The organism is Pseudomonas sp. 10B238 (assembly GCF_000970615.1).
GTDB lineage: Bacteria > Pseudomonadota > Gammaproteobacteria > Pseudomonadales > Pseudomonadaceae > Stutzerimonas.
The window spans coordinates 1-56711 of the sequence record NZ_KQ033930.1; the positions used below are offsets into that span (position 1 = coordinate 1).

General features: G+C 58.6%; 52 protein-coding genes, 3 tRNA genes and 1 pseudogene (1 of these 56 running past the window's edge). 33 read left to right on the top strand and 23 right to left on the bottom strand.

Annotated elements, in window-relative coordinates; genetic code table 11:
- The first annotated feature begins 414 nt into the window (after positions 1-414).
- The 4 genes from RT21_RS06740 to RT21_RS23015 all read left to right on the top strand — a co-directional run bounded on the left by RT21_RS06740 (position 415) and on the right by RT21_RS23015 (position 4177).
- Entirely contained in the window at positions 415-774 is a 360-nt protein-coding gene (locus RT21_RS06740; RefSeq protein WP_046162137.1) for a histone-like nucleoid-structuring protein, MvaT/MvaU family, read from the top strand.
- A 476-nt stretch (positions 775-1250) separates the two neighbouring features.
- On the top strand, positions 1251-2300 hold the full coding sequence (locus RT21_RS06745) for a hypothetical protein (RefSeq protein WP_046162138.1): 1050 nt from the start codon (positions 1251-1253) through the stop codon (positions 2298-2300).
- A gap of 136 nt (positions 2301-2436) precedes the next feature.
- On the top strand, positions 2437-3543 hold the full coding sequence (locus RT21_RS06750) for a hypothetical protein (protein WP_046162139.1): 1107 nt from the start codon (positions 2437-2439) through the stop codon (positions 3541-3543).
- A 307-nt stretch (positions 3544-3850) separates the two neighbouring features.
- Positions 3851-4177 carry a hypothetical protein gene (locus RT21_RS23015; RefSeq protein WP_052724735.1) on the top strand — a complete coding sequence of 109 codons (327 nt, stop codon included), beginning with the start codon at positions 3851-3853 and terminating at the stop codon, positions 4175-4177.
- 5 nt (positions 4178-4182) lie between these two features.
- On the opposite strand, the gene RT21_RS06760 is transcribed toward RT21_RS23015, so the two are convergent.
- The 13 genes and pseudogenes from RT21_RS06760 to RT21_RS06820 all read right to left on the bottom strand — a co-directional run bounded on the left by RT21_RS06760 (position 4183) and on the right by RT21_RS06820 (position 14725).
- Positions 4183-4461, bottom strand: a complete 279-nt coding sequence (locus RT21_RS06760; protein ID WP_256203883.1) for a UDP-N-acetylglucosamine 2-epimerase — start codon at positions 4459-4461, stop codon at positions 4183-4185.
- A gap of 655 nt (positions 4462-5116) precedes the next feature.
- Positions 5117-5365 carry a hypothetical protein gene (locus RT21_RS06765; protein WP_046162141.1) on the bottom strand — a complete coding sequence of 83 codons (249 nt, stop codon included), beginning with the start codon at positions 5363-5365 and terminating at the stop codon, positions 5117-5119.
- Positions 5366-5619: 254 nt separating this feature from the next.
- A pseudogene (locus tag RT21_RS06770) lies at positions 5620-6166 on the bottom strand (ATP-binding protein); the annotation flags it as partial.
- A 742-nt stretch (positions 6167-6908) separates the two neighbouring features.
- Positions 6909-6985, bottom strand: a tRNA-Pro gene (locus RT21_RS06775).
- A gap of 82 nt (positions 6986-7067) precedes the next feature.
- Positions 7068-7424, bottom strand: a complete 357-nt coding sequence (locus RT21_RS06780) for a MerR family transcriptional regulator (RefSeq protein ID WP_045426295.1) — start codon at positions 7422-7424, stop codon at positions 7068-7070.
- Positions 7405-7707, bottom strand: a complete 303-nt coding sequence (gene ihfA / locus RT21_RS06785) for an integration host factor subunit alpha (RefSeq protein ID WP_045426292.1) — start codon at positions 7705-7707, stop codon at positions 7405-7407. Before ihfA ends, RT21_RS06780 begins: the two co-directional genes overlap by 20 nt.
- A 3-nt stretch (positions 7708-7710) precedes the next feature.
- Complete coding sequence (pheT, locus tag RT21_RS06790) at positions 7711-10089, bottom strand: phenylalanine--tRNA ligase subunit beta (protein WP_046162142.1); 2379 nt, start codon at positions 10087-10089, stop codon at positions 7711-7713.
- A 37-nt stretch (positions 10090-10126) separates the two neighbouring features.
- Complete coding sequence (gene pheS, locus RT21_RS06795; protein ID WP_046162143.1) at positions 10127-11143, bottom strand: phenylalanine--tRNA ligase subunit alpha; 1017 nt, start codon at positions 11141-11143, stop codon at positions 10127-10129.
- 167 nt (positions 11144-11310) lie between these two features.
- Complete coding sequence (gene rplT / locus RT21_RS06800; protein ID WP_019339387.1) at positions 11311-11667, bottom strand: 50S ribosomal protein L20; 357 nt, start codon at positions 11665-11667, stop codon at positions 11311-11313.
- A 27-nt stretch (positions 11668-11694) separates the two neighbouring features.
- Positions 11695-11889: a 50S ribosomal protein L35 gene (gene rpmI, locus RT21_RS06805; protein WP_046162144.1), complete on the bottom strand. Its 195-nt coding sequence runs from the start codon at positions 11887-11889 to the stop codon at positions 11695-11697.
- A gap of 62 nt (positions 11890-11951) precedes the next feature.
- Entirely contained in the window at positions 11952-12503 is a 552-nt protein-coding gene (gene infC, locus RT21_RS06810) for a translation initiation factor IF-3 (protein ID WP_177327075.1), read from the bottom strand.
- Entirely contained in the window at positions 12503-14425 is a 1923-nt protein-coding gene (gene thrS / locus RT21_RS06815; protein WP_046162145.1) for a threonine--tRNA ligase, read from the bottom strand. Before thrS ends, infC begins: the two co-directional genes overlap by 1 nt.
- Positions 14426-14648: 223 nt before the next feature.
- Positions 14649-14725, bottom strand: a tRNA-Val gene (locus RT21_RS06820).
- 169 nt (positions 14726-14894) lie between these two features.
- Here RT21_RS06820 and RT21_RS06825 point away from each other — a divergent pair.
- On the top strand, positions 14895-16178 hold the full coding sequence (locus RT21_RS06825) for an NAD(P)/FAD-dependent oxidoreductase (RefSeq protein ID WP_046162146.1): 1284 nt from the start codon (positions 14895-14897) through the stop codon (positions 16176-16178).
- Between the two features lie 4 nt (positions 16179-16182).
- Here RT21_RS06825 and RT21_RS06830 read toward each other — a convergent pair whose 3' ends face one another.
- Positions 16183-17130, bottom strand: coding sequence for a PA2778 family cysteine peptidase (locus RT21_RS06830; protein ID WP_046162147.1), 948 nt, complete (start codon positions 17128-17130; stop codon positions 16183-16185).
- Positions 17130-17531: a PA2779 family protein gene (locus tag RT21_RS06835; protein ID WP_046162148.1), complete on the bottom strand. Its 402-nt coding sequence runs from the start codon at positions 17529-17531 to the stop codon at positions 17130-17132. Before RT21_RS06835 ends, RT21_RS06830 begins: the two co-directional genes overlap by 1 nt.
- A gap of 176 nt (positions 17532-17707) precedes the next feature.
- Between RT21_RS06835 and RT21_RS06840 the strand changes: the two genes are divergently transcribed.
- Positions 17708-18010, top strand: coding sequence for an I78 family peptidase inhibitor (locus tag RT21_RS06840; protein WP_046162149.1), 303 nt, complete (start codon positions 17708-17710; stop codon positions 18008-18010).
- A 108-nt stretch (positions 18011-18118) separates the two neighbouring features.
- Here the strand turns inward: RT21_RS06840 and RT21_RS06845 are convergent, their stop codons facing one another.
- The gene (locus RT21_RS06845; RefSeq protein WP_046162150.1) at positions 18119-19150 is read right to left on the bottom strand and encodes an acyltransferase family protein; all 1032 of its coding nucleotides are present in this window, start codon (positions 19148-19150) and stop codon (positions 18119-18121) included.
- A gap of 435 nt (positions 19151-19585) precedes the next feature.
- Between RT21_RS06845 and mobA the strand changes: the two genes are divergently transcribed.
- From mobA to RT21_RS06860, 3 genes are all read left to right on the top strand, one after another.
- The gene (gene mobA, locus RT21_RS06850) at positions 19586-20188 is read left to right on the top strand and encodes a molybdenum cofactor guanylyltransferase MobA (RefSeq protein WP_046162151.1); all 603 of its coding nucleotides are present in this window, start codon (positions 19586-19588) and stop codon (positions 20186-20188) included.
- A 45-nt stretch (positions 20189-20233) separates the two neighbouring features.
- The gene (locus RT21_RS06855) at positions 20234-20455 is read left to right on the top strand and encodes a YgdI/YgdR family lipoprotein (RefSeq protein WP_045426262.1); all 222 of its coding nucleotides are present in this window, start codon (positions 20234-20236) and stop codon (positions 20453-20455) included.
- A gap of 102 nt (positions 20456-20557) precedes the next feature.
- A tRNA-Pro gene (locus RT21_RS06860) sits at positions 20558-20634 on the top strand.
- 160 nt (positions 20635-20794) lie between these two features.
- Here the strand turns inward: RT21_RS06860 and RT21_RS06865 are convergent.
- Positions 20795-21037, bottom strand: a complete 243-nt coding sequence (locus RT21_RS06865; protein ID WP_046162152.1) for a glutaredoxin family protein — start codon at positions 21035-21037, stop codon at positions 20795-20797.
- Between the two features lie 401 nt (positions 21038-21438).
- Between RT21_RS06865 and RT21_RS06870 the strand changes: the two genes are divergently transcribed.
- The 6 genes from RT21_RS06870 to RT21_RS06895 all read left to right on the top strand — a co-directional run bounded on the left by RT21_RS06870 (position 21439) and on the right by RT21_RS06895 (position 26685).
- Positions 21439-22740 carry an OprD family porin gene (locus tag RT21_RS06870; protein WP_046162153.1) on the top strand — a complete coding sequence of 434 codons (1302 nt, stop codon included), beginning with the start codon at positions 21439-21441 and terminating at the stop codon, positions 22738-22740.
- Between the two features lie 215 nt (positions 22741-22955).
- Positions 22956-23360 (top strand): ElaB/YgaM/YqjD family protein, encoded by a 405-nt coding sequence (locus tag RT21_RS06875; protein ID WP_046162154.1) that lies wholly within the window; start codon positions 22956-22958, stop codon positions 23358-23360.
- A gap of 20 nt (positions 23361-23380) precedes the next feature.
- On the top strand, positions 23381-23761 hold the full coding sequence (locus tag RT21_RS06880) for a phage holin family protein (RefSeq protein ID WP_045426252.1): 381 nt from the start codon (positions 23381-23383) through the stop codon (positions 23759-23761).
- Positions 23758-24060 (top strand): hypothetical protein, encoded by a 303-nt coding sequence (locus RT21_RS24095; RefSeq protein ID WP_046162155.1) that lies wholly within the window; start codon positions 23758-23760, stop codon positions 24058-24060. Before RT21_RS06880 ends, RT21_RS24095 begins: the two co-directional genes overlap by 4 nt.
- A 193-nt stretch (positions 24061-24253) precedes the next feature.
- Positions 24254-25585 carry a deoxyguanosinetriphosphate triphosphohydrolase gene (locus RT21_RS06890; protein ID WP_046162156.1) on the top strand — a complete coding sequence of 444 codons (1332 nt, stop codon included), beginning with the start codon at positions 24254-24256 and terminating at the stop codon, positions 25583-25585.
- A 5-nt stretch (positions 25586-25590) separates the two neighbouring features.
- Positions 25591-26685, top strand: coding sequence for an FUSC family protein (locus RT21_RS06895; protein WP_046162385.1), 1095 nt, complete (start codon positions 25591-25593; stop codon positions 26683-26685).
- Here the strand turns inward: RT21_RS06895 and RT21_RS06900 are convergent.
- Positions 26675-27019 (bottom strand): YggL 50S ribosome-binding family protein, encoded by a 345-nt coding sequence (locus RT21_RS06900; protein WP_046162157.1) that lies wholly within the window; start codon positions 27017-27019, stop codon positions 26675-26677. The two genes, RT21_RS06895 and RT21_RS06900, sit on opposite strands and share 11 nt — an antisense overlap.
- Positions 27020-27303: 284 nt before the next feature.
- Between RT21_RS06900 and dacB the strand changes: the two genes are divergently transcribed.
- On the top strand, positions 27304-28764 hold the full coding sequence (gene dacB / locus RT21_RS06905; RefSeq protein WP_046162386.1) for a D-alanyl-D-alanine carboxypeptidase/D-alanyl-D-alanine endopeptidase: 1461 nt from the start codon (positions 27304-27306) through the stop codon (positions 28762-28764).
- 129 nt (positions 28765-28893) lie between these two features.
- Here dacB and rlmKL read toward each other — a convergent pair whose 3' ends face one another.
- Complete coding sequence (gene rlmKL / locus RT21_RS06910) at positions 28894-31074, bottom strand: bifunctional 23S rRNA (guanine(2069)-N(7))-methyltransferase RlmK/23S rRNA (guanine(2445)-N(2))-methyltransferase RlmL (RefSeq protein ID WP_046162387.1); 2181 nt, start codon at positions 31072-31074, stop codon at positions 28894-28896.
- Between the two features lie 353 nt (positions 31075-31427).
- Here rlmKL and rmf point away from each other — a divergent pair, with 353 nt between their 5' ends.
- Positions 31428-31643 (top strand): ribosome modulation factor, encoded by a 216-nt coding sequence (gene rmf / locus RT21_RS23195; protein ID WP_082082129.1) that lies wholly within the window; start codon positions 31428-31430, stop codon positions 31641-31643.
- 90 nt (positions 31644-31733) lie between these two features.
- Here rmf and RT21_RS06920 read toward each other — a convergent pair whose 3' ends face one another.
- Together RT21_RS06920 and RT21_RS06925 are read right to left on the bottom strand one after the other, a co-directional pair.
- Positions 31734-32774, bottom strand: coding sequence for a quinone-dependent dihydroorotate dehydrogenase (locus tag RT21_RS06920; RefSeq protein ID WP_046162159.1), 1041 nt, complete (start codon positions 32772-32774; stop codon positions 31734-31736).
- 106 nt (positions 32775-32880) lie between these two features.
- Complete coding sequence (locus tag RT21_RS06925) at positions 32881-33102, bottom strand: DUF2835 domain-containing protein (RefSeq protein ID WP_046162388.1); 222 nt, start codon at positions 33100-33102, stop codon at positions 32881-32883.
- A gap of 168 nt (positions 33103-33270) precedes the next feature.
- Between RT21_RS06925 and RT21_RS06930 the strand changes: the two genes are divergently transcribed.
- Positions 33271-34194: a DUF6685 family protein gene (locus tag RT21_RS06930; protein ID WP_045426236.1), complete on the top strand. Its 924-nt coding sequence runs from the start codon at positions 33271-33273 to the stop codon at positions 34192-34194.
- A gap of 146 nt (positions 34195-34340) precedes the next feature.
- Here RT21_RS06930 and RT21_RS06935 read toward each other — a convergent pair whose 3' ends face one another.
- Positions 34341-39188 carry an NAD-glutamate dehydrogenase gene (locus RT21_RS06935; RefSeq protein WP_045426232.1) on the bottom strand — a complete coding sequence of 1616 codons (4848 nt, stop codon included), beginning with the start codon at positions 39186-39188 and terminating at the stop codon, positions 34341-34343.
- A 321-nt stretch (positions 39189-39509) separates the two neighbouring features.
- Here RT21_RS06935 and RT21_RS06940 point away from each other — a divergent pair, with 321 nt between their 5' ends.
- The 14 genes from RT21_RS06940 to RT21_RS07005 all read left to right on the top strand — a co-directional run bounded on the left by RT21_RS06940 (position 39510) and on the right by RT21_RS07005 (position 54624).
- A complete protein-coding gene (locus RT21_RS06940; RefSeq protein WP_046162160.1) occupies positions 39510-40469 on the top strand; it encodes an AAA family ATPase in 960 nt (319 codons plus the stop codon).
- Positions 40469-41440, top strand: coding sequence for a DUF58 domain-containing protein (locus RT21_RS06945; protein ID WP_046162161.1), 972 nt, complete (start codon positions 40469-40471; stop codon positions 41438-41440). Before RT21_RS06940 ends, RT21_RS06945 begins: the two co-directional genes overlap by 1 nt.
- Positions 41437-41937 (top strand): DUF4381 domain-containing protein, encoded by a 501-nt coding sequence (locus RT21_RS06950; protein WP_046162162.1) that lies wholly within the window; start codon positions 41437-41439, stop codon positions 41935-41937. Before RT21_RS06945 ends, RT21_RS06950 begins: the two co-directional genes overlap by 4 nt.
- Complete coding sequence (locus RT21_RS06955; protein WP_046162163.1) at positions 41930-42943, top strand: VWA domain-containing protein; 1014 nt, start codon at positions 41930-41932, stop codon at positions 42941-42943. Before RT21_RS06950 ends, RT21_RS06955 begins: the two co-directional genes overlap by 8 nt.
- On the top strand, positions 42940-44667 hold the full coding sequence (locus RT21_RS06960) for a VWA domain-containing protein (RefSeq protein ID WP_046162164.1): 1728 nt from the start codon (positions 42940-42942) through the stop codon (positions 44665-44667). The genes RT21_RS06955 and RT21_RS06960 overlap by 4 nt, the downstream gene beginning before the upstream one ends.
- The gene (locus tag RT21_RS06965) at positions 44664-46286 is read left to right on the top strand and encodes a BatD family protein (RefSeq protein ID WP_046162165.1); all 1623 of its coding nucleotides are present in this window, start codon (positions 44664-44666) and stop codon (positions 46284-46286) included. The genes RT21_RS06960 and RT21_RS06965 overlap by 4 nt, the downstream gene beginning before the upstream one ends.
- Before the next feature lie 195 nt (positions 46287-46481).
- On the top strand, positions 46482-47702 hold the full coding sequence (locus RT21_RS06970) for a CmpA/NrtA family ABC transporter substrate-binding protein (protein ID WP_082082135.1): 1221 nt from the start codon (positions 46482-46484) through the stop codon (positions 47700-47702).
- Positions 47703-47716: 14 nt separating this feature from the next.
- On the top strand, positions 47717-48295 hold the full coding sequence (locus tag RT21_RS06975; RefSeq protein ID WP_045426206.1) for an ANTAR domain-containing response regulator: 579 nt from the start codon (positions 47717-47719) through the stop codon (positions 48293-48295).
- A gap of 584 nt (positions 48296-48879) precedes the next feature.
- On the top strand, positions 48880-50253 hold the full coding sequence (locus tag RT21_RS06980) for a CmpA/NrtA family ABC transporter substrate-binding protein (protein ID WP_046162167.1): 1374 nt from the start codon (positions 48880-48882) through the stop codon (positions 50251-50253).
- A 52-nt stretch (positions 50254-50305) separates the two neighbouring features.
- Positions 50306-51295, top strand: a complete 990-nt coding sequence (locus RT21_RS06985) for an ABC transporter permease (RefSeq protein ID WP_082082130.1) — start codon at positions 50306-50308, stop codon at positions 51293-51295.
- A gap of 10 nt (positions 51296-51305) precedes the next feature.
- Positions 51306-52100 carry an ABC transporter ATP-binding protein gene (locus RT21_RS06990; RefSeq protein WP_046162168.1) on the top strand — a complete coding sequence of 265 codons (795 nt, stop codon included), beginning with the start codon at positions 51306-51308 and terminating at the stop codon, positions 52098-52100.
- A 709-nt stretch (positions 52101-52809) separates the two neighbouring features.
- On the top strand, positions 52810-53352 hold the full coding sequence (locus RT21_RS24370; protein ID WP_371263602.1) for a methyl-accepting chemotaxis protein: 543 nt from the start codon (positions 52810-52812) through the stop codon (positions 53350-53352).
- A 2-nt stretch (positions 53353-53354) separates the two neighbouring features.
- Positions 53355-54050, top strand: a complete 696-nt coding sequence (locus RT21_RS07000) for a hypothetical protein (protein WP_046162170.1) — start codon at positions 53355-53357, stop codon at positions 54048-54050.
- Positions 54051-54180: 130 nt separating this feature from the next.
- Positions 54181-54624, top strand: coding sequence for a thioesterase family protein (locus RT21_RS07005; RefSeq protein ID WP_045426193.1), 444 nt, complete (start codon positions 54181-54183; stop codon positions 54622-54624).
- Here RT21_RS07005 and RT21_RS07010 read toward each other — a convergent pair.
- On the bottom strand, positions 54617-55564 hold the full coding sequence (locus tag RT21_RS07010) for a 1-phosphofructokinase family hexose kinase (RefSeq protein ID WP_046162171.1): 948 nt from the start codon (positions 55562-55564) through the stop codon (positions 54617-54619). The two genes, RT21_RS07005 and RT21_RS07010, sit on opposite strands and share 8 nt — an antisense overlap.
- A 343-nt stretch (positions 55565-55907) precedes the next feature.
- On the opposite strand from RT21_RS07010, the gene RT21_RS07015 reads away from it, so the two are divergent.
- Positions 55908-56711, top strand: the 5' portion of a protein-coding gene (locus tag RT21_RS07015) for an MFS transporter (RefSeq protein WP_046162172.1). 408 nt of this gene lie beyond the right edge of the window; 804 of the gene's 1212 nt are visible here — the first part of the coding sequence; it begins with the start codon at positions 55908-55910; the stop codon falls past the right edge of the window.

Sequence of the window (56711 nt, forward strand, 5' to 3'; positions counted from 1 at the left end):
TCAGGTGTTGCACTCAGTTTTTGCCGCCGCCGACATAAAGCGAACCAGCCGCATCCCGTCCAAGCACGTCATTCGGCTGGATAGAAGTTCGCGGCTAACCCTTTAATCACGTTTGAGGTAGGGGTTGGCTGGACCTAGTATGTAGCGAAATTTAAACATGCGATCCGCTGTCTTTGAGTCGCTACGGGTATCTAAGTCCAACGCTCCCCACCTACCTGATTGACTACGGAGGCAGCCGACGGTAAACGGAGCTCTATTTACGTGGTCGTTGCCAACGATCCTGGCGCTTCTGTTCAGAACCTGGTAACTCGGCTCAGCTTGATCAGCCAGAATAACCGAGGCTAGCCGGGCTTATAAAACCCAAGTAAGATTTACTGCTAAGTTATGCATCCCTCTCAATAGATAGGCTCTTTCATGTCCAAACTTGCAGAATTCAAAGCCCTTGAAGCTCAACTCGCAGCCCAACTCAAACAGCTTGATGTTCTTAAAAACGATGGTGAACTGAAGCGCGAAATCGAATTCGAAGAAAAGCTTCGCGACCTTATGGCCGAGTATGGAATAGGCCTGCGGAGCATCATCGATATTTTAGAACCGAAACAAAGCCCGGAAAGAGCTACTCCAGCTGCGCGTGGCTCGCGCCGCCAGCGCCAGGTCAAGGTGTATAAAAACCCAGAAACCGGAGAGACGGTCGAGACAAAAGGCGGCAACCATAAGGTATTGAAGACCTGGAAAGAGCAGTACGGAGCTGAGCAGGTGGAGGGGTGGCTGCAGTAAAGCAGCGGCTCGATTAGCTAAAGCCAGGCAATGCCTGGCTTTCTTTTTGCGGACCTTTCACCCAGCAACGCTGTCCCGCTGCTTTCGGTATAGCCGTCATATCGGCACTGGGACGCAGGTTCGTGCCAAGTGTGCGGGACCCAGCGCGATCTGAAATACATTCCGCCTAGACATCGCTCAGAGCCGAGCGTTAATCACGATCGGCTTGCTGCGTGGCCCGTAATACGCACCAGCAACAAAAACCCCGCCGAAGCGTGGCTGCACACGGGCATTTAGTTCACCCATTTTTTGCAAATTCCATCCCGCAATCCTGCTTACTATCCGAGTTAGCTTCGCATCCATAGCCTAATTTGTTCTGATCCGACTCATAAGTCAGGCTAAAGCCATTGCGCCTGTCTGAATCCACCGAACGATTGATACCAGTGTGCCGTCATGTGACGAGAATCCTGTCTTCACTCACTCAAAGGATTCTGAGCATGCACTCACGCTCCCTCCTCGCGGCTGCCGTTACTCTGGTACTCATCGGCCAGGCGCAGGCTGCTGACAGCCAGGTTACTACCGAACAAATTGGCAGCTCAAATAGCATTGAAGCTAGTCAAAGTGGCATCACCCTCGGCCTTTCCATTTACCAGAGTGGTGAAGAAAACGTCGTGGATACCGAGCAGATCGGCGACGGCAATACCGCCCGCCTTTCTCAGCAGGGCGACGGTAACTATCAACGTGTCTACCAGTATGACGCTCAGGACGAGTACAGCGGGAACCATAGCGCGGTCGTCGACCAGATCGGACGAAACAATACTGCTGTAGTCCTTCAGTACGACGTAGCCAACCACAGTGCTGAGGTGCTGCAGGAAGGCAACTACAACATCACTACCGTCAGCCAGTCTGAGCGGATGAACAGTTATGCTGGACAGCAAAGCGGCACGGGCAATTACGCACTGGTAACGCAGGAAGGTGGCGCAGATGCTATGGCCGTTCAAAACGGCACGAACAACACCCTCTATCTTCGCCAGCGAGCCTGGCCGTACGGCGCGAGCACAAACGTATCTCAAACCGGCTCCTCTAACTCTGCAAATATCTACCAGACAGATGGCGGGCGCCACTCGGGCGGAAGTGTCGACCTGACGCAGAATGGACTCGATAACACAGCCAACATTATTGCAACCGGTGCGTGGAGTACCTTCGAGTCCGAGCAAACAGGCTCAGCCAACCGTCTGACTGCTGCGCAAAGCGGACGCAACACCTCTTTCTCCAGCTCGTCCACCGGTGACGGTAACCAGATCGACATCAACCAGAGTGGTGACTTCAACTCGCTTGAAGTGGCTCAGTCCGGTAACGACAACATCATCGTGGCGAACCAAGGCGGCTGGTGGGGTGAAGGCGACATCGGTGTTATCAGCCAGACCGGGTCAGCCAACTCTGCATCGTTGACTCAAAACCTGACCCAGGAAGGCGCTTCCACCAGCATGGCCAATATCATGCAAAACGGTACAGGCAATTCTGCGACTGTCGTTCAAGGTCACTGACCTCTAGCGGGGAGCTTAGCTCGAGGCTCCCCTTCTGAATCGAAGCCCCAACGGGTCAACAATCAATTATTCGGCCCATATGCCTAACTCGTTGAAAGCCCGACCATCCTTGGCTCCAAACAAAAGGTTTATCCCAATGTTCATTCGCACCCTTCTCTCCGCTGCAGTCGCTCTTGTCTTGTCCGGTCACGCACAAGCTGCCGACAGCTCCGCGTCGGTGGAACAGGTCGGCAGTTTCAATAAAGCGGAAACCACCCAGTCGGCCGGTACTGGAAATGCATCCACGCTTGTTCAGAGTGGTGACCTCAATGTGGCTCAATCAGAGCAAGAAGGAAGCGACCTTACAGTCTCGGCCACCCAGTATGGCGCCGAGAACGTACTGACTACTGATCAGGTGGGCTATGGCTCTGAAGCCAATCTATCCCAAGACGGCGTGCGCAACGAGGTAAGCGTCTTTCAAGCAACTACGGGCGGCGCCTCGTACGCTCAAGTCGCTCAAACCGGCCGTGACAACGATGTTAGCGTCGATCAGATAGGTAGCGAACAAGGACTTTACGGCAAGATTTACCAGGATGGTCAGGAGAACCTGATTGACCTGGATCAGTCGGGTGCCTTCAATAGCGTTGTGGCCGAACAGTACGGCCAGGGCAACGAGCTTCACGCTGTACAACACGGTGGATTTGTATCGGCGGACGCCTATCAGTCCGGTACGCAGAACACCATCAGCCTGAGCCAGTACGCTGACTTCCAAGGTGCTCATACAAGCATCAGCCAGACCGGTGATGACAACGGTGCCTCGGTCTCTCAATCGGGCGGCGGTCGCTACTCGGGTGGCTATATCAACCTGATGCAGGAGGGTGATCGCAATCTGGCCAAGATTAATGACAACTCAGCAATGGGTTCGATTTCCTTTATCCAGTCGGGTGCTGACAACCAGCTGAATGTAGACCAGGCAGGCCGCTCGAATAGCGTTAATGGTGTCTCAAACGGTGAGCGGAACCTAGTTGATATACAGCAGGATGGTGATGGTAGCTCGCTCGACATCGCCCAAAACGGCGCTGACAACATAATCGAAGTTGCGCAGAACGGCTCGCCTTACGGCAATAGTGGCATCATCAATCAGACCGGTACCGCTAACCATGCCTCCTTGACTCAAGGTGTGTACGGTTCAAGCTCCGGCGTAGACACAGCGACAATCACTCAGAACGGCATGAGCAATAGCGCGACCGTCATACAGCGCTAATCCGATCGTTGTAAGAAAGCCTGCTTTCTAGCAGGCTTTTCGTTTTGTGCATGGACTCAAAGCGAATGGACATAGGGAAATTCGAAGCTGACCTGCGAGACCTTATGGGCTCTCCATTTCATGACCGTCCGTTTGTGTGCGACGGATCTCCGCTGGATTGCCAAGTATTCATAGTCGGTATCAACGCAGCTTCCAGCATGACGGAAGACTTCTGGGATTCTGGCTTCTGGGTTATGGATTCGATAAGGCGGCATGGTACAGCGCATATCAAGCCACCCGCGCTAAACCGAGCCGAACGCGAACTGTCATGAAAATCGTGATGGACGAAGCCGTTGGCGCGAACAGTGATGTCAGGTTTCTAGAGACCAATATATATTCGTTCCCTGCTGCCCGAGAGAACATGCTTCGGAGCCAACAGAAGTCGACGAAGATCTTCGACTTCTTGCTTAAGACGATAAAGCCTAAAGTCATGCTGGTGCATGGTGCAAAGCCCAACAATTACCTGAGAGAATACGGGCATAGAGACGCCAGGGTCATCGAAAGTCCGCACTTCATCTATCTCGGTCACGAGCGTGCCCGAGAGCATGGTAGGGAGATTGCTCGATCGCTTAATCAAGCGGCTTCGTTGAGTTGATCGGGCTAGACGCCACAAAGCGGGCGGCTCAACACCGGCGAGCTTGCGACGAAGCTGGTGGTGGTATCGCCGTCAACCAGCATCAAGTCTGGGCGGAAGGCGTCATAGGCATGATCGAGCCGAACCAGCAGCTGCTCGGTCAAGCCATTTAGAGTCTGTCCGCGGTTCATGATCGCCAGATCCTGCTCGACGTCGAGTTCGAATGTCTCAAGGACCAAATGCAGCATTTCTCGGTGCTGTCCGGTGACGCAAATGTGCAGGTCGATTTCCAGCAACTGGCGCATGGACCGCGCCAGCGGGGCCATTTTGATAGCCTCTGAGCGGTGCCACATCCTCATGACGCTATAAGGCATTCTACGTTCCGTTTGTTGTCCTGCTACAAACGACTGCCTTTTTGCGAAAGCGGTTCAATAATCCACGTGATTCAGGCGTGGAAAACATGACGAACGGGCTGTCGGCTTCCTCGCTTCAACAGCACGACTGCATCAAGCAGCTACCACTCGCTTGGACCATCTAAGGCTTGAAGGACGGTAAGTTCCTCGCAGTGCGGAGCAAAGTGGAAATTGAAACCGATCCAGTACTTACGCCCGGCGAACCCTGACTGCCGTGTGGGTCGATACCGGATAAGGAATAGGAGCCGGATCAAAGACCAGCTCACCGTCTGCCGTCACGCTGATGACTCTGCATAGCGCAGCTGCGGCCTCGGCTCGAGCCGCAGCCCGACTCTCGGGCATCATCGCGGGCGCTATGGATACATTAATTAGGCTGCCTGTCTCGCGCCGGTAGGTCAGTAGCTAAGTGAACGCTGCCAGGTCGTTTTGATAGGCGATCGCCTCGACCCAAAACTCACCAAAATCCTTTTTCATACGCCGACGCTCCTTATGACGGCAGGTAACTTACATCAATCTTCCATCACGGATTAGAGGCTGCGGTGCATCGTCAGTGAGCTCGCAGGCTCCACTGCCGATCAACGTACAGTTTTACTAGCTCGACAGCAGCCTCCTGTGCCTGAGCATCGGTACTGTAGAAACCTGGTGAAATAAAGGTATCGCCAGTAACCCAGCTTTGAAGCGGGCGGATGTCTACGTTGAACGTCCACTGTTCGCGTCCGAAGGCAGAGCCGATCAAAGTCACGGTATACGCGACCCTGCGGTAGCTGCCCTCCACACTCAGCTCAATGTCTGCCATGACCCAACCACTCCAACCATCGCCTATGCCTCTAGACACGTCCGTTACTGGGCCAGGCGAGATAGCCTTATGCTATCAGTAAGCGCGCTAGGCCGCGTCAATCAATCGAGCGAAATGTGCTGGGTCGCAACTTGAATCGACAAGGGGATGCGGCGGCTTGAGTGATTAACCCTTCTCTACTTGTCAACGCGGTTGAAAACTGACCCACCCTACCGACGTAAAACTGACCCACCCCGGCAGTGTTTGGAGTCTGTTTATGGTTGTAGCGAAGCCGTTTCTCCCGGTACCACCTGGCCCGATTTCAGCTTGTCTTTCAGTCGATAGCTTTGCCTGCTGACCTGGACGATATGGTCGTGGTGCAGAAGACGATCTAGCAGCGCAGCGGTTAGCGTCGAGTCGTCAGCAAAGGTCTTTGCCTATTGGCTGAACGGCAAATTACTGGTGAGCACCACGCTGCCATGTTCGTACCTTTTGGCGATGACATTGAAGCACAGGTTGGCTTCGTCACGGCCGAGCGGTAGATAGCCGATCTCATCGATCACCAGCAATTTCGAGCACTGAACAGCACGACTGAAGTATTGAGCCAGGCGCCCCTGATGGTGTGCTGCTACGAGCTGCAAGGACATCGGCGGCGGAGATGAACTTGGTGGAGATGCCGGCCATGATTGCTCGATGGGCCAGAGCACTGGCCAGTTCCAGGAACTGACTTTTCGGCGCGCCACTGGCGAACTTGAAGTCGTATTGTTCAACCGTCTTGACGGCCGGCAGTCCCGACAGTTGCAGCAGCGCTGGTCGCATCCTCCGGGCCCCATAGGGCCACACACCTTTGGCGTGAAGCCGTAACGCTCCGCCAAATTCAATAGAGTGGGGTTCCAACGGTGCTCACCAGGGCCATAGACGTCACGCTCCTGGATGATCGTTTTCGTGTCAGAACCACCGCAGCGACATCTACTGCGGCCTCCAGCGATGGAGTGATCATCGGAAACCGGAGCAGCAAAATCTACCACTTGCCTAATGGGTGCCCGAGATACGACAAGGTCTCACTGAAGAACCAGGTACCCTTCCCTACCGAAGTAAAGGCAGTCGCTGACGGATATCGGAAGACGGGCAATTGCCGATAGTCACCAAATGGCGAACCGTCTTTGCGGGCCAGGCGCACGCTGGAGGGACGAGACAGGTACTAACGCGATGACCAGCACGAGCGTGCTATGAGAAGCTGTGCACGCTTCAAAGCCAGCCCAAGGCCACCGACGAACGAGTTCGATTAGGGTTCGATAGCTAGTTCTGGCTTTCCGGAAAGAGCCTTTCATTAGCTGCAATCTGCCTTCCTGCTATTCGCCAACGCATTTAGCTAGACCTTTAGCAGGCAGACGTCAGACGCGTCGATACTCAACGTGGATCAGCCGCGCCGATGGTTCTTATCTCTTTTAGCTGCCTTGATCACCGGTGGGGTAAAAAGTGGGGTAAAAACGCAGACCATCAAAAACCATCAGCCATAAAAAAATCCAGCCATCGCTAAATGACTGGATTTTATAGGGAATTTTGGTCGGGACGGAGTGATTCGAACACTCGACCCCTTGCACCCCATGCAAGTGCGCTACCAGGCTGCGCTACGCCCCGACTGCATCTTCAGGTTCGCTGAAAACGGAACGAACTATACATTAAGCGACTGAATATGTGAAAGTTTTTTCGTCAGAAGGGCTTAGGTTTTAAGCACCTGAAGCACGTCTTCAAGCTCAGTTATCATCTGCCTGATGAGCTGCTTGTATTGGGTAGTGTCCTCGCGAGCCTCATCGCCTGACATCCGCTGGCGAGCACCGCCAATGGTAAAGCCCTGCTCGTAAAGCAACGAACGGATTTGCCGGATCATCAGCACGTCCTGACGCTGATAGTAGCGCCGGTTTCCACGACGCTTCACAGGATTCAGCTGTGGAAATTCCTGCTCCCAATAGCGCAGCACATGCGGCTTAACTGCACATAGCTCACTCACTTCACCTATAGTGAAATAGCGCTTGCCAGGTATCGTTGGCAGTTCGTCGTTATGACTTGGTTCCAGCATATGCTTCGACTCTGGCTTTTAATTTTTGGCCGGGCCGGAATGTCACGACACGACGCGCCGTGATGGGAATTTCTTCACCGGTCTTCGGGTTACGCCCAGGACGCTGTCGCTTGTCGCGCAGGTCAAAGTTGCCGAACCCGGACAGCTTCACCTGTTCGTTGTGCTCAAGCGCCTGGCGAATCTCCTCGAAAAAGAGCTCGACCAACTCTTTAGCTTCGCGCTTATTCAAGCCTAGCTCTTCAAATAGACGTTCCGCCATTTCAGCTTTCGTCAGAGCCCCCATACGCTATTTCCTTAACGTGGCGTTGAACCTTTCTTCCAAGGAGGAGAGGATTTGCTGCATCGCACCACTCACCTCGTCGTCGTTTAGAGTGCGCGAAGGGTGTTGCCAGGTCAAGCCGACTGCCACACTTTTGCTAAGAGGATCAATACCTTTACCCTGATACACATCAAATAGCTTGAGGTCCGTCAGGTTCTCGCCCGCGGCCTTACGAATGCATAGCAACACATCGGCAGCCGGAACCTCACGTGTCACCAGAATCGCCAGGTCGCGACGCACTTCAGGAAAACGGGACAGCTCACTGAAACGCGGCAGCCGGCCTTCGCTGATTTCGGCGACCAACAGCTCGAACAGATAGACGGGCTGATCGATACCCAGCGTGGCGGCCAACTCAGGATGAAGACTTCCGATATAGCCGACCAGACGCCCTCCCCGCTCGATTCGAGCAGTCTGTCCAGGATGTAGAGCAGGATGCTCGGTGGCGGCAAAGCCATAGGCGGTAGAGTCACCGGCATATCCAAGCAAGGCTTCGACGTCGGCTTTCATGTCATAGAAATCAGCTGCGGCTCTATCGTTGCCCCAACCCTCCGGCAAACGGCTGCCGGTGATGACACCGGCCAGCATCGGCTCTTGCTTCAACTGGTCAAGCTGACCGACGAAACGTAGGCCGCTCTCGAACAGACGCACCCGCGTCTGTTGTCGGTTCAGGTTGTACTGCAATGCCTTGATCAATCCTGGCCATAGCGTCGCGCGCATCGCCGCCATGTCCGACGAGATCGGGTTTGTCAATTGCAGCGGCTCGACGCCAGGGCTGAACAGCTCGAACATTTTTGGGTCGATGAAGCTGTAGGTGATCGCTTCCTGGTAGCCACGGGCAACCAGCAAGCGGCGCAGGGCGGGCAGTTCGGCTCGGGATTCAGGGTTGGCCTCAGGCGCCAGACGTGCCTGGGGATAACGCACCGGTAAGCGGTCGTAGCCATACAGACGCCCCAACTCCTCGATCAGATCTACCTCTAGGCTGATATCGAACCGGTGACTGGGAACGCTGACTTCCCATGACTCTTCGCCCTGTTCGGCAACACCCAGACCCAGAGCTGACAGCAGCGAGACGACCTGATCGCCCGCCATGCTCAACCCCAGCATCTGCTCGATTCGATCCTTGCGTAGCAGAATCGGTGCAACACGGGGGAGATCGGCGTCGCTGGCGGCTTCGATTACGGGCCCGACGCTGCCGCCTACAATATCCAACAACAGCGCCGTTGCCCGCTCCATGGCCCGGCGGGCCAGCTGGGAATCAACCCCTCGCTCGTAGCGATGCGAGGCGTCGGTATGCAAACCATAGGAGCGCGCCTTGCCGGCAAGGGCAATGGTGTCGAAGAAGGCGCTTTCCAGAAACAGATCCTGTGTCGCTGCACTCACGCCGCTATGCTCACCACCCATGACCCCAGCGATTGCGAGGGCACGCTGATGGTCTGCGATGACCAAGGTATCGCTGCGCAGGGTCACTTCCTGACCATCGAGCAGGACGAGCCTCTCCTGATCCTCAGCCATCCGAACCCTGATGCCTCCATGGATCTCGGCTAGGTCAAACGCGTGCAGTGGCTGCCCAAGTTCGAGCATTACGTAGTTGGTGACATCTACCACCGCATCGATGCTGCGAATATCGGAACGACGCAACCGCTCTGTCATCCACAGCGGAGTGGGCCGCGACAGGTCTACATTACGAATCACGCGCCCTAGATAACGCGGACAGGCTGCGGGTGCCAACACCTCGACCGGGCGTACCTCATCGTGGCTCGCAGCCACCGGAACGATATCGACTGGAGCGACCGTCGCGCCGTAGATAGCGCCTACCTCACGCGCTAGCCCTGCGACAGAGAGGCAGTCGCCGCGGTTCGGCGTAAGGCCTATCTCAATGCTCGCGTCGTCCAGGCCGAGATACACTCGCAAATCGCTACCAACCGGAGCATCGCCAGCCAGCTCCATCAGTCCACTGTCGTCTGTACCAACCTGTAACTCGGTTTCCGAGCAGAGCATGCCGCTGGACTCGACGCCGCGAAGCTTCGCTTTCTTGATCTTGAAGTCGCCCGGCAGCTGAGCGCCGATCTGCGCAAAAGGAATCTTCAAGCCCGGGCGCACGTTGGGCGCACCACAGACTACCTGAAAGGTTTCGCTGCCGTTGCTGACCTGGCAGACGCGCAGCTTGTCCGCATCCGGATGTTGCTCGGTGCTCTGCACCTCGCCGACGACAACGCCACTGAACTCACCGGCCACCGGGGTGACCGCATCCACTTCGAGGCCGACCATCGACAGCCTCGCCACCAGTTCCTCACGAGAAACTTGCGGATTGACCCATGTACGCAACCACTGCTCGCTGAATTTCATCCTGCTCTCCTAAAATTTCTTTGACTGGACTCTGGACCTAGCGAAATTGAGCCAGGAACCTCAGGTCGTTATCGAAGAACAGGCGTAAGTCGTTGACGCCATAGCGCAGCATGGCAAGCCGCTCGGCTCCCATACCGAAAGCGAAGCCCTGGTATTTTTCCGGATCAATACCGGACATGCGCAGCACATTCGGATGCACCATGCCGCAGCCCATCACCTCGAGCCAGCCGGTCTGCTTGCAGACGCGACATCCCTTTCCGCTGCACATGACGCATTGCATGTCCACTTCGGCCGACGGCTCGGTAAACGGGAAGAACGAGGGCCGGAAACGGACGCCCAGCGGCTTTTCGAAGAACACCCGCAAGAACTGCTCGATGGTGCCTTTTAGATCCGCAAAGCTAATACCCTCATCGACAAGCAAGCCCTCAACCTGATGAAACATAGGCGAATGGGTGATATCCGAGTCGCATCGGTAGACACGCCCCGGGCAAACGATGCGGATGGGCGGTTGCTGCGACTCCATCGTGCGCACCTGAACGGGCGAGGTATGGGTACGCAACAGCATGTTGGCGTTGAAATAGAAGGTGTCGTGCATCGCCCGGGCAGGATGATGGCCGGGGATATTGAGCGCTTCGAAGTTGTGGTAGTCGTCTTCGACCTCTGGCCCCTCGGCAACGCTATAGCCGATATGACTGAAGAATTGCTCAATCCGCTCTAGTGTACGCGTCACGGGGTGCAGCCCACCGGAGGCCTCTCCCCGACCTGGCAATGTCACATCGATCCGCTCGGCAGCGAGCTTGGCGCTCAGCGCAGCTTGCTCCAAATCCGCCTTCCTGGCATTCAGTTCATCCTGAACACGGCTCTTCGCTGCATTGATGAGCGCACCGGCCTTGGGGCGTTCATCCGCGGAAAGTTTGCCCAGGGTCTGCATGACTTGGGTCAGCTCGCCTTTCTTGCCGAGATACTGAACCCGGATCTGCTCCAGGGCGTTGATGTCTTGGCTATGTTGCACCGCCTCAAGCGCTTGCGAGACCAGTGCATCCAGGTTTTCCATGTACAACCTCCAGAGGTTCTTGCAGAACCGCACCAGACGATCAGCGCTTAGGCTTTACGCGAGGTGCATTTTTGCAAATGCCCCTTCAGATACGAAATAGGGGAAGAGCACAAGGCTCTTCCCCTATCGGTGACGCTACGAATCCGAAGATTCGATTGTCGATGGGCTTAGGCCAGAGAAGCTTTGGCTTTTTCGACAATTGCAGCAAAAGCTGCTTTTTCATTCACTGCCAACTCGGCCAGGACCTTACGGTCGATCTCAATGGCTGCTTTTTTCAGACCAGCAATGAAACGGCTGTAGGACAGACCATTTACACGAGCGCCGGCGTTGATACGAGCAATCCACAGAGCGCGGAACTGACGCTTCCGCTGACGGCGGTCACGGTAGGCATATTGGCCAGCCTTGATTACCGCCTGCTTGGCAACACGGAACACTCGTGAACGAGCGCCATAGTAGCCTTTAGCGAGTTTCAGAATTTTCTTGTGACGGCGACGAGCGACGACGCCACGCTTAACACGAGCCATGAGTTATTCCTCTGAGTCTTGACCGAATTAACGAACGCGCAGCATCCGCTCTACTTTTGCTTTATCAGACGGGTGCATCAGAGATGTACCACGCAGCTGACGCTTACGCTTGGTAGACATTTTGGTCAGGATGTGGCTCTTGAAAGCGTGCTTGTGCTTGTAGCCATTCGCCGTCTTTTTGAAGCGCTTCGCAGCGCCGCTTTTAGTCTTCATCTTTGGCATGTTCGGTACTCCACATTGTGGGTGATTTCAAATAACCGCAAGGCCTGCCAGTGCCCTGGTGGTTACTTTTTCTTCTTGGGAGCGATGACCATGATCAGCTGGCGTCCTTCCATCTTTGGATGCTGTTCGACCGAACCGTACTCCACCAGATCAGCCTCGACCCGCTTCAACAGTTCCATCCCCAGCTCCTGATGCGCCATCTCACGACCGCGGAATCTCAACGATACCTTGGCCCTGTCCCCTTCACTCAGGAAACGCACCAGGTTGCGGAGCTTGACCTGGTAGTCCCCTTCTTCCGTCCCTGGACGAAACTTTATTTCTTTAACCTGAATCTGCTTCTGGTTCTTCTTCGCTGCGGCAACCTGCTTCTTCTTTTCAAAAAGATGCTTGCCGTAATCCATGATCCGGCATACAGGAGGAACCGCATCGGCGGAAATTTCCACCAGATCCAACTTGGCTTCTTCAGCTATACGAAGCGCTTCATCAATCGAGACGATGCCAACCTGCTCGCCATCAGCACCAATCAAACGGACCTCACGAGCCGAGATATTCTCGTTGATCGGGGCCTTGGGTGCAGCTCGTTTATCCTGTCTCATTTCACGCTTAATAATTATTACTCCAATTCTTGGCGACCACGCCGGGAAACCGCTTGTGTCAGCAACTGGGTGAAGTCATCAAGGGGCATGGAGCCCAAATCAACGCCTTCACGCGTACGCACAGCAACGGCTCGTGTCTCGACTTCCCGATCTCCGATAACCAGAAGATAAGGAACCTTGAGCAAGGTATGCTCCCGGATTTTAAAGCCGATCTTTTCGTTTCTCAAGTCGGACTTGGCACGGAAGCCGCTTTGGTTGAGAATTTTCTCAACTTCGCCAGCGAAATCGGCCTGCTTGTCGGTGATATTCATCACCACCGCTTGCGTCGGAGCAAGCCAGGCCGGGAACGCGCCCTCATAGTGCTCGATTAGAATACCTATAAAGCGCTCGAACGAACCAAGGATCGCGCGATGCAGCATGACTGGAGTTTTTCGACTGTTATCCTCCGCCACGTAACTCGCATCGAGACGCTGGGGCATGTTCGGATCGTACTGCAAGGTGCCGCACTGCCAGGAACGACCCAGGCAGTCGAGCAACGTGAACTCGATCTTCGGGCCGTAGAACGCACCCTCCCCCGGCAAATACTCCCAAGGCAAACCAGCCGCATCCAGCGCACCTGCCAGTGCTGCTTCGGCGCGATCCCAGAACGCATCGTCTCCGACGCGCTTCTCAGGCCGCGTTGACAACTTCAACTTGATGTCACTGAAACCGAAATCAGCATAGACCTGCATGGTCAGCCTGATGAAATCAGCTGCCTCAGCACTGACCTGCTCCTCAGTGCAGAAAATGTGCGCGTCATCCTGGGTAAAACCCCGGACACGCATGATTCCGTGCAGCGCACCAGAGGGCTCGTTGCGGTGGCAAGAGCCAAACTCTGCAAGACGCAGCGGCAGCTCACGGTAACTTTTGAGCCCCTGATTGAACACTTGAACGTGACAGGGACAGTTCATCGGCTTGATCGCGTAATCGCGGCTTTCCGACTCAGTGGTAAACATGTTTTCAGCGTAGTTGCCCCAGTGCCCGGATCTCTCCCACAGGCTGCGATCTACAACTTGCGGTGTTTTGATCTCTTGGTAGCCGTTCACACGCTGCACGCCGCGCATGTACTGTTCAAGCACTTGGTAGATGGTCCAGCCATTCGGGTGCCAAAAAACCATGCCAGGGGCCTCTTCCTGGGTATGGAAGAGATCAAGGCGCTTGCCAATCTTGCGATGATCGCGCTTTTCGGCTTCTTCAATTCGCTGAATGTAAGCTGCAAGCTGCTTCTTGTCCGCCCAGGCAGTGCCGTAGACGCGCTGAAGCTGTTCATTCTTCGCATCGCCACGCCAGTAGGCACCGGACAACTTGGTCAGCTTGAATGACTTGAGGAAACGAGTGTTTGGCACATGCGGACCACGACACATGTCGACGTATTCTTCGTGGTAGTAGAGACCCATAGCCTGCTCGTCAGGCATGTCATCTACTAGACGTAGCTTGTAGTCCTCACCACGCGACCGGAATACTTCGATAACCTCAGTACGAGGCGTAACCTTTTTGATCACATCGTATTCGGTATCAATCAACTGCTTCATGCGCTGCTCAATCGCAGCCATATCATCCGGTGTAAACGGTCGCTCGAAGGCAATATCGTAATAGAAACCTTCGGCGATGACCGGACCAATAACCATCTTCGCAGTTGGATATAGCTGCTTGACAGCGTGACCAACCAGGTGAGCGCAGGAGTGGCGGATGATCTCCAGCCCCTCTTCATCCTTCGGCGTTATGATCTGCAGGCTCGCATCGCTCTCGATCAGGTCACAGGCATCAACCAGACGACCATTGACCTTACCGGCAAGAGTCGCCTTGGCTAAACCGGCGCCAATGGATTGCGCCACTTCAGCAACGGAGACCGGTTGATCGAACGAACGCTGACTGCCGTCAGGAAGAGTAATGGTGGGCATGGCGCCTCCTCTCCTAGTGGTGACCCCTACCAAAGGCCACATGGGTTGGGATGAGCCAGGAAAGCGACCCGCCGAATAACCTGCCGCACATTGGCAGGAGCCCTAAGGCGATCGAGACGGACCGAAGTCACTGGAAATACAGGAGCGCGGATGCTTTCAGAAAGCCGCCGCACTGACAAGCAAGGCATAAAAAAAGGGTCGCTAGCGCGACCCTTTTCGGAATTGGTAGGCACAATTGGATTCGAACCAACGACCCCCACCATGTCAAGGTGGTGCTCTAACCAACTGAGCTATGTGCCTCCGATGGACGCGCATTCTAGAGACTCGCCTGAAAGAGTCAAGCGCTTTTTCGCTAAGCCACTGATATTTGTAATTTTTGGCGTAACGAATAGGAACCTAATGCTGCTATAGCGCGCGCAGCACTCTCGAGATAGCATCGGCGTCAAGTATTTACAACAGGACAACCATAATGTCGCACACCTCATACCCGGCGTCCTATTACGCGGCCTCAGCGAACCCGGCTCCAGTTCGCAACCCCTTGAAAACCGCCATTGAGTCGGATGTTTGCATAATCGGCGCTGGCTATACCGGGCTGTCGACAGCGCTGTTCCTTCTCGAGCAAGGGTTTCGCGTCGTCGTACTGGAGGCCGCCAAGGTCGGCTTTGGCGCCTCCGGACGCAATGGCGGGCAGATCGTCAACAGTTACAGCCGCGATATCGACACCGTCGAGCGCACTGCCAGTGCTGAAGCTGCACGGCTAATCGGGGCCATGGCATTCGAGGGTGGGCGCATCATCCGCGAGCGGGTGGCACGTTATGGCATCGACTGCGATCTGAAAAGCGGAGGCGTATTTGCCGCATTCAATATCAAGCAGATGCACCATCTCGAGTCGCAAAAAGCGCTCTGGGAGCGTTACGGCTACGATCAACTTGAGATGCTCGACCACGTCGGCATCAGAAAGGTTGTTGCGTGCGAGCGATACGCAGGCGGACTGCTGGATCATGGCGGTGGCCACATCCATCCGCTCAACCTTGCACTAGGCGAAGCAGCAGCGGTCGAATCGCTGGGCGGCGCGATCTACGAACAAACCCCAGCAGTCCGTATCGATCGAGGAAGCAATCCGCGTGTTCATACTCAGCACGGCCAAGTGACCGCGAAGTTCGTCGTCGTTGCGGGAAATGCCTATCTCGGAGGACTGATTCCGGAACTGGCAGCTAAATCCATGCCCTGCGGAACCCAAGTGATTGCTACAGAGCCCCTCGACTCTGAGTTAGCAGCGGCCCTGCTCCCACAAGACTACTGCGTAGAAGACAGCAACTACCTGCTTGACTACTTTCGGCTATCCGCTGACAAGCGGCTGATCTATGGAGGTGGCGTGGCCTACGGCGCGCGCGATCCAGCCGATATCGATTCGATCATCCGACCGAAAATGCTCAAGACCTTCCCTCAACTCGAACACATCAAGACGGATTTCGCCTGGACCGGCAACTTTCTGATGACACTGTCGCGCTTACCGCAAGTCGGTCGACTCGGCGATAACATTTATTATTCCCAAGGCTGCAGCGGTCACGGTGTCACCTATACTCATGTCGCCGGAAAAGTGATCGCCGAAGCACTACGAGGTCAGGCAGAGCGATTCGACGCCTTTGCCAGCTTGCCGCATTACCCCTTTCCTGGTGGTCAGAAGTTCAGCGCGCCAATAAGTGCGCTCGGTGCGCTCTATTACAGCCTGCGCGACAGAATCGGCTTCTGACGCGTCACTGAACGGGGCAAGCTGGAGCGGCCTCACAGGCGCCCGGCTCGTCCGGCCCTGGGGGTAGCTCTGCTCTGAATCGGCGGTCCTTCGGCGCCAGCTGCACCGCGCACGCATGGGATGCAGATGCCTGAATACGGCATCCCCGCTCCGCCATCACCTGCGAAAGGTTGAACCAGGCAGGTGCGAAAGAGTTGTCACGCTGAACACTGGTCCGCAGGGCTTGCTCCGCAGCATGCCCGTCGCCTAGCGCGTACCGAGCGTTGGCAAGCACGAACCATGACAAGCCACTAGACCAATGTTGCGCAGCCGTTTCATAAGCGTTCAAAGCCGCACCATCACGCCCGATTTGCTCAAGATCATTCGCAGCCTTCAGCCAGACAGCTTCCTGCGCAGTACGAGGCAACTGATCGGGCGAAACCGTCACTACAGCCCAACGTTTGCCCTTGGCCCAGCTTCGCTCGAACTGGCGAAAAGTTCCGGTCCAGCGTCGAGTAGTCCCGGAGCGCAGTACAAGGGTCTGCGTCGCCAGGTCATACCCCACCACCACCGCAAAATGCCATTGAGGCCAGCGATCAAAGGCAAGGTTCTGCAGCACCAGAACAGGATTTCCAGCTGCCACTTCGGTCAGCACCGCTTCAAGCCGGGCCTCTAACGGATAGACCAGCAGATCGTGAGCCCTGGCAGCCGCAACCATTTCAACCTGCAGGCTGCCCTTGCGCTGCGGAAGATAAACCCGCTCGACTAGCTGCTCCGGCCGGGTAGCGATGCCACGCTGGGTAAGCATAGTCGCGAGCGCAGCAGGCCCGCATTGATAGTCTTCTTGCGGAAAGAATGGAACTTCGTCCAACTCAACCTGCTCGGGGAGACCCGCGACTCCAACCGGGACGATCGGCGTTCGCGCACACGCCCCGAGAAGGAGTACGGCAAACAGCAGTAGCAGTCGCTGCATTAACGGTTGATACAGTTGACGAAGTTAAAGATGTTCGTAGCGCACAGGAGGTCGGTCACGATGAAGATGACGAGAAACAGCACGATAATCCCAACCACCCCTGCACCGGCCGGCGCTTGATCCAGTTGCTGATTGAATTGTGCAAGTTCTGCAGGTGTCAGGCTGTTGATTCGCTGCTCGACCTGATCCTGCTCAACGCCCATTGAGACTAGTTTTTTCTGGACGTCTTTATTCTCAAGCATTGTCAGCAATTGCTGGCGATCTACCTGCTGCTGTTGTTCGGCAATTATTTCCGCACTGCCGATCATTGCCGCCTGGGCCAGTGGAATCTGTGCGAACAGCATGAAATGCATCGCTGCTAAAAGGGTGGCAACACGCTTCATCACGGACGAGTTAAACATGGCGGAATTCCTTGATTTTTGTTTGCGGCCAGTGCGGTGCGCAATGTGCCTTCAACAGTAAGACGGGGCGACTGTTCCGCCAGTTCCCTTTGCCCGCTGTGGTTGGCGCCAGCGGCTCGACTGGATTTGCGGACTCGTGACTGTTATCAACAACGTCAAAACCGAAGGAGACCGATATGAATATTGCCCACATAGCTGCTCTGATGGCATGCAGCTCCATCCTAACAGGCTGTCAGCCGCCATCCGGCACCGTGCAACCGACAGGAAGCAACGCCGGTAAATGCGATGCTTCTACTATCCAGACGCTTATTGGGGAGCAGGCCAGCCCGGCGCTTCTCGATCAGGCACGACGAAAAAGCAAGGCCGCCATTGCACGCATCGTTCGGCCGGGAGACGTTGTGACAATGGAATACAACGCTCAGCGACTAACCCTGACGACAGACGAATCGCTTGAAATTCTACGAGTCAGCTGTGGTTGAAGAAAACCGCTGCTGGCCGCGAAAGATCCGAAAGCCTTTCGGATCCTGGCGGTAAAAACGACACGGGTCGCAGGCAAGGCCAACCGTTACACCTGTAAATCTACCCGATCAATGTGCCATTGCCCTGCGTGCCAGCAGGTGGCTCGCGGAAAACGACTTTGGCGGAGCCAACAAGAAATAAAGGTCGTACCGCTTGATGATCATCTGAGCCAGCAAGGGCGCGACAAGCCCGATCAAGGTTCCGACAATCAAATGGACAGCTATGGAGTCGATGCCCATAAAGCTGCCAAGGACCACTCGGATACCGCTCCCCGCCAGAATATGCATCAGGTAGATCGTCATGGATGAGGCGCCAATGAATAGCAGCCAGCCCATGCGAAACCGGCCGAGCCACATCGCAAGGGCGATCACGAACAGGATCGAAACAGTCGCCAGCGCAAGCACCGACAAGCCGCCCACCTCCCAATTCAAGCCGAACGTTACGTGAAACAGGTACTGCCCAATTAGAAATGACGCCCCGAGCAACAAGGTGAGAGGGACATACCGGGCAAGGAAGTACGCCTTGATCTCGTTGAACCAAATACCGAGCGCAAAGAACACAACATTGCCGAAGATAAACTTGCCGATACTGCCGACAGCCAGATCTTGACTGAGCACATAAAGCACACCGAAGACCAGCAAAAGCGGCAGAAAGTAACGACGGTCGGTCTTGGCGTAAACCAAGGAGCAGACAACGAAGACCAGGAACAGCGCATAGAGGAACCAGAACTGAGCCCGTGGCGACCAGAGCAACGAGAACACCTCCCCTAACGTCACATCACCGTTCGTGTAGTTTGATAGCACGACCTCTACCACGCCCTGCAACAAAGACCACACGATGAAGGGGTAAACAATGGTATCGATCTTGTTCACGACCAGTCCGGTTTTCCCTCGCTTAACCAGTGAGTCGTAAAAGAACAAACCCGACAGGAAGAAAAACAGCGGCATGTGGAAGCTATAGATGACGCTATCGACGAGAAGATACTTGTCTTGATCCATCGGCAAACCGGCGTTAAAGACTCCACGCGCGACATGTCCGTAGACCACCAGAATGATCCCAATGGCTTTGGCGTAATCGACCCAGGCATTTCTCTCCTGCATCATATTTCTCCTTGGTTATGGGCAATACCAGACACATCACAGCCAGAGTTGGCAAAGACGGGAAAGGTAGACAGTAAAAAATCCGATCAGTTTGTCGCCGGCAGCGAGGGGCGACGATGTCCGACGTAATGCCTCGAGCCTTGGCGGCACGGCAGACATCCGGTCCATTGCTGATTCGGCCCTTAACTAAGGGCCACTCGACGTAAAATTCACTGAGCACAGCATTGCCCAAACGATGCAGACTGGTAGCTCTCACGACTCCCATTCACCGAGGCTGCAGACGAGGGCGCCTGAAGCTAAATCCTACCTACTCCGCCCTCCCTTTTTGTTCGATATCCAACAGAACGACGACCGATTAGGTCATCGCGTCCCCCACCTTACGGTTGTTGGATACTGCGATCGGGTGTTATAGACAGAATTTTGAAGGAGCATTCGATGATTCAAGGCAGGTTTGCGAATTGCTCGATTCTGCTGTTGGCGGGCGGGCGAGGACAGCGCATGGGCGGGCGAGACAAGGGGCTCGTAGACTGGCACGGCAAGCCCCTTTTGGCGTGGCCGCATCGCATAGCTCGCCCCCTGACGGATGATCTCCTTATTTCTTGCAACCGCAACCAAACGCGTTACGCCGCTTTTGCCGACCGGCTGGTTAATGACGATGAGCCGGATTTTCCGGGACCGCTTGCAGGCATACGAGCCGGGCTCGCAGCGGCTTACCACCATTGGATGATGGTGCTGCCCTGCGACGCACCCCTGATAGACGAAGCATTACTAAGACAACTGTACGAAACGGCACAACAAGACCCCGACACGCCTTTGATGACTCGAAGAGGCGCACAGTGGGAACCATTGTTCTGCATCATCCCGGTCAAACTCGCCCCCGCTATCGAGGCCGCCTGGCAAATGGGCGAACGAAGCAATTTGAAGGCGCTACTGACGCTGCAAGTGCGCGCCCTTGATCTCCATACAGACGACCCGCGCCTGGCCAATCTAAACTCACCGAAGCTGCTTTCGCAGCAGGCGCCTCCAGAGGGAACTTAGGCGCGTCAAACGCCGTCACAGACGCAACTACAGAGGAGTTTCAACATGCGCACAATTACCGGGCCCGCCTTGGCCGCCCTGGTCGGAATGACCCTCCTTACCGGTTGCTCGAGCCCCAGCGTCATCACGCTCAACGACGGTCGCGAAATTCAAACGCTGGACCAGCCTGAATATGACGACGAAGCAGGCTTCTATGAATTTGAAGGCATTGACGGGAAACCGGGCAGAGTAAATAAGGATCAGGTTCGCACCGTCCAAGAGCTCTAGCTCACCGCTCTTTCGGGCGACGCATCATCCTTGGCACTGGTGAAAAAGCCTTCGCTAGACGCTTGTGAAGCAAAACTTTTTATGTAAAATGCGCGCCATCTTCGGAGCGTAGCGCAGCTTGGTAGCGCGTCTCGTTCGGGACGAGAAGGTCGCTGGTTCGAATCCAGTCGCTCCGACCAAAATCCCGCTCAGGCTTAATCAGTCTTAGAAAAAACCGGCCCCATGGCCGGTTTTTTTGCTTTGAAAACCATAAGGCATTGCCTAGGTTTACCTACCTCGCCCCTTTTGATATCGATTCGTCATCGCTGGCTCCGACTCATCCACCACGCGTCATCGAAGCTAGCTCTGCAAGAACCAAACGACTTGCTCTACCTCGAACGGCCAATCCAGTTCAGCGCCCGTGTCGACACGCCGGAGCACGGGTATACGAAGGCCATAGCTGTCAAACCAATCCGGACGCTCCGCTATATCCAGCAGTTCAACTAGCAACCCATTCTCTACGAGCGGCAGCACTACCGCCTCGGCTTGCTCACACAGGTGGCAACCCAGCGTTCCGAATAGTTGACATTCTGGCAGATGCATAGTCAGGAGCTCATTAAGGGGCAGCGCAATTCTAGCAGGCCCGTCACGATGCAGCAGACTGCCCACAGCGTCTCGTTCTCTGGACCTAGTCCGAATAAAAAAGTGTGACCTTGAACCCACTCAAACAACGGTTTGATTTTGCGAATCGACGCGACGCTGGCAAACGGCTAGGATGCGGCAGCCCAAGCGACCCCAGAGCCGCAGGGCCGGAGGCTTAGGCACGCATCGGTAGTATTTCTGGCCGGCGTTTAATTCGTCAGAAACAGCTATCAGAGAGCTACCAACGCCCCACACTTAAGCCTTAAAGACTAAGGTCTAAAGGCTCAAATACTGAGGTAGTGTTTTATTACACGGCGCCAAAGAGCGACTTCAGAGCATCATCCAACGAGGAGAAATAAGAAATGCTCAAGACCCCAATCGCCCGGGGCGTGGCCCTTGCCACTCTGGGAGCAACACTGGCTATTCCAACCATGGCTCAGGCTGCGTTCGTTGAGGACACCAAGGCTGGTTTGGAACTGCGTAACTTCTATTTCAACCGCGACTTCCGTCAAGACAATCTGACTAGCGCTAACCAATCCAAGCAAGAAGAATGGGCACAAGGCTTTATTCTGCGCGTTGAATCTGGCTACACCGAAGGCACCGTAGGTTTTGGCGTTGACGCACTCGGTCTGCTCGGCGTAAAGCTGTATTCCAGCGAAGACACTGCCGGCTCAGGCTTGATGCCTAGCTCCTTCGGAAACGAAGCTCCGGACGATTTTTCCGAATTTGGCCTGACTGCCAAAGCGAAGCTCTCCGAAACCGTACTCAAGGTCGGTACTCTGCAGCTGAAAAACCAGGCCATCGGCACCAGCGACAGCCGGCTGCTCCCTCAGGTCATGCAAGGCGCACAACTGGTTTCCAAGGAGATCAAAGATCTGACGCTCGAAGCCGGATATGCGAATCGTATCAACCACCGCGATTCGATGAACCATGAACTGATGGCCGTTAATGGCGCAACTGCATTCGGCAAAACTACTAACACGCGCGGCATCGTCATGGACGCCAACGCGGTCAACGAATCCGATGAGTTCGTTTTCCTCGGCGGTAACTATAAGCTGATGGATAACCTGACAGCAGGTTATTACTACAGCAACCTGGAAGACCTATACAAGCAGCACTCTTACAACCTCGTGCATGTTCTACCACTGGGCGACAAGCAATCCTTGAAAACGGACTTGCGCTATGCACGCTCCACTGACGATGGTAGCAGCAACGTTGACAACAAAGCCCTCGGAGCGATGGTCACTTATTCGTTGAGCGGCCATAGTTTTGGTCTGGGTTACCAGAAGATGAGCGGCGACACTGGCTTCGCCTATCTGGCTGGCGCAACAGATCCGTTCCTCGTGAACTATGTTCAGATCAATGATTTTGCCAACGAAGACGAAAAATCCTGGCAGGCACGCTACGATTTTAACTTCGCTTCCATCGGCGTTCCTGGGCTGACCTTCATGACCCGTTACGTCACCGGCGATAACTTCGAGCGTAGTGCTGGGGTTGAAGGCAAAGAGTGGGAACGTGACATGGACATTGCTTACACGTTCCAAGAAGGTGCCCTGAAAAACCTGAATCTGAAATGGCGTAATGCGACTGCCCGTAGCAATGGTACCGGCAACGATATCAACGAAAACCGTTTGATCGCCAGCTACACTATCCCGCTGATGTAATAGCGGCTGCAGCGTGAAAACGCAGTAGAGAGGGAAACCCGCTTCGGCGGGTTTTCTTTTTCCTGGTCTTTTCTCATGCTGCGGAGCCATTGTGAGCTTCGGATAAATGGATGCTCCAAGCGCTTTCAACCGAAACGGGAACCTTGCACCGCCGGCACGCTCGAAACCCTAAGCACCGGACCTAACGTCCCTGCGAGACTCAAGAGGAACTGCAGATGTCTACCGAATCGACTTTCGGCACCAGCGACAACACGCCAATCCCTGACGGAACAACCGAAACCCACAGCTCGTCCCTGATCGATAAGTCCGCTCATCGTCGCAATCTGCAGGCAGCTCAGAATGCGCTCATCGAAGAATTCCATACCCTCATAGGCGATACTGAGCGCCTGTTGAAACACACGCAGGATACTGCCGGCACCCAGACTGAAGAGCTCCGCGGTAAGATCAACGCCAACCTCAGTCGGGCCCGCCAGATGCTTAAGGATCAGGAAGGTACCCTGAAGGAACAGGGCCAGGCCGCCATCCAGTGCACCGAGGAGTATGTTCATACTCACCCATGGCAATCGATCGGTATTGCGGCGGGAGTTGGCTTTCTCTTCGGCCTGATTACCCGCCGCTAATAATGTGGGGAACGGATCCAATGGAAACCAGACACGCTGAAGACGCCCCTGCGCCGTCCATCAAGAAGATGGGCAGCGCGGTTGCAGGCCTCGTACAAGGGCATCTGGAGCTCATCGGAATTGAGATTCAGGAAGAGCGGGCGCGGGTCTTCAAGCTGTTTCTTCTGGCTAGTCTCAGCTTGATCCTTGGGTTGCTGATTCTCGTTGGGCTGTCGGCGGCAATTGTGATCGCCTTTTGGGACAGCAACCCTATCGCGGCGATTCTGGTTCTCTGCGCTATCTATGCGGTTGTGCTGGCCGTCTGTATCAGCCGCGCCATACGTCTCGCCAAAGAAAGCGTCTCGCCTTTTCAAGCGACGGTCGAAGAATTGGCCCGAAACCGGGAGCGTTTACTGCCATGAGCCTTCCACTCAGCAGCTCCGGCGATCTAGCCATGCGCAAGGATCTGGTTCGCTTGCGCATGGAAATGAACCGCCAACAAGTCTTGTATCACTCACAACCGTTAGTCCACCCTTTTCAACGGATCAAGGGAATGGTCACGAGCCGTGGCACGACCTCAGAGCACCATAGTGGGAAAGGCCCACTGATGATTGCCGCGACTGTGGGGCTTACCCTATTCGGCCGTCGACTGGGCAAGATCGGCAGACTGGCCAGGGTAGGCATAATGCTCTATCCCCTGATCCGCAGGCTGCGGCACTAGACGTAGAAATGGTCTTTGTGCGTGACTCAGGTGATACGCCTCCCAGCTAAATGCTGATGGTCTCGCGGCCAGCAACTCCTGTAGGCTGGCAGCCTTCTACAGGAATGGTTATCAGGCTGCTCAGTTGTGCGTACAGAGGAATCTGATCCGCTGAGCAAGCCTCCCCCACTGGCGACATCAAGGAGGTTGCTCTTTGGACTGGCACACGCTGCTCAATCGTGAGCGGCTCGGAAAATCTGTACGTAGCAATGAAGAGCTTGGTCGGAGTCCGTTCCACAAGGACCACGACAGGATCATCTTTTCCGGTGCGTTCCGCCGGCTTGGGCGCAAAACCCAGGTGCATCCGGTATCAAGCAACGACCATATTCACACACGCCTTACCCATTCGCTGGAGGTCAGCTGCGTTGGCCGCTCGCTCGGCATGCGCGTGGGTGAAGTGCTTCGCGATGACATGCCAGAGTGGTGCAGCCCAGCAGACCTCGGCATGGTGATCCAGTCCGCCTGTTTGGCTCATGATATCGGCAATCCACCGTTCGGCCACTCCGGAGAGGATGCCATCCGCCATTGGTTTCAACAGGCTGCCGCACGCGGTTGGCTGGATGACATGAGCGATGCCGAACGCGCTGATTTTCTCAATTTCGAGGGCAACGCCCAAGGCTTCCGGGTACTCACCCAGCTCGAGTACCACCAGTTCGACGGCGGCACACGCCTGACCTACGCAACGCTGGGAACCTACCTCAAGTACCCCTGGACATCGCGTCATGCAGAGGCGCTTGGCTACAAGAAACACAAGTTCGGTTGTTACCAGAGCGAGCTGCCGTTACTGGAGCAGATAGCCGCTAAGCTCGGCCTTCCAAAGCTGGACGAGCAGCGCTGGGCGCGACACCCCCTGGTCTATCTGATGGAGGCTGCCGACGATATTTGCTATGGGCTCATCGATCTCGAAGATGGCCTTGAGATGGACCTTCTGGAGTATGGCGAGGTTGAAGCCCTACTTTTGAATCTGGTGGGCGATGACGTGCCTGAGACCTACCGGCAGCTGGGCCCCGAAGGCTCACGTCGGCGCAAGCTGGCGATCCTCAGGGGCAAGGCTATTGAGCATCTCACCAATGCCGCCGCGGAAGCTTTCGTCGAACAACAGCAGGAGTTGCTGACCGGTCACCTTACTGGAGATTTGGTCGAGCATATGCATGGCCCAGCCAAGCAATGCGTCCTGCAGGCCAAGGCCATGGCCCGGGAAAAGATTTTCCAAGACAAGCGCAAGACACTGCACGAGATTGGCGCCTATACGACACTCGAAATACTGCTTAACGCCTTCTGTGGGGCAGCACTGGAGCAACACGGGGGTCGCACACTATCGTTCAAGAATCGCCGCATCCTGGATCTGCTCGGAAACAACGCACCAGATCCTGACTGGCCGCTGTATCAATCGTTTATTCGAATGATCGACTTCATCGCAGGCATGACTGACAGCTACGCGACCGAGATGGCCAGCGAAATGACCGGACGCTCGAGCCCGACGTGAGCCTGATGAAGAAGTCGCTATGGAAATACGTCGGCTGGCAGCCTGGGCGCCCCGCCTGGGGTGCTGCCGCAGTCGCCGGTCTGGGTTGCGCCCTGCCCTTGCTGCTGGGACTGTTTAGCGGGCATCCCGGCTTCCTGTGGGCGACGGTTGGTGCATTCCAGGCGGCAAAGGCGAACCCGCTCCACCGCCTCGGCATGCTGCGAATGCTGCTCTTGATTGGGCTTGGCGCCGGTAGCGCCGGGCTCGGCTTCTGGTCAGCGACACACCCCCTGATCAGTCTCGGCCTGTTTGCCTTCTACGGCCTCTTGCTCGCATGGCTGCAACGATACGGCAGCGAGGCCGGTAAGCTCGGGATAGGTCTGGCCATCTGCTTGTGTCTGGGCCAGGGCCAGCATGGCGTTGGCGACTTCAACAATCCTCAGGCGATTGCCGCGCTGTTCGCCCTGGGCGGCCTTTGGGTCACTCTTCTAGCTTTCGGCCTTCGAGGCATGCATGGCTTGCGTATGTGGCCGTATATGCCACGACTGTTGAGCTTGTTGAAAGTGTTGCGCCGCCGAGCACGACGCACACCCATTCGCCAGTGGCGGCTGCACGCGATTAGCTACGTCCTGGCAGCAGCGATTGGCGGTCTGATCGTAACCCTGGCAGATCTGCCCCGAGGCTACTGGCTGACGCTTGCGGTGTTCACCACTCTGCAGATGGACCTTCAGCGCAGCTTCGTTCGCGCCCTGCAAGCCAGCATCGGGATCTTCTGTGCAGCGGCGGTGTTGATCTATATGGGCCACAGCCTGGCCGATCCACCCATGATGGTCATGATCATGCTGCCGTTGGTAATGCTCAGCCGGGCATTCCAGTCACACCACTATGGGTTATTCGTTCTGCAGACAACCTTGAGCTTCGTTCTGCTGGCCGAAACGTTGGCGCAAGATTGGGGTTTGCCACAGCTGCGTCTGATTAATGCCGCCATTGGCGTGGGCGTGGCGCTGGTTGTTACCTTACTCATGTACCTACTGCGCCGGCTGGTCACCCGAATTGCGTTGCGCAAATCCAGGCAACCAGCCGCAACCGATCAGGGCAGGGATGATTCGATCACGCCTTAGCGTTGATCTCGTTTTCCGGGTACCAAACGTCCATCAACGGGCTCACGTTGAATTCGGACAGTTCTTCGCGGCCCTTGAGCCAAGCCTCAACCTGACCGCGCTGCTCTTCATTGACCGAACCGCGAGTGGCCAGGCAGACGAAACCGTAATCTTCGCCGCCAATATAGCCCAGACCGTTGATCTCGATGGCTTCGTTCAGGAAGGCTTCCAGAAACGCATCGACCGCCTTGGCTTCGAGACCATCACGGTAGGTCAGACTGACCTCGAAACCCAATTCCTGGAATTCATCGACACAAAGTTTTTTGCGCAAACGACGCGAGCGATTGGTAGCCATTGATTCGGTCCTTACATAACGATAATAACGGCGCGCACTCTAACAGCAACGGACGGCTAGTGCGATTGCCGGGCCGGCCTGCTAGACCAATATTTCCAAAACGACGACAGCTCACTAAGTCTTTATTTGCAGGGAAGGGAGCCAGACGTCTACGCTTGTCGGATGAGAAGCACGTCACTTCTCGGACGTGGGCATAATGGCCCGCCATTCTTCCCTGAACGCTGTAGGGAACCTGTATGTCATTGATCTCGAGTCTGTCTGCCCCAGCCAATCGGAGCGGCGCGATTAGCCAGTTCCTCTCCCGTGTCGCCGCTGCCGCGCTAGCGCTGCCGCTGGCGTTTCCCGCCTTCGCCGAAACCGTCAATCAGACCTTACCGCCCCGCGTGGCGCAGGCGCTCAAGGCAAACAAGATCGAGAACAGCGCGCTATCCGTCGTCATGCTACCGCTCAACGGTACCGGATCACCGACGTTCGTAAATGCGGACGTCTCGGTTAACCCAGCCTCGACCATGAAGCTGGTCACGACGTACGCCGCGCTGGAACTACTGGGTCCTAACCACCAGTGGAAGACAGAGTTCTATGCTGACGGACCGGTCGAGAACGGCACGCTAAATGGCAACCTTTACCTCAAGGGCGGCGGTGATCCGAAGCTCAACATGGAAAAGCTCTGGTTGTTGCTGCGAGACCTGCGAGCCAACGGCGTAGAGACCGTTACGGGCGATCTTGTCCTCGACCGCAGCCATTTCGTGCAACCGACGTTGCCGGTCTTCGACGACGATGGCAATGACAAGAACAAGCCTTTCCTGGTCGGACCAGATGCACTCTTGGTCAACCTCAAGGCACTTCGCTTCATCGCCCGCAACGATGGCGGCAACGTCAAAGTCTTGGTCGAGCCGCCAATTGCCACCGTTCAGATCGACAATCGCATTCAGGCATTGCCAAAAGCCAAATGCCCGGGCTGGCCCGACATCCGCTACAACCCGATCGAAAACGGTAATGGGGTAACCGTGGTCGTCACCGGCAAGCTGCCGGCTGGATGCAGCGGACAGACTTACCTCTCAGTACTTGACCACCAGCGCTATGCCGCCGGTGCGGTACGGGCGATCTGGAAGGAGCTTGGCGGCACTATTCTCGGCGGGGATCGAGTAGCGCCAGTGGCCAAGGATGCAAAAATGATTGCACGAGCCTACTCGCCAGATCTGGTTGAGATCATTCGCGACATCAACAAGTACAGTAACAACACCATGGCAAGGCAGTTGTTCCTGAGTTTGGGCGCCGAATTCCGTAACGAAGCGGATGCAGATGATTCCATGGCCGCGCAGCGGGTCATCCGGCAGTGGCTGGCGAAAAAGGGTTTGATTTCGCCGCACTTGGTCATCGAGAACGGATCCGGCCTGTCGCGGGCCGAACGCGTCAGCGCACGCGAATTGGCCAGCCTGCTACAAGCCGCTTGGAAAAGCCCATACGCGGCAGAGTTCATATCATCCATGCCGCTGGCCGCAGTGGACGGCACCATGCGCAAGCGCTTGCGCAATACAGGGGTTGCCGGCAAGGCGCATGTCAAGACCGGAACGTTGAACACAGTACGCGCAATTGCAGGTTATAGCCGCGACAACGACGGCAATACCTGGGCCGTCGTCGCGATACTCAACCATCCTCGGCCGTGGGGCGCTTCCTCGGTGCTGGATCAGGTATTGGTGAGTCTGTACAACCGCCCGGCAAACGAGAATACCGCGCAACGTTAGTCGATTAAGTCCAGCGTCGGAGGTCTCCGCCGACGCTGGACTTACGGCAGCAACGCTAGGTAACCGCCGCAGGCATCACTCGTGCGCTCTGCTGGGATCGCAACGCAGTGGCGCCCACCCCACCGTCAATCAGCGTGCCTGCAGCTTCCAGGCACGATGGATCTTGCTGTTGCGGCGAAAATCCTCGTCCAGAGTGGCGCTGGTGATTTCTTCCACGGCGTAGCGCTCGGCCACGCCCGCGTCGAGTACGAACTTGCGGAAGTTGTTGGAAAAATACAGCGTGCCTCCAGCGGCCAATCTCGCCATCGCCAGGTCGAGCAAAGCGACATGATCGCGCTGGACGTCGAACACCCCCTCCATGCGCTTCGAGTTGGAGAACGTCGGCGGGTCGATAAAGATCAGATCGTATTCGCCACGATCCTCCTCCAGCCAGGCCATAACGTCAGCCTGCTCCAGACGTTGTCGATCTGACAGACCATTCAGTGCCAGATTGCGTCGCGCCCAATCCAGATAGGTTTTCGACAGATCAACACTGGTTGTGCTGCGCGCGCCGCCCTTGGCCGCGTGAACGGTGGCAGTTGCGGTATAGCAATACAGGTTCAAGAAACGCTTGCCAGCCGCCTCGCGCGCGATACGTTGACGCATCGGCCGATGGTCAAGAAACAACCCGGTATCGAGGTAGTCGGTGAGATTCACCAATAGCTTGACATCGCCCTCCGTGACCTCAAGAAAGGTTCCCTGACTGGCCTGACGCTCGTACTGCCGCGTTCCACTCTGGCGCTCACGACGCTTGACCACAACACGGTCCTGGGAAATGCCCAGCGCCTGAGGTATGGCGCCCAACGCATCGTACAGTCGCGCCTGGGCTTTCTCAGGGTCAATCGAGCGCGGCGGCGCATATTCCTGCACATGCACCCAGTCGCCATATAGATCGATCGCCAGGGCATACTCGGGCATGTCGGCATCGTACAGGCGGTAGCACTGGATACCTTGCTTGCGGGCCCATTTGCCCAGAAGCTTCAGATTTTTCTGTAACCGGTTAGCGAACATCTGCCCGCCTTCACTGAGGCGAGCCAACTCCTGCACGGGTTTGTCTTCGTTCTTTGGCTCAGTAGCGGATGGTCGTTGGCCAGTGACGAACTGGTCCAGTTCGACCTTTATCAACAACAATTTGCAAGGCAGCGCACCGTTCCAGAAGGCGTATTGCTTGTGGCTGCGGATGCCCATGCGCTTGCCCAGCTCCGGTGCGGAGGTCAACACAGCCGCTTCCCAGCCGAGGCACGCCTGTCGCAGTCGCTCACCGAGGTTCTGGTAGAGATAAACCAGACTCGCCTCATCGCCCAGACGCTCGCCATACGGAGGATTGCAGATGACCAGGCCTTTCTGATTCTGATCAGGCCGAGGCTCGAACGTCGCCACATCACCCTGATAGACACGGATCCAACTCGCCAGCCCCGCTCGCTCTATATTGTTCTTCGCCGGTTGGATCAGGCGCGGGTCCGCCTCGTAGCCACGTATCCATAATGGCGGTTTGGCCATGCCCGCTTCGGCACGCGCCTGTGCTTCGGCATGCAGACGGTTCCACAGTGCCGGCACATGTCCGAGCCAGGCACTGAATCCCCAGCGTTCGCGGCGGAGATTAGGCGCAATATCAGCCGCCATCATTGCGCCTTCGACAAGAAAGGTGCCGACGCCACACATCGGGTCGGTTAGAGCGCCGCCAGCAGCAGCGATGCGAGGCCAGCCCGCACGAATCAATACGGCGGCTGCGAGGTTCTCCTTCAACGGCGCCGCGCCCTGCTGGAGACGGTAGCCGCGCTGGTGCAGGCTGTGTCCGGACAGATCCAGAGATAGCACCGCCTGTCCACGGTCCAAGCGCAGATGGACACGCAGGTCCGGATTCAACTTATCGACACTGGGTCGTTCGCCGGTCGCCGTACGGAGTCGATCGACGATGGCATCCTTGACCTTGAGCGCGCCGAAGTGAGTATTGTCGATACCAGATCCATGACCGCTGAATTCGACCGCCAGGCTACCGGTCGCCGCGAGATGCTCCGACCAGTCGACCTGGTGCACACCTTCATAGAGCGTTTCGGCGTTGACCGTGGCGAAGCGCTCGATCACCAGCAGTACTCGGTTGGCCAGCCGAGACCAGAGGCACAACCGATAGGCAACCTCCATGCTGGCATAGCCGCGAATTGCCGCGGTTTGCTCACGCGTCTCCTCGAGCCCGAGCTCTTTGGCTTCTTCGAGCAGCAGGCCTTCAAGACCTTTGGGGCACGTGAGGATAAGTTCGTGGCGATCAGTCATGGCATGTCCAGTCAATTGTTCGATTCGGTTGGGCAGACTTCCGAATCTCGATTCGATATATCGCGCGGTTTCCGACTGTCTTTTCGTCGCGAAGCTGACGCTGCGGTACAACATTGGCAGCGCCGGGAGCGCTCCCTGCCTGCCTTATAGGCGGTGCTACGGTTTGGTGACCTACTTATTACAAAACGATCATTCCCGCTTTGCAGTCATTGGGTTAGAACTCGACTCAGTCCGGCATCGCAACGATGCTGGAAGAACCCGCCACGCCGGCAGCGGGCTTCACCGGCAGTCTATCTGCCAACCTCGCCATGAGGACAACGGAAACACCAGTCAACCACTGAGGGCAATACCCAATGAGAAGACTCAAGCGTGATCCGATGGAACGAGCATTTCTACGCGGTTATCAGCATGGCATACACGGTAAATCTCGCGATCTCTGTCCTTTTTCTCATCCCGAAGTACGCCAAGCCTGGATTAACGGCTGGCGGGAGGGTCGCGGCGACAATTGGGACGGTCTGACCGGCGCGGCCGGTATCCACCGATTGAACGAACTTCACGCGGTCGGCTGACACAATCACACCGACTTCGACTGGCACGCCCCATCCGGGCGGCGGGCTTGAAGCCCGGGGCTCCCATCGGGAGCCCCACCGAAGAACAGCTTAACGATTCGTTTCCTTCCGAGATTGCAGTGCAGCGATGGCGTCTACAGCCTCGCGAATCAGCGCTGGCCCCTTGTATATAAAACCCGTGTAAAGCTGGACCAGACTTGCTCCGGCCTCGATTTTTTCCGCCGCATGGCGCCCTTGCGTGATCCCACCAACGGCAATGATAGGCAAGCGGCCCGCCAGGGTTTCAGCCAACACCCGGACGGTGTGGGTGCTCTTTTCTCGCACCGGAGCACCGGAAAGCCCGCCCGCCTCATCGGCATGGGCAAGCCCCGCCACGCCGTCACGACCCAGCGTCGTGTTGGTCGCGATAACCGCGTCCATTCCGGCCTGGAATACCGCTTCGGCAACCAGCCTGGTTTCCTCGTCGGTCATATCCGGCGCGATCTTGATGGCCAGCGGCACACGCTTGCCATGAAGCACTTCGAGGTCTTCGCGGCGCTGGCCTAGCGCGTCAAGCAGCTGCTTGAGCGAGTCACCGAACTGCAGGCTGCGCAACCCCGGGGTATTGGGCGAACTGACGTTCACAGTGACGTAACTCGCTTGGTGATAGACCTTGTTCAGGCACAACAGGTAATCATCCTGAGCGCGCTCGACCGGCGTATCGAAATTCTTGCCGATGTTGATACCCAGGATGCCCTTGAAACGAGCCGCATCGACCCGCTCCAGCAAGGCATCGACGCCGTGATTGTTGAAACCCATACGGTTTATGATGGCTTCGGCTTCGGGCAGCCGAAAAATGCGCGGCTTTGGATTACCAGGTTGCGGCCTCGGCGTCACAGTACCCACTTCGACAAACCCGAATCCGAGCTGCGACATTCCGCAAATCGCCTCGCCGTTCTTATCCAGTCCGGCCGCCAGTCCCACCGGGTTAGGGAAATCCAATCCCATCACCCGCACCGGCAAGCTAGCCGGTGCCTTGTTCAGCATGGCGTTAAGGCCTAGACGGCCGCCCGCGCCGATAAGATCAAGCGACAGTTCATGGGACGTCTCAGGCGTAAACTTGAAAAGCAGCTGGCGGGCCAGGTTATACATACGCAGCCAAGATCCTGGAAAGAGTGGCGCGAGAGTATAGCAGGCGGGCAGTACTCATAGCGGGCGCAACGTAGCGCCCTTATCTGGATCATCCAAAGAAAGGCGTCTATTCGAGTCTGCGCAAACGAATCAATTTGCCTTCCGGAGCAAACTCCATCTCGAATGAACCAAACACACCGGCAGTTGTCAGAAAGGGTCGCAGATGATGTGCCGGCAAGCTGACGCTCTTCCCTTCCCGGCTTTTGAGCAGGATACGATTGGCGCGCCCCTGATAGACCGCCAGCAGCTTATCGGCGGGCAGTGCAATATCCAGCAAGAGGCTTGGCATGGAGGCTCCCTCATTGATCAGCGCAGCGATTTTGCCATACCGGCTCTCTAGCAGTGACCTGTCACTGCTGTTGGTTGCCGAACTCGCCATAGAAAAGCTCGGCAAATACGGTGCGCAGCGTGGACGGCTCTGCCACACTTCGACCGTTGCCCTATGCGTTCATCTACCATGATGAGTCTGCCCGAGCCGATGCCGCCCGTGACTTCACGAATCGTCAGATTTGCCCAACGCCTTGGATTGACCGGCAAATCGCCGCGTCAGGTCCTCGAGCACGCCAGCCAGATCAACTTACCCTTTGCCCCGCTCTCCGAGCCGGCGCCGAGCATCTTCTGGCACGACGGCCCTTGTCTGCAGCGATTCGCTGATCTACCGAGAAGCGCCCTATCCGGCCCGATTCAGGAAGACAAAGCCAAGGCTCACGCTGCGTTGACGCGGCTCGTGCGTCAGGAACAGAGCGCTTATCCATCGCTCGACTTACGTCAGGTTGACGGTCTCGGTGGGCAAAGTACTGACGGAGCAGTCTACCCGACCTTCGAAGCACTGGCCGCTACACCCGCTTGTCGCCAGTTACGCGTGATCAGCTACAAGGATTTCATACGGACCATCACCGCTGCGCTGCCGGGCTATAACGAACAGGCACCAATCGAGCTTCGTCAAGCCAGCTGGCTCGGCGAGCGGATTTACTGGAGCGGCGAGCACCATGCCGAAGCCTTCGCCTGTGCCATCGCCTACGCACGGCTGCGGGGGCTGGAGGTCAACCTTCCTTGCGAACTCACCGATTACCGGCTCGATGCAGCCGGTCTACAGGCCCTCGATAGTGACTACCACGCAGTCACCATGCCAGCACAAGCGTGGAGCGACCGAGGATTCATGGGCCTGCTGCTCGAAGCGAAGATTCCCTATGCGCGCTTGACGCTGCTGCGCAACGCTAATAACTCCGAGCTGCTCTTGCTGGACAAGGGGCAACCCGCTGCGAATGCATTGGGAGAAGGACTCAAGCTCGCCGGCGCTCCGGATATGGTTCGCTACTTGCGCGACCTGCCGCAGATTACGCGTTTCCGCCTCGGCAATCGGACGGTACAAGCGGACTGATCTATCCGACGCAGCTGCGTCGGAACTCAGACACCCCCTCGCCGACCAGCACCATTTTGCAGCTGAAAAAAAACGCCGATGCACAAGGCACCGGCGTTTCATCTCAGACGAAATCAGCCGCCAGGAAACCCGGCGGTGAATCGCACCTAGCGTCTCGCACTTTCCAGCGCGAGGTCTTGTAGCTCGCGACCCGCAACAGCGTACATGGCGTAATCCACACTGCTGGCGCTGCGCAGCTCGACCAGCATTCGCCGCCAACGCTCGACCTGATATTCCCGTTGCTCCAGCCAAAGCTGAACGCGTGCATCCAGGTTTTCAGGCGCGTCGGCCATCTGCAACACCGATACCGTAATGGCGCGCTGCTGACTGTCCAAATCATCGCGGAAGCTTTCCCGAGCCAGGGCTTGCCAGTTGTTGTCCACCGGCAGACCCGTCACCTGCTGAAGATACCAGGGCAACTCCAACGCGCCGCCGACAGCGAAGTAGGCCGCTGCAACTTCAGCGGGTGGCTGCCCTGTTTCATCAGCGGCTTCCAGTATTGGAAGCAGCGTATAGAGATGATTGGTGCCGGCCACCATTCGCGCCAATAACTCGGGCACCCCGGCGTCGGTGTACCGCTCGTAACGCGCCTGCCAAAGCTCGCGTGTTCCGCCCTGCAACAGCTCATCGAGCTTTAACCCGAGCGCCGCGACCCGCGGCCCGAAGTGCCCGACGTCACGTGCGGCGTCCAGCTCGCTTCGACGGTTGCGCAGGAACCAGCGGGTCGCTCGCCGCCCCAGCCGCATCAGTTCATCCATGAGGTTGAGCTGCAATTCGGACGGGACCTTGTAATCGAGCGCTTCGATCTGGCGGAACCAATGGGGTAGATGGAAGATGTCCCGCACAATTACATAAGCACCCGCAACGTTGGCGACACTCAGGCCGGTCGCCTCTCTGAGCCGCTGAACGAAGGTGATCCCCATGTTATTGATCAGGTCGTTGGCGATCTGCGTGCTGACAATCTCGCGCTTGAGACGGTGTTGCAGCATCGCCGGGCGATACTGCTCGGCTAGCAACTGCGGGAATGCGCTTTCCATCTCCCGAGCAAGATAGGCATCGTCCGGCACGCGAGACTGCAGCAGCGCCTCCTTCAGTTCGATCTTGCTGTATGAAATCAGCACCGACAGCTCAGGTCGCGTCAATCCCTTGCCCAGGTTTGCGCGCTCGGCCAGCACTTCGTCGCTCGGCAGAAATTCAAGCGCGCGATCCAGCAAGCCGTCCGCTTCAAGGGAAGTGATCAGTCGCTTGTATTCACTGCCGCTCTCATGGGCGCGACGTTCGGCCTGCGATAGCGCCTGGGTCTGCTTGTAGTTGTCATGCAGCACCAGTTCGGCCACGGCGTCGGTCATCTCGAACAACAACTGGTCGCGCTGCTTGCCGGTCATGTCTCCAGCACTGACGATCTCGTTGAGGAGAATCTTGATGTTGACCTCGTGGTCGGAGCAGTTCACCCCACCGGCATTGTCAATGAAGTCCGTATTTGCCGCGCCGCCCTGCAAGCAGTACTCGACGCGCCCCAACTGGGTGATGCCCAGGTTGCCGCCTTCGCCGATGACCTTGGCACGCAGCTCGTTCCCGTTGACCCGCAGGATGTCGTTGGCCTTGTCCCCAACGTCTGCATGGGTCTCCGCCGTGCTCTTCACATAGGTGCCAATGCCGCCGTTCCATAGCAAATCGACCGGCGCCTTGAGCAAAGCATGAATCAGTTCGGCCGGGGTCAGCTGATCCGCCTCGATCTCGAACCGCGCCTTCATCTGTGGCGTGATCGCGATACGCTTAGCTGAACGGGGAAACACGCCACCGCCGGCGGAAATCAATGAAGAATCGTAATCGGTCCAGGATGAGCGCGGCATATCGAACAGGCGCTGCCGCTCGACAAAGCTGCGCGCAGCGTCCGGGTCGGGATCGATGAAGATATGCAGATGGTTGAAAGCGGCTACCAGCTGCAAGGTTTCGGACATCAGCAAGCCGTTGCCGAACACATCGCCAGCCATGTCTCCAATGCCAATCACGCTGACGTTGTCGCGCTGGACATCGATGCCCCGCTCGCGGAAGTGCCGCTGCACCGAGACCCAGGCGCCCTTGGCAGTGATGCCCATCTTTTTGTGGTCGTAGCCAGCAGAACCACCCGATGCGAAGGCGTCGCCCAACCAGAAGTCGTACTCCGCGGCGATGCCATTGGCAATGTCGGAAAAGGTTGCGGTGCCCTTGTCAGCGGCAACCACCAGGTAAGGGTCATCCTCGTCGTAGCGCAGTACGTTGACAGGCGGTACGACGACGCCTTCTTTGAGGTTATCGGTGATGTCTAGCAGGCCGCTGATAAAGATCCGATAGCAAGCGATGCCCTCGGCCAGCACCTCATCGCGCGAGCCGTTGGTAGGCAGACGCCGTGGCACGAAACCACCCTTGGCGCCCCCCGGCACGATGATGGCGTTCTTCACCTGCTGCGCCTTAACCAGCCCTAGCACCTCGGTGCGGTAGTCCTCTTCCCGATCGGACCAGCGCAAGCCGCCTCGCGCGACTTTGCCGCCTCGCAGGTGTACGCCTTCCACACGTGGCGAATAGACGAATATTTCGAATTTTGGCGCCGGGCGCGGCATCTCTGGAATCGATCGCGAGTCTAGCTTGAAGCTGAAATAGCTCTTCGGTTTGCCGCTGGCATCGGCCTGATAGAAGTTGGTTCGCAGCGTTGCCTTGATCAGCGCCAGATAGCGCCGCAGGATGCGGTCCTCGTTGAGCACCGCAACGTCATCCAGAGCCGTGATGATGGCCTGTTCCAGCCGCGCCTGTTTATCAGCGAGGTCCTCTTCGCCGAGTTTGCGCGCCAGGTAGAACCGCATCTTGAACAGCCGCACCAGTTCGCGTGCGATGTCGGTGTGGTTGAGCAAAGCGCTGGCGATATAGCCCAGATCGAAGCCCATGCGAATCTGCTTAAGGTACCGGCCGTAGGCGCGCAACAGCGCGACTTCGCGCCAGGTGAGCCCGGCGGTCAGTACCAGCCTGTTGAACGCGTCATTTTCCGCCTGGCCGTTATTGATGGCAATGAACGCGTCCTGCAGCGGCTCGTTGATCTCCATCAGATCGATCTCGAGCCCTTCTGCATAGGTGAACGCGAAATCGTGAATCCAGTATTCACGGCCATCCTTGCGCCGCAGATGGAAGGGAAACTCTCCCAGAACACGTAGCCCGAGGTTCTCCAGAATCGGCAGCATGTCGGACAACGGCAGCGGTGTATCCAGGTGATAGAGCTTGCAGTGCAGGCGGTTTTCCACAGCCGTGATTGGCTGATAGAAGCTCATCACCAATGGCCGTTGTCCGCTGAGACTGAGCACGTGCTGCATATCAACAGCCGCCGATTGCGGCGCGAAACGTTCGCGATATCCAGCGGGGAAGCCTTTCGGGAAGTCGGCGAGTATCCCGGTACCCTGGGCTTCGCCAAAACGCTCGATGACCACGTTTGAGTAGTCGTCCTGCCAGGTTCGGCAGGCCTGAACCACCTCGTTTTCCAACTGGACTGGATCGAACTGCACCTGCTTGTGCGGATCCAGACGCAGCAGGAACTGCACGCGGATCAGCACGGACTCGGAGAAGTAGGTGGAAAATTCACAGCCGCTGGCTTCCAGGCGGTCCACCAGCACCTGCTGGATGCGCAGGCGGGTCTCGGTCGAATAACTGTCGCGGGGGACATAGGCCAGGCAGTAGCAGAAGCGCCCATACGGATCGATACGCAGGAACAGGCGCAGCTTGTTGCGCTCCTGGATTTGCACGATGGCAATAGCGGTGCTGAACAGCTGATCGAGCGTCATCTGGAACAACTCGTCGCGCGGCAGCACTTCCAATACCTGAGTCAGCTCCTTGGCCAGATGCGCCGAATCATCGAAGTGCGACCGCTCGATCACCTCCGCCACCTTGCTCCGAATATAGGGTATCCGCCGCACGCTCTGGGTGTAGACCGAGGACGTGAACAGTCCGAGGAAGCGGCACTCACGGGTAACCCGCCCGTGCTCGTCGAATTCACGAATGGAGACGAAATCCGGATAAGCCGGCCGGTGCACCCGGCTCGGAGTAGCCGCCTTGGCGAATGACAGCAGCAGCGGCTCGCGCAGATAGGCCAGGGCCGGCGGCATGATCAGTTGATCGTCAGCTTCAAGGCCAGTGCGTAGATGGCGCGACAGACCTAGTAGCGACGCCTCGTCATAAATAATGCGACCGCCCTCGCCCTGGTCGACAACCGTGAACTCTTCGTATCCGAGGAAGGTGAAATGATCGTCAGCCAGCCAGCGCATAAAATCCATGCTTTCAGCCAGCTGGGCATTATCAGCCGTTTGCAACATCGCCAGACGGGCATGGTGCTCCTCGGCCTTCGCCTTCATCGCTGGAAAATCGGTGACGGCCAGGCGTACCTCAGCTAGCACGCCATGCAGCGACTGTTCCAGTTCATGCAGAGCCGCGGCACTGGCGCAGCGATCGATTTCGACGAAGATCAACGACTCGGCTTCGCTGCCTTCACCTGAGCTGCCCTTGGGCAGCAATTCGACCAGGCTGCCATCCCCGTCACGGCGGACCTGCAGCACGCTGTTCTGCAGGGTGTGAATGGCATAGCCACGACGGGTCAGTTCCATGCGCACCGAGTCGACCAGAAATGGCATATCCGGGTGCAGCACCTCGACCACGCTGTGGGTCGACTGCCAACCGTGCTTTTCATAATCGGGGTTGAATACCTGAACGACAGGGCTGCTCGGGTCAAAACGCTCCAGCAGACGCCAACTGGCCAGCGTCGAGCCAACCAGGTCGGTCATGCGCCGCTGGGTCAGCTCGGGCAATGCGACGATTCCGAAAAACTGTTCGGCGAAGAGTCCCACTTGTGGCAGGAGTTTCTCGTCGACATGCTGTGCCAGGGCCACTTTCAGTTGTTGCTGAAAATCGGCTTTGCTGGCAGCTGTAAAGAACGCCATTTTTTCGCTCCATTCTGGCTTGGAATTCGACTTGGGCAGTCGCGGGACCTGACCGGCAACGCAACCTGTAAGTTCAACGTTAGTTCAGCGGACCGGGAATGCACCCCACTCTGGTCTCCTTTGTCTGGCGACGCCAGCGACCCAGCAGTCACATTTAATTCAGGCGCATGACGAACAATGCACGGCGCCGGTCAGTGCAGACCATCGGCTGATCTGGCGTGACGAACTTGCCGAGCCGCGCATAGCCGGCCCCTCGGTAATGAATTAAAGTCGTGCCGGTCGAGCGCCCGCCCCGACACGCCCCTGCAGAAGAGCCAAGCGATGGACCACCGTGAAGCCATAGTCGCGTTGCGACACTTTCTTTCAACTCAGATTCTTGGTCAGGAACGGCTGATCGAGCGTCTGCTGATCGCGCTGCTGGCTGATGGCCACATGCTCGTCGAAGGCGCCCCGGGATTGGCTAAGACGCGGGCGATCAAAGAGCTTGCAGGAGGCCTCGAAGCGGAATTCCATCGCATCCAGTTCACGCCGGACCTGCTCCCTGCCGACATCACCGGTACCGAGATCTACCGGCCGGAAACCGGCAGTTTCGTATTCCAGCAGGGCCCCATCTTTCACAATCTGGTGCTGGCGGACGAAATCAACCGAGCGCCTGCGAAGGTCCAGTCGGCGCTGCTCGAAGCCATGGCCGAGCGGCAGGTCAGCGTCGGACGCAGCACCTACGACCTGTCGCCACTCTTTCTGGTGATGGCCACACAGAACCCCATCGAACAGGAAGGCACCTATCCTCTGCCCGAAGCGCAGCTGGACCGCTTCCTGCTGCACGTTAAGTTGGGCTTTCCCGACGCTTCGGTGGAACGACGTATCCTGCAACAGGCGCGCGGTGAAGCAATCAATGGCGAAACCGCGCCCGAGCACCGAGTTTCTCAGCAGGCGATTTTTGCCGCGCGCAAGGAAATCCTTGGCCTGTACATGGCCGACGCGGTGGAGGAATACCTGGTGCAGCTGGTCATGGCGACGCGCACCCCCGCGAAGTTCGACGCAGAGCTGGCTGGCTGGATTGCTTACGGCTCCAGCCCGCGCGGTTCGATCTCGCTGGATCGCTGTGCACGCGCCCATGCCTGGCTGGCTGGCCGGGACTTCGTCAGCCCTGAAGACATTCAGGCCGTGCTGTTCGATGTGTTGCGCCATCGCTTGATCCTTTCGTTCGAAGCGGAAGCCGCCGGTATCGATCAGGATCGCGTTCTGCAGCGCATCCTCGACGTGGTCGCGGTGGCCTGATGCAACCCTCGCGGTCCGCCGCCGACAGGTCGGCGCCTACGAAGCCCGACGATGGGATCCGGGTGAGCCTTGCCGAGCTTATCGACATGCGTCATCGCGTCCGTGAAGTGCCCTTGTTTACCAGCCCGCATCGGCGCAGCCAGTTGGTCGGCCTGCACCACTCGAAGCTGCGCGGGCGTGGGGTGGATTTCGATCAGGTGCGCATCTACCAGGCCGGTGATGATGTCCGCACCATTGACTGGCGAGTCACTGCACGCACACAGGAGCCGCATACCAAGCTGTTTCATGAAGAACGCGAACGCCCAATCTATTTGCTCGTTGAACAAAGTCCACGGCTGTTCTTTGGTAGCGAGCGGGCCTTCAAATCAGTGGTGGTTGCCCAGGCCGCCAGCCTGGTGGGTTGGGCCGCGCTAAGTCACAACGACCGCGTCGGCGGTCTCGTCTTCGGGCGCGGCGAACAGCAAGAAATCAAACCCCGGCGCAGCAAGCAGAGCCTCCTGCAACTGTTGGACCGCCTGGCCCGCGCCAATGCCAGTCTAGAAGCCGACCAGCCCGATGACCCCGAGGCCTTTGGCCTGGCCCTCAGGCGTGCACGCGAAGTGCTACGTCCGGGTAGCCTGGCGGTCATCATCTGTGACGAACGCGCCCTGAGCGATGCCGCGGAACAGCAGATGACCTTGCTTGCGCGGCATGTCGACCTGCTGCTGATCCCGGTCTGTGACCCACTCGATCATGCGTTACCGGCAGCCGGACTGTTGCGTTTTGCGCAGTTCGGCGCACGGCTGGAGCTGGACACCCATGACGCCGCGCTGCGACATACCTACCGACTGCAAGGCGAAGCGCGCAGCGCACGCTGGAAACGTCTGGCTGACCGTTTACGCCTGCCGTTAATGCCGCTGAATACCTCGCGTGAACTAGTTGAGCAGATGCGCGAACACCTCATCGGGCAGCATAAAGGCGCGCCCCGATGAACGCCCTCGAGCTTGAACCCCTCATTACCCCAGCGGCTATAAGTTGGTGGCCCCTGGCGGCCGGCTGGTGGTTCCTCGCCGCCCTGCTGCTCAGCGTTGTTCTTCTGCTGAAATTCCGACCATGGAAGCGACTCCAGCGCGGGAAACGAGGCGATTTGACCCAACACGAACAACCCCTCGACCCTCAGCGCCAGATTGCACTGCTGGAACTTGCCCAGTTGGACAAGCCCTACAATGGCCAACCGGCCAGCCACTGGCTGCAGCAACTCAATGCGCTGCTCAAACGCCTGTGTCGGATACGCTATCCGGACGATCATCCACATACGTTGAGCGGGCGTGCCTGGCTGGCGTTTCTTGACAATCGGTGTCCAGCGGCCGGATTGACGCGCTGGATGGTGTTGGTTGAAGGCACTTACCGCGCCGAGTGCCGGCTGGACGACAAGGCCATCCAAGGCCTAGAGCAGTCCGTGCAGATCTGGATTCGCAAGCATGTTTGAGCTGGCCTGGCCGTGGGTCTGGCTCCTGTTGCCACTGCCCTGGCTGTTGCGCTGGCTTTTGCCAGTATCCGAAAGCGGCGACGCGGCGCTGAAGGTTGGTTTTCTGGCCGAACTGGAAGCCCTTGCCGGCCGCCGGGCCGCCATCGCCCTGCCCGCCTGGCGGCAGCAGCTACCCTATCTGCTCATTTGGCTTCTGCTGGTATTCGCGGCCGCGCGGCCACAATGGCTTGGCGAACCGCTGCCGCTTCCCACCAATGGTCGCGACCTATTGCTCGCGGTCGACGTGTCCGGGTCCATGGACTACCCGGACATGCAATGGCAAGGCGAAGAGGTCAGCCGGCTGGAACTGGTCAAACACCTGCTCGGTGACTTCATTGCCGAGCGGCGCGGCGACCGCGTCGGGCTGATCCTATTCGGCAGCAAGGCCTACCTGCAGGCACCACTGACCTTCGACCGGCAAACGGTACGCACCTGGCTCGATGAGGCTGTGATCGGCATCGCCGGGAACAACACTGCCCTCGGCGACGCCATCGGCCTAGCAGTCAAGCGCCTGCGCGAAAGGCCAGCGAAAAGTCGCGTGTTGGTGCTGATTACCGACGGCGCAAATAACGGTGGCGAAGTCGACCCCTTGCTCGCAGCTCGCCTCGCCGCGGCGGCAGGCGTCAAGGTGCATACCATCGGCATCGGTGCAGAAGCGAGTGACAGCACGCTTAATCGCTTCGGTTTCAACCCCGGCGGCGATCTGGACGAAACGACCCTGCGCGCGATTGCCCATGAAACCGGCGGCGAGTATTTCCGAGCGCGTACGCATGAAGAGCTTGAAGCAGTCGGTACCACACTCGACCAACTCGAACCTGCAGCCCAACAGCCGGCTCAGGCACGCGTGGCCACTGCGCTCTATGCCTGGCCACTGGGGGCCGCGCTGCTGTTCAGCTGGCTGCTGGTCGCGCGCAGCATCTGGCCGCTGTCGCTGCGTCAACTCGCCCGGCGGAGCACGCCATCATGAGCGAACTTCTGCCGCACTTGCTCAGACCGTTCTGGTTAATCCTATTGCCACTACCGATATGGCTGTTGTGGCGGTTATGGCATCGACAGCGCCAGACAGGCCGCTGGCAGCGCCTGTTGCCCGAAGCCTTTCATAGCGTTCTGCTCACCCGCGGCAAGCTGCGTAACAGCAAGCTCCCTTGGCTTCTGCTTGGCTCCGCCTGGCTTTTAAGCTGTCTGGCGCTGTTAGGGCCAAGCTGGCAACAGGTCGAGCAGCCCAGCCTGTCACGCACGGACCCGCTGGTGATCTTGCTGGAGACCACCCCGGCCATGCTGGCAACCGATGTGCGCCCAAGCCGGCTCGAGCAGGCTAAACGCAAGATCATCGATTTGCTCCAGACCCGTCAGGACGCGCAGACGGCGGTGGTGGTATTCGCCGGCAGCGCTCACACCTTGGTGCCGCTGTCCAACGACATGGCCACCACGCAAAATCTTCTGGATGCATTGAAACCCGACCTTATGCCCGAACCTGGTTACCGCGCTGATCTGGCGGTGATGCTAGGCATCGAACTGCTCCAGCAGGGCGCCAACGGCCGCGGCCGCCTGCTGCTGATCGGCAGCAGCCTGAGCGCGCCAGAACGCACAGCAATTGAGCAACTGCTCGAAGACGGCGATCAGTCGCTGCTCCTGCTCGGCATCGGCACCGAACAGGGCGCCCCGATTCCCCGTGAGGACGGCAGTTTCCTTAAAGATGATAAAGGCGCCATCATCATTCCTCGGCTCGACGAAACTGCCATGCGGCGTTTTGCCAGCCGTATCGGTGGGCGCTATCAGCAGGCTCGAGTCGATGATGCGGACCTGCGCAACCTCGGTTTGCTCGAACGCAACGGCAAGCTCGTGGCGCAAGACGAGACCACCCGTCTCGACACCTGGCATGACCAAGGCTACTGGCTGCTACTGCCCCTGTTGTTGCTTGCAGCCTGTGCCGGACGACGGGGCTGGCTTTTCTGCTTGCCACTCTTCCTGTTCGTCCCGCAACCCGCGAGCGCTCTAAGCTTTGACGACCTCTGGCTGCGCCCCGATCAGCAGGGCATGCGCCTGCTGGAATCTTCTCGCCCAGACGAAGCCGCGAAACACTTCAAGAATTACCAGTGGCAGGGCTATGCGCGCTACCAGGCCGGAGACTTTGCCGGCGCCGCGGAACAATTCAGCCAGGGCGACTCCGCAGCCGACCACTACAACCGCGGCAATGCCTTGGCACGCAATGATGAGCTGAAAGCCGCCATCGAGGCTTATGAGCAAGCCTTGGAACTGGACCCTGGCCTGGACGTTGCGCGGCGTAATAAAGCCGCAGTCGAAGAGGCCCTGCGCCAGCAACAGACTCAGGAAGAAGCCAATCCCGACGAGCCGACACCGCAAGAACGGACACCTGAAACCGCACAGCAGATGCAGGCGCGCGGAAGCAAAGGGCCAGCCGCATCGCCTGCCTCGACGGATCAAGCCACGACGCAGGCCCCGCCAAGCCAAGCGGGCGCGGTGTCGAGCGAAACACAGAACGAGGCCCCTCCCGAGTCCAACTCAGAAGCGACCGACCAGCCGATCGCACAAGCCCAGCAAGTGCCTGTCGATCCCGAGCAGGATCAGGCAATGAACCAGTGGCTGCGCAAGATTCCGGACGATCCCGGCGAGCTGCTAAGGCGCAAGTTTCTTTATGAACAACGCAAACGGCAGGGATTGAATCGATGATGCGCTGGATGACATTGGTGTTTCTGCTCCTGCTGGGCCTGCAGACGAACGCGGCCACCTTGCTCGCTCGGGTCGACCGCACCGAATTGAGCCTGGACGAAACGGTCGAACTCACTCTGGAAACGGCCGACGGCACCGCCTTTGGCAAGCCCGACTTGCAGCCGCTCGACGGGCTTTTCAAGGTGTCAGGTACTCGCCAGAGCAACCAGCTTGCCGGCGCCAATGGCGAGGCGAAGGCGATAACCCAATGGCAGGTCACGCTCCAGCCACTGCAGACCGGCTATGTCGTCATTCCGCCGCTGCAACTCGGCGATGCCCGTAGCGAACCCATCACCTTGCATGTCACCGAGCCCAGCGCTGGAGATAGCGATCTTCTTGCTCCGATTTTCATCGACGCCAGCCTCGATCAGGAAGTGGCCTATGTGCAGGCACAGGTGCTGCTGACCCTGCGTATCTACCATTCCGTATCGCTCTACGACGACAGCACCTTGTCCCCGCTGCAAATGAGCGACGCGCTGGTGGAGCGACTGGGCGAGCCCCGCACCTATGAAAAAGACATCAATGGGGTTCGCCACGGCGTGATCGAAATCCGCTATGCGCTGTTTCCGCAGAAGAGCGGCGAGCTGACGATCCCCGCACAGCTGTTCGGCGCCACCACGGTCGCACCGGCGACCGGTGATCAGTACGGCTCCAGATTCGGGCGTTCGACCCAGGTGAAATCTCCCACTATTCCGTTGACGGTCAAAGCCAAGCCAGCTGAGTATCCCGCCGACGTCCCCTGGCTGCCTGCCCGAAGCCTGACGCTGGTCGAAGCCTGGAGTCCGGAGCCGGCGGACGCTCAACTGGGTGAAGCCCTGACCCGCAGCCTTTTGCTGAAAGCCGACGGATTGACCAGTAGCCAGCTGCCACCCATCGGCTCGACCGAGGTTCCAGGCCTGCGCAGCTACCCCGACCAGCCGACCCTGAACAACGAAATCACCGCCAACGGCGTCAGCGGCAGTCGCGAGCAGCGCGAAGCCCTGGTCGCGACGCGCACCGGTGATTTCCAGCTCCCACCCGTTGAAGTGGTCTGGTGGAACACCCTTGACGATCGCCTGGAGCGCAGCACTCTGCCTGGGCGGAACCTGCTGGTGGCCGACAACCCGAACCTTCAACAGCCCGCCATCGACGCACCAGACGTGCCTGAACAGCGTGAAGCGCGTCGGCTGTGGCCCTGGCAGCTGAGCAGCGCCTTGCTGGCGCTGACCACCCTGCTCGGCTTTGGCCTGTGGCTACATGCGCGTAGCCAACCTGCGGTGATCCGCACCGTGCAGACCGGCCCGACCCCGCGCAGCCTGCTCGATGACCTGAAACGGGCCTGCCTGGCCAATGACACTCAGGCTACCCGCCATGCACTTGATGCCTGGGCGCGTCAGCAGCCCGAGACGCTGGCCGATATGGCGGCGCGCTTCGAGCCGCTGTCCGACGCACTCGACGGGCTAAACGGTGCGCTGTACAGCGAGACCGGTCAACGCTGGCAAGGCGAAGCCTTGTGGCAGGCCATTCAGAGCCTGCCGGCAAGACAGGCTGGCGATGCAGAACGGGAAGCCAGCGCACTGCCGCCGTTGTACCCGCGCTGAATTGGGGGTCCCAGTTCCGGGGTTACGACCAGTCCATTCGCCGCTGCCGCTGGTTCGTGCGCCAAGTAGCGAGTAGATAGACGCGTCGTGTCCTGCGCTTGGCATGTGGCTTGCTAAACCTGAGTCAGGTATCCCGGCTCGCACCGAACCCCTTCCGGACGGTGTGCGCTTCGCATGGCAAAGGTTCCCCTCAGCATGACCGACCCCACCCCTTCGCTCCGTCCTGACGCCAAAGCCTGGGTCGCCGGCAGCGACGCGCCAGAAAAGCATGTCGTGAACCTTGGTTTCATGGCGTTGACCGATGCTGCATCACTGATCGTCGCCGCCACCCAGGGCTTTGCCCAGCCCTACGGCCTCACGCTCAACCTGCAACGGCAGAGTTCCTGGTCCAGCGTGCGAGACAAACTCGTCGAAGGCGAACTGGATGCCGCTCATGGGCTTTACGGGCTGATATACGCCGTGCATCTGGGCATCGGAGGCGGTGCACCGAAGGACATGGCGGTGTTGATGGGGCTGGCGCAAAACGGTCAGAGCATCAGCCTCTCCCGTGAGCTGAAGGCCGCCGGCGTGACCGATCCCGATGCGCTCGGCAAATGCGTGCGCCAGAGTGGTGCAAAACTCACCCTCGCGCAGACATTTCCAACCGGTACTCATGCGCTCTGGCTCTACTACTGGCTGGCCGCCTACGGCATTCACCCGCTGGCCGACGTGCGCACGCTGGTGGTGCCGCCATCCCTGATGGTGGCCCATTTACGGGCGCGTCGCATCGATGGCTTCTGCGCCGGCGAGCCCTGGGGCGCGCAGGCCATTGAAGAAGACATGGGCTTCACCATCGCGACCAGCCAATCGATCTGGCCGGACCATCCGGAAAAAGTGCTCGGCTGCACGCGCGAATTCGTCGATCAGTACCCCAATACCGCCCGTGCGCTGGTCATGGCCATCCTAGAGGCCAGCCGTTTCATAGACGAGAGCCAGGAAAACCGCCGCAGCACCGCGCAGCTGATCGCCGGTAGCGACTATGTCGATGCGCCCGTTGCGGCCATCGAGCCCCGCTTTCTCGGTCAATATGAAGACGGCCTCGGCCATGCCTGGCTGGACAAGCACCCGCTGCGCTTCTTTGGCAACGGCGAAGTGAACATGCCCTACCACTCCGACGGCCTCTGGTTCATGACTCAGCTACGCCGTTGGGGCCTGCTGCGTGAAGATCCGGATTATCTCGCCGTGGCGCAAAGCGTGCAGCAGACCAGCCTCTACCGTGACGCGGCAACTGCCTTGAACATCCCTGTGCCCGACTCACCCATGCGCAACGCCATTCTCATGGACGGCAGTCGCTGGGATGGCAGCGATCCTGCGGGTTACGCACGCAGCTTCGCGTTGCATGCACTGGCTGATACCGCACTGCGCCCCAAGCCTTGAAAAGGGAGACTGTCATGCTTCGCGTTCTCCTGATCGACGATACCCCACGCAAGGTCGGCCGCTTGCGCAGCGCTCTGATCGAAGCCGGATTCGAGGTGATAGAGGAATCCGGTCTGACCATCGACCTGCCCGAACGGGTCGAGGCGATTCGCCCGGATGTGGTGCTGATCGACACCGACTCCCCCGGCCGCGACGTAATGGAGCAAGTGGTGATGGTCAGCCGTGACCAGCCCCGTCCGATCGTCATGTTCACCGACGACAACAACCCCAACGCGATGCGCCAGGCCATCCGCGCCGGCGTCAGCGCCTATATCGTTGAAGGCATCCAGGCCCAGCGCCTGAAACCGATCCTCGACGTGGCCATGGCCCGCTTCGAAAGTGACCAGGCGATCCGTGCGCAACTGCACGCGCGCGACCAGCAACTGGTCGAGCGCAAGCGCATCGAACTCGCCAAGGGCATGCTGATGAAGATGCGCAGCTGCAACGAGGAAGAGGCCTACACCCTGATGCGCCGCCAGGCCATGAGCCGCCAGCAAAAGCTGATTCAGGTGGCTGAACAGATCATTGCGATGAACGACCTGCTGGGGCAGTAACCTGCGGCGGCGTTTCGGCCCTCTCCTAGCGTTAGCCTAGCCAAATGGCCGGATACATTCGGCCGTTCAAGACCATGCCAGGTGTCAGGTAAGGGCCCAGTGCTGAGGCTTGCACAATGCGTCCCTCGTAGCGGATTTGTTCGCTTCTCAAACCACGCGGTTCTGGGCCGAACCGTACTGCCCTCGCCCCCGCAACAACGCCTAGACAGCCAAGCCCACTTTTCGCCTCATGAGCAGCACGCCTGCGCTCCGTTCAAACGAACCAAAACGGAGCCAAGGGGTGCGCTGGCTGCACGCCTATCGCGCCGAACCGAGTTGCAGCGTGCCGAGACCGCGGCAACCTGCCCATGACTCGCTCGATACGCAAGCCATTGTATTGATGTAGCTTTTTTATTTTTAGCCGCTGCAAATCCCGGCATTGCGCGAACTGGCAAGCCCCTTGCAATCCCTCCAGTACCACGTCTTCGGGTCGCCAACGGCGGTGATCGGGACGAATTGACAAAGGCGTCAACGGTGCTCGCTCTGCTCATGCAGAGGGTGCGTCCGTTACGCCTTTTTTTCGTTTCGCGATTGAGGGAAGAATCATGCGCAAGACTCGCCGTACGCTGCTGAAAACACTGGTTGCCAGCCTCGGATGCTCTGCCCTGCTGCAATTGGTACCGATGACCGCCTGGGCTGCCGAACCGGAGAAAGAAGAGCTGAAGCTTGGCTTCATCAAGCTCACTGACATGGCGCCCCTTGCCATCGCCTACGAAAAGGGCTTTTTCGAAGATGAAGGGCTCTATGTCACGCTCGAAGCTCAAGCCAACTGGAAGGTGCTGCTGGACCGCGTGATCGATGGCGAGCTGGACGGCGCGCACATGCTCTCTGGCCAGCCGATCGGCGCCACCATCGGCTTTGGCACCAAGGCCGACATCATTACGGCCTTCACCATGGACCTCAATGGCAATGCCATCACGATGTCTAACGCCGTCTGGGAGCAAATGAAGCCCAACGTGCCGATGGTCGATGGCAAACCGCAGCACCCGATCAAGGCCGACGCGCTGAAACCTGTGATCGAGCAGCTCAACGCCAGCGGCAAGTCGTTCAACCTGGGCATGGTGTTCCCGGTCTCCACCCACAATTACGAGCTGCGCTACTGGCTCGCCGCTGGCGGCATTCATCCCGGCTACTACGCACCGAACAAGGGCGACATCAGCGGCCAGATCGATGCCCAGGCATTGCTCTCGGTCACTCCGCCGCCACAGATGCCTTCGACCATGGAAGCCGGCACCATCCATGGCTACAGCGTTGGCGAGCCGTGGAACCAGCAGGCGGTGTTCAAGGGTATCGGCGTGCCGGTAGTGGCCGACTACGCGATCCGCAAGAACATGTCGGAGAAGGTCTTCGGCGTCTCCAAGGCCTGGGCCGAAGCCAACCCGGAAACTCACAAACGGCTGGTCAAGGCGCTGATCCGAGCCGGCAAGTGGCTTGATGAAAACAACAACGCCAACCGCCAGGAAGCGGTGGAGATTCTCGCGCGGCCCGAGTACGTGGGTGCCGATGCCAAGGTCATCGCCAATTCCATGACCGGCACCTTCGAGTTCGAAAAAGGCGACAAGCGCGAGGTACCGGACTTCAACGTCTTCTTCCGCTATCACGCCACCTACCCCTACTACTCCGACGCCATCTGGTACCTGACGCAGATGCGCCGCTGGGGCCAGATCGCCGAAGCCAAGCCGGACAGCTGGTATCTGGAGACCGCCAAGCAGGTTTATCGCCCCGACATTTACCGCGAAGCCGCCGCCGCGCTGATCGAAGACGGCCTGCTCACTGCGGACGACTTTCCCGCAGCCGATGAAGACGGCGTCCGCGAGCCGCTGGCCGACACCATTGATGGCATCACCTACGACGGACACACGCCCAACGCCTATCTCGAACAGTTCGCGATCGGCCTGAAAGGCGATACCACCCTCTGATCCCGCCACCAGGGAGCCGTTGCGGCTCCCGATACCCGGAGAGGACACGTCGATGAGCAATCCAGCCGTCGCAAAAAACATCAAGCAAACGCTCGAGGCCGGCCGCCAGGCCCGGCTCAAGCGCTGGCTACCGCAGGTAATCATGCCGCTGGTGGGCATTCTGGCCTTCCTGCTGTTCTGGCAGCTGGTGGCGACCAATATCCAGACTAGCCTCGGCCAGTTTCCAGGGCCCAGCCAGGTAGCCGAGCAGTTCAACGGGCTGGTCGATGCCCATGTCCAGTCGCGGGAGAAAGCCGATGCCTTCTACCAGCGCCAAGAGGAACGCAACGCCGCCAAGCTGGCGAAGAACCCGGACGCCGAGGTGAAGATTCGCTCTTACACCGGCAAGCCGACCTTCTTCGAGCAGATCTTCACCAGCCTCTACACGGTGATGACCGGCTTTGCCATTGCCTCGCTGATAGCCGTGCCGCTGGGCATCGTCTGCGGGCTGAGCAAGACGGTGTACAGCGCGATGAACCCGCTGATCCAGATCTTCAAGCCGGTGTCGCCGCTGGCCTGGCTGCCGCTGGTGACCATGGTGGTCAGCGCCGTCTATGTCAGTGAGGACCCGTTGATGGCGAAGTCCTTCGTCACCTCGGCGCTGACCGTCGCCCTGTGTTGCCTGTGGCCAACGGTGATCAACACCACCGTCGGCGTCGCCAACCTCGACAAGGATCTGCAAAACGTCAGCCGCGTGCTGCGCCTGTCGCCGCTGAGCCATGTGCGCCGCATCGTCCTGCCCGCCGCCATCCCTATGATTTTCACCGGCCTGCGGCTGTCGCTGGCGACCGGCTGGATGGTGCTGATCGCCGCGGAAATGCTGGCGCAGAACCCCGGCCTCGGTAAATTCATCTGGGACGAGTTCCAGAACGGCAGCTCCAACTCCCTCGGCCGAATCATGGTCGCGGTGATCGTCATCGGCCTGATCGGCTTCGCCCTGGATCGCATCATGCTGATGCTCCAGCGCCGCGTGAGCTGGGACAAAAACGCAGACCTGCGCTGAGGAAACCACGATGAACCCTACCCATCTCGAACTCACCGGCGTCGGTATCAGCTTCCCCACCGACAAGGGCCTCTACTGCGCCCTGCAGAACGTCAATCTGCGCATCGCCAAAGGCGAATTCGTTTCGCTGATCGGTCACTCCGGCTGCGGCAAGTCGACGGTGCTGAATATCGTCGCTGGCCTCTATCAGGCCACCACCGGCGGCGTGATCCTCGACGGCCGAGAGGTCAACGAGCCCGGCCCGGAGCGCGCTGTGGTGTTCCAGAACCACAGCTTGCTGCCCTGGCTTTCCTGCTATGAGAACGTCGAACTGGCGGTGCGCCAGGTCTTCAAGGGCCAGAAGAACAGACGTGAAATGCGCGACTGGATCGAGCACAACCTCGAACTGGTGCACATGACCCACGCCCGCGACAAGCGCCCCAGCGAGATCTCCGGCGGCATGAAGCAGCGCATCGGCATTGCCCGCGCACTGGCCATGCAGCCCAAGGTACTGCTGATGGACGAGCCCTTCGGCGCGCTCGATGCGCTGACTCGTGCGCACCTGCAGGACTCGCTGATGGAGATCCACTCCGACCTCGGTAACACGGTGATCATGATCACCCATGACGTCGACGAGGCCGTCCTGCTCTCCGACCGTATCGTGATGATGACCAATGGCCCCTCGGCCACCATCGGCGACATCCTGCGCGTTGATCTCCCGCATCCACGCGACCGCATGACGTTGGCACACGACGCTCAGTACCACGCTTACCGCGCGCAAGTCCTCGAGTTCCTCTACCAACGCCAGCAGCGGCCCGCGGCATGACCACCACACGGCTCAGTTTTGCCTTGCATGGCGCGCCGTACCGACACTTTTCGTATCAACGAAGTTGCTCGCGAAGCGTGTTCAGTTCGAGCTCGCACAGCCCTCAGCAAATCGAACCGGAATCAACGACATGGACAGAGCATTGATCGGGACCAGCCAGACGACAGAAGCCTTCAAAGCCGAGCCAGGCACTGCGGTAAGCCAGCACCTGGACTGGCTGCTGCTTGCGGCCTGGGCGGGCGCCTGTCTCGCAGCCCTCTGGCAGCAGCCGCTGCTGTCGCTGATGCTCGGTTGCCTTGCCGGAGGCATGCAACTCAGCCAACAGCGCAAACGGCGCGCAAGCCAGCGTCATAGCGACCACCTGTTGAGGCTGCTTGGCCGGCAACAGCACCTCAGCGAGCCGCGCGAGGATCTGGTTGCTGCTTTCAGTGCCCAGTCGCTGCGCAGCGAACGTCTGCGCAGCGAGGTGCAATTCGCCAGCGATGCCCTGGAGCGCATGGCCGGTGCAGCCGAGCACAGCAGCATCGACCAGGGTCAGCGCGTCCTGGCAATCAGTGACGCCAGCAAAGCGCTGAGCGACAACCTCGCGCGTGTCGACACGCTGGGCCAGCAAGCCATGCAGGCCTTTGCCGAAACCCATCGTGACAGCCAGGCCGGTCGCGACAGCGCTCTGACTGTCAGCCATTCGATGAGCGATGTCCGCGAAAGCATGCAACGCACCGCCGATGCGGTCGGCCAGCTGCTTCTGGACACCGCCGCGGTGGGCAACGCCGCGTTAAGCATCCAGAACGTCGCCAAACAAACCCAGCTGCTCGCCTTGAATGCCTCGATCGAAGCCGCGCGCGCCGGCGAGCATGGCCGCGGCTTTGCAGTCGTCGCTGACGAGGTTCGTCAGTTGGCGCTGACCAGCGACCGGGCCGCTCAGGACATCACCCGTGTGGTTGCAACCACAGGCGCTGCTGTCCGCCGTGTGGAAGTCGAGGTCGTTCAGCATCAGCAGTTGCTCGAGCAAAGCGGCCAGCAGAGCAGCGCGCTGGCGACCGAACTCGATCAGTTGGCGCGACGCAGTCAGCAGAGCCTGGCCGAACTCGACCATTTGCATGCGGCCCTCGACGAACAGCGCAACAGCAATCACCTGCTTCGCGTCCAGCTCGAGCACGTCGAAACAGGCGTCGATCAGCAGCGCGCCCAGGCCGAAGAACTGCACAGCCTGACCCTCTATCTCACCCGCCTCAGCCGTACGGAAGCCTGACCATGGAAGTATCAATCGCCCTGACCCTGGCCGCCTGCCTGGTCCTGCTTGGCAACCATCTGAGCCGCGTCGCGGCCGAGCGGCATCGCAAGCGAATCAGCACCACCGACGTCCAGGCGCTGCAGCAGGCGCTGGAAGTTCTACAGTTCATCCAGAAACATCGTGGCCTCGGTGGTCAGCGCAATGCCTCGGCAGCAACGCAGCGCCTGGAAGTGGCTGGCCGTCTCGACCGGCTCTGGCAGGAATGGAATGGCGACGAAAACCGCCCCGCGATGCGCGCGCTGTGGCAGCAGGTTCGCCAGAACCCGGCCGACTTCGAGCCGCACTGCATCCTCATCGAACAGGTGCTCGAGAGCATTCACGTACTGGAGCTGCGCCTGGCCTACCAGGGCAATCCACAGGTCACCGGCCTATGCGAAGCCTGCCGCGCACTGGAAGACCTTGGCCGGTTGCGCGGCCTCGCGGTGCGTGCGGCCAATTTCGACACCTGCCCGCTGGATATGCAGATCCAGATGCGTTACCTGTGCCAGCGACTGGCCGACCCGATTGGCGGCAAGACGCTGAGCAGCCTCATCGAACACCTGGAGCAGAACCTGATCAATGCGCCGCGCATCAGCCTCGCGCCGGCCGAATGCTACGCGTTGATCACGCCGATTATTGATGAGCGCCTGCAGGGTATTCGCCATAGCATCGCTTAATGGGTATGACAGCAAAGGGCGCAGCCACTTGAGACGATTGTCGGACTTGGGCCTGCTCGGCGGACGCGTACAATCCGCGTCCCGCACGTTGCGCTGAACCGGCGCCACGCATCCAGTCCACGAGAGCACCATGGCCCGTCTGACCCTGCAGTTCCCAGAAGACCAGTTCTGTTTCACCACCCAACTGACGGTACGTATCACCGATATCAACGCCGGCAACCATCTGGCGAACGACTCGATGATCTCGATGATTTCAGAGGCCCGCGCGCGCTTCCTGTTTGCCTATGGCATCGCAGAGACCAACAAGGACGGTGGTGGAATTATCGTCACCGACCTGGCCACCACCTACAAAGCCGAAGCCCATGCACGGGATGCCTTGTTGTTCGAGGTCGGCGTCATGGATTTCAACAAGTACGGCGGCGACATCACCTTCCGTATTACCCGGCCGGCCGATGGCACCCTGATTGCCATGGCCAAATCCGGCTTCGTTTTTTACGACTATTCGCAAAGCCGTGTCGTCGCCATGCCTGACGCATTTGCCGCGAAATTCCCGCGGGTCAACCGGATCAATTAGCCCAACATTCGCCATCGCCGAGCTGCAGCAGTCGCTGCACATCCTCGCGATGGCAGAGTTCGGTACCGGGGCGCATCACGGTTGCGCTCCCGGCGGCGATACCGAAGCGCGCAGCCTCATCAATGCCGCGCCCCTCGGCCAGCGCCAGCACAATGGCACCGAGCATACTGTCGCCGGCGCCCACCGCACTGACGACTGGGACCTGTGGCGAGCGCAGCCGGTGTAGCTGCTCGCCATAGGCCACCAGCGCCCCTTCCGCGCCCAGCGAGAGCACAATTATTTGCGCACAACCGTTCGCCATCAGGCCGCGTAGCGCTTGCTCCTGTTCCACTTCGCTCGTGATCGCGCGACCCACCAGAGTCGACAGCTCGTTGAGGCTCGGTTTCAGCAGGTATGCACCGCCCCGGCGGGCAGCGTAGGCCAGGGGCTCGCCGGACAGGTCGACGACCAGCCTGGCACCGATGCGTCGCGTCAGTCTGAGCAGATCATCGTAGAACGTAAGCGTCACACCCGGCGGAAAGCTCCCGCTCAGCACCAGATACCTCGGCGCTGGATCCAGCGAGGCCAATACGTCGAGGCAGCGGGTCAGCTCATCTGAGGACAAGGAAGGACCAGGCAGCACGAAACGGTACTGCAGCCCAGTCTCGAATTCGTCCACCGTGAAACTTTCACGCGTGTCGCCAACGATCGGAACGGGGCGGTGCGCCAGGCCCAGCTGATCCAGCGCACGCGTGAGCAGATCACCGAACGGACCGCCTGCGGGATAGATGGCCACCGCATCGCCCCCCAGCGTATCGACCACCCGCGCGACATTGATCCCTCCGCCGCCCGGGTCATGCCGCGGCAGCGAGCAGCGCAACTTCTCGGTGCTGGTCACCCGCGCAGTGCTGACGGACAGATCCATTGCCGGGTTCAGGGTCAGGGTGGCAATAACGGGCATCGATCACTCCTCAAAGCTTTGCAGGCCAAGCCTAGCAGCCACCGAGAGGATAAAGACATTCACCAAAGCACTGCCCCGAAATGGCGCTCATCGCACAACGGTTGTGCAGCCGACGACGTCCGGTTGTCCGTGCCCAGCATCACTGCTGCGTAAAACGCGGCCGGCAGCAGACTGGCACGCTAGGTGCTTGGCTCTCGGCACGGTAGGCCAACGGCGGTCTCCACATTAAGACAAAGGCGTCGCAACATTCCTGCTCCGGCAGGCGTGGTGCGGCGCCTTTTTGTTTTCGCCTCGAAGCTGGGGCGGCCTCTTTTGCACTAGATGAATGCCTGGAGCCTACCCGATGAATACCAGTTTCTGGAAAGCCGGCCACACCCCGACACTGTTCTCCGCCTTTCTCTATTTCGACTTGAGTTTCATGGTCTGGTACGTGCTCGGCCCCATGGGCGTGCAGATCGCCGCCGACCTGGGGCTGACTACGCAACAGCGTGCCTTCATGGTCGCCACACCCATTCTCTCCGGCGCCGTGCTCAGACTGGTGCTGGGCATGCTCGCCGATCGCACCTCGCCGAAGACCGCTGGGTTGTTCGGCCAGGTCGTGGTGATCGCCGCCTTGTTCATCGCCTGGCTGCATGGCATTCACAGCTATGAGCAAGCGCTGCTGCTCGGCCTGTTCCTCGGCATGGCCGGCGCTTCGTTCGCCGTGGCGCTACCCCTGGCCTCGCAGTGGTATCCGCCGCAGCATCAGGGCAAGGCCATGGGCATTGCCGGTGCAGGCAACTCCGGCACGGTGCTCGCGGCGCTGTTCGCACCGGTACTGGCCACGATGTTCGGCTGGAGCAACGTGTTCGGTCTGGCACTGATTCCCCTGGTGCTGACGCTGATCATCTTTGCCTCGCTCGCCAAGAATGCGCCGAACCGCCCTGCGCCGAAGTCCTTCGCCGATTACATGAAGGCGCTTGGTGATCGCGACAGCTGGTGGTTCATGTTCTTCTACAGCGTGACCTTCGGCGGCTTCCTTGGCCTGGCCAGCACCCTACCCGGCTATTTCCACGATCAGTACGCCTTCGATCCGGTCAAGGCCGGCTACTACACCGCGGCTTGCGTCTTTGCCGGCAGCCTGCTGCGCCCGTTGGGCGGTGCACTG

What these genes read in the sequence shown, in the direction of transcription:
- RT21_RS06740 (WP_046162137.1), top strand. Translation starts at nt 415, where the DNA reads ATGTCCAAACTTGCAGAATTCAAAGCCCTTGAAGCTCAACTCGCAGCC.
- RT21_RS06745 (WP_046162138.1), top strand. Translation starts at nt 1,251, where the DNA reads ATGCACTCACGCTCCCTCCTCGCGGCTGCCGTTACTCTGGTACTCATC.
- RT21_RS06750 (WP_046162139.1), top strand. Translation starts at nt 2,437, where the DNA reads ATGTTCATTCGCACCCTTCTCTCCGCTGCAGTCGCTCTTGTCTTGTCC.
- RT21_RS23015 (WP_052724735.1), top strand. Translation starts at nt 3,851, where the DNA reads ATGAAAATCGTGATGGACGAAGCCGTTGGCGCGAACAGTGATGTCAGG.
- RT21_RS06760 (WP_256203883.1), bottom strand. Translation starts at nt 4,461, where the DNA reads ATGCGCCAGTTGCTGGAAATCGACCTGCACATTTGCGTCACCGGACAG.
- RT21_RS06765 (WP_046162141.1), bottom strand. Translation starts at nt 5,365, where the DNA reads ATGGCAGACATTGAGCTGAGTGTGGAGGGCAGCTACCGCAGGGTCGCG.
- RT21_RS06780 (WP_045426295.1), bottom strand. Translation starts at nt 7,424, where the DNA reads ATGCTGGAACCAAGTCATAACGACGAACTGCCAACGATACCTGGCAAG.
- ihfA (WP_045426292.1), bottom strand. Translation starts at nt 7,707, where the DNA reads ATGGGGGCTCTGACGAAAGCTGAAATGGCGGAACGTCTATTTGAAGAG.
- pheT (WP_046162142.1), bottom strand. Translation starts at nt 10,089, where the DNA reads ATGAAATTCAGCGAGCAGTGGTTGCGTACATGGGTCAATCCGCAAGTT.
- pheS (WP_046162143.1), bottom strand. Translation starts at nt 11,143, where the DNA reads ATGGAAAACCTGGATGCACTGGTCTCGCAAGCGCTTGAGGCGGTGCAA.
- rplT (WP_019339387.1), bottom strand. Translation starts at nt 11,667, where the DNA reads ATGGCTCGTGTTAAGCGTGGCGTCGTCGCTCGTCGCCGTCACAAGAAA.
- rpmI (WP_046162144.1), bottom strand. Translation starts at nt 11,889, where the DNA reads ATGCCAAAGATGAAGACTAAAAGCGGCGCTGCGAAGCGCTTCAAAAAG.
- thrS (WP_046162145.1), bottom strand. Translation starts at nt 14,425, where the DNA reads ATGCCCACCATTACTCTTCCTGACGGCAGTCAGCGTTCGTTCGATCAA.
- RT21_RS06825 (WP_046162146.1), top strand. Translation starts at nt 14,895, where the DNA reads ATGTCGCACACCTCATACCCGGCGTCCTATTACGCGGCCTCAGCGAAC.
- RT21_RS06830 (WP_046162147.1), bottom strand. Translation starts at nt 17,130, where the DNA reads ATGCAGCGACTGCTACTGCTGTTTGCCGTACTCCTTCTCGGGGCGTGT.
- RT21_RS06835 (WP_046162148.1), bottom strand. Translation starts at nt 17,531, where the DNA reads ATGTTTAACTCGTCCGTGATGAAGCGTGTTGCCACCCTTTTAGCAGCG.
- RT21_RS06840 (WP_046162149.1), top strand. Translation starts at nt 17,708, where the DNA reads ATGAATATTGCCCACATAGCTGCTCTGATGGCATGCAGCTCCATCCTA.
- RT21_RS06845 (WP_046162150.1), bottom strand. Translation starts at nt 19,150, where the DNA reads ATGCAGGAGAGAAATGCCTGGGTCGATTACGCCAAAGCCATTGGGATC.
- mobA (WP_046162151.1), top strand. Translation starts at nt 19,586, where the DNA reads ATGATTCAAGGCAGGTTTGCGAATTGCTCGATTCTGCTGTTGGCGGGC.
- RT21_RS06855 (WP_045426262.1), top strand. Translation starts at nt 20,234, where the DNA reads ATGCGCACAATTACCGGGCCCGCCTTGGCCGCCCTGGTCGGAATGACC.
- RT21_RS06865 (WP_046162152.1), bottom strand. Translation starts at nt 21,037, where the DNA reads ATGCATCTGCCAGAATGTCAACTATTCGGAACGCTGGGTTGCCACCTG.
- RT21_RS06870 (WP_046162153.1), top strand. Translation starts at nt 21,439, where the DNA reads ATGCTCAAGACCCCAATCGCCCGGGGCGTGGCCCTTGCCACTCTGGGA.
- RT21_RS06875 (WP_046162154.1), top strand. Translation starts at nt 22,956, where the DNA reads ATGTCTACCGAATCGACTTTCGGCACCAGCGACAACACGCCAATCCCT.
- RT21_RS06880 (WP_045426252.1), top strand. Translation starts at nt 23,381, where the DNA reads ATGGAAACCAGACACGCTGAAGACGCCCCTGCGCCGTCCATCAAGAAG.
- RT21_RS24095 (WP_046162155.1), top strand. Translation starts at nt 23,758, where the DNA reads ATGAGCCTTCCACTCAGCAGCTCCGGCGATCTAGCCATGCGCAAGGAT.
- RT21_RS06895 (WP_046162385.1), top strand. Translation starts at nt 25,591, where the DNA reads ATGAAGAAGTCGCTATGGAAATACGTCGGCTGGCAGCCTGGGCGCCCC.
- RT21_RS06900 (WP_046162157.1), bottom strand. Translation starts at nt 27,019, where the DNA reads ATGGCTACCAATCGCTCGCGTCGTTTGCGCAAAAAACTTTGTGTCGAT.
- rlmKL (WP_046162387.1), bottom strand. Translation starts at nt 31,074, where the DNA reads ATGACTGATCGCCACGAACTTATCCTCACGTGCCCCAAAGGTCTTGAA.
- rmf (WP_082082129.1), top strand. Translation starts at nt 31,428, where the DNA reads ATGAGAAGACTCAAGCGTGATCCGATGGAACGAGCATTTCTACGCGGT.
- RT21_RS06920 (WP_046162159.1), bottom strand. Translation starts at nt 32,774, where the DNA reads ATGTATAACCTGGCCCGCCAGCTGCTTTTCAAGTTTACGCCTGAGACG.
- RT21_RS06925 (WP_046162388.1), bottom strand. Translation starts at nt 33,102, where the DNA reads ATGCCAAGCCTCTTGCTGGATATTGCACTGCCCGCCGATAAGCTGCTG.
- RT21_RS06930 (WP_045426236.1), top strand. Translation starts at nt 33,271, where the DNA reads ATGATGAGTCTGCCCGAGCCGATGCCGCCCGTGACTTCACGAATCGTC.
- RT21_RS06935 (WP_045426232.1), bottom strand. Translation starts at nt 39,188, where the DNA reads ATGGCGTTCTTTACAGCTGCCAGCAAAGCCGATTTTCAGCAACAACTG.
- RT21_RS06940 (WP_046162160.1), top strand. Translation starts at nt 39,510, where the DNA reads ATGGACCACCGTGAAGCCATAGTCGCGTTGCGACACTTTCTTTCAACT.
- RT21_RS06945 (WP_046162161.1), top strand. Translation starts at nt 40,469, where the DNA reads ATGCAACCCTCGCGGTCCGCCGCCGACAGGTCGGCGCCTACGAAGCCC.
- RT21_RS06950 (WP_046162162.1), top strand. Translation starts at nt 41,437, where the DNA reads ATGAACGCCCTCGAGCTTGAACCCCTCATTACCCCAGCGGCTATAAGT.
- RT21_RS06955 (WP_046162163.1), top strand. Translation starts at nt 41,930, where the DNA reads ATGTTTGAGCTGGCCTGGCCGTGGGTCTGGCTCCTGTTGCCACTGCCC.
- RT21_RS06960 (WP_046162164.1), top strand. Translation starts at nt 42,940, where the DNA reads ATGAGCGAACTTCTGCCGCACTTGCTCAGACCGTTCTGGTTAATCCTA.
- RT21_RS06965 (WP_046162165.1), top strand. Translation starts at nt 44,664, where the DNA reads ATGATGCGCTGGATGACATTGGTGTTTCTGCTCCTGCTGGGCCTGCAG.
- RT21_RS06970 (WP_082082135.1), top strand. Translation starts at nt 46,482, where the DNA reads ATGACCGACCCCACCCCTTCGCTCCGTCCTGACGCCAAAGCCTGGGTC.
- RT21_RS06975 (WP_045426206.1), top strand. Translation starts at nt 47,717, where the DNA reads ATGCTTCGCGTTCTCCTGATCGACGATACCCCACGCAAGGTCGGCCGC.
- RT21_RS06980 (WP_046162167.1), top strand. Translation starts at nt 48,880, where the DNA reads ATGCGCAAGACTCGCCGTACGCTGCTGAAAACACTGGTTGCCAGCCTC.
- RT21_RS06985 (WP_082082130.1), top strand. Translation starts at nt 50,306, where the DNA reads ATGAGCAATCCAGCCGTCGCAAAAAACATCAAGCAAACGCTCGAGGCC.
- RT21_RS06990 (WP_046162168.1), top strand. Translation starts at nt 51,306, where the DNA reads ATGAACCCTACCCATCTCGAACTCACCGGCGTCGGTATCAGCTTCCCC.
- RT21_RS24370 (WP_371263602.1), top strand. Translation starts at nt 52,810, where the DNA reads ATGCAACGCACCGCCGATGCGGTCGGCCAGCTGCTTCTGGACACCGCC.
- RT21_RS07000 (WP_046162170.1), top strand. Translation starts at nt 53,355, where the DNA reads ATGGAAGTATCAATCGCCCTGACCCTGGCCGCCTGCCTGGTCCTGCTT.
- RT21_RS07005 (WP_045426193.1), top strand. Translation starts at nt 54,181, where the DNA reads ATGGCCCGTCTGACCCTGCAGTTCCCAGAAGACCAGTTCTGTTTCACC.
- RT21_RS07010 (WP_046162171.1), bottom strand. Translation starts at nt 55,564, where the DNA reads ATGCCCGTTATTGCCACCCTGACCCTGAACCCGGCAATGGATCTGTCC.